We start from the raw sequence: 57,671 nt of genomic DNA on the forward strand, positions 1-57,671 counted from the left end.
GCCTTTGACGCTGACCTTGAAGGTGTCGCTGCCATCGGCCGTGACGCTCATCACGCCGGCCAGTTCGCCTTTACCCGGCAAGTGGCCGCTGAAGCTCCAGTCGCCCACCAGCGCATCGGCTTTCGGCGCGACTTTCAGCCAGGCTTTCCAGGCCGGGTTGTCCAGCGGATAACGCTTGGCCAACAGGGGCACCATGTCCTTACGGGCGATATCAAACCAGTCGCGATCCCGAGCCAGGGCCTGGTACTCCAGCGACGGCCATTGACCGAGGTGGAAGTTCACCAGACGCTCCCACTCCTGGGCCGGACGGCGTTGCAGCGCAACCCGCGCACCGGAGTGGCAGCGGCCGCACATCTGGCTGGTCTGGTCGTCGAAATGCTCGACGGTATTGAGCCGGCGCTCCAGCGCATAGCGCACGCCATCGGTCTCGCTCGGCGCCAGGCCCTGGGTGTCGGCCAGGTATTTGACCAGGGTGCGGCGGTCGTCATCGCTGATCTGCAAACCGTGCATGGTCTGCATCCGGGCGATGCTCATCAGCCAGCCTTCCGGGGTCTTGCGCTGGTGGCTGATGCGGCTCAGGGCGTTATCGGCTTCGGGGGTGTGACAGCCCTGACAGGTTTCCTTGAGGATGGTCTGGGCGTCGCGGGCTGCCAGGCTGTAAGGCGAATGCAGCGCCACACAAGCGGCCACGGCCAGCAGGCCGGCGCTCATGCCTGATCGGAGTCTTCTCTTCATCAACGTCGAACCTCGCACGGTGCTTTCTTATTGTTGTGGCTTATCGTTTTTATGGTTTCTGCCACCGGCGGCGAGCCGCTGGCGGAGGCAAGAGAAACGTCTGCGATGAGCAATACACGGAGCGTGCCAGCTTATTAATAGTCTTTTAAATCAATAAACTGTGATGAAAAATCAGTTTACAACCGGGCTTCGAAAGGCAAGCCGGCGTCTAATATCGCGACAGCTGTTGCAGTCTGAGACAAGGATAACCAACTCCCGAACCACTGCTACGCTTGCAGCGCGCACATCGTGTGCGTTACGCCTCAAACCACCGAAAACCTGAGGAACGCGTCATGGGATCAAACGGAAATGATCACAATTGCACCCATTGCGGCTGCGAAAACCCCATCTGGAATGCACTCAAACACACTTTCGACCCAACGGCCCTTGCGAGCCAGCTGCCCAAGCTCGGGCCAGAACCTGATAGCGAGTCGGTCATCTTTACCGGCGGGGTGATTTACCCGCTCAAGGACGGCAACATGGATGAGCGGGTCGAAGCGCTGGGCATCCATGGTGGCGACGTCGTCGCCTCCGGTAGCCTCGGCCACGTCCAGGCCCACATGAAAGCCAAAGGCATCGCCTGGACGACCCGGCAACTGGACGGCAAAACCCTGCTGCCCGGCCTGATCGAACCCCACGTGCACATCGTGCAGACGTGCGCGATTGAAGGCTGGCTGGACCTGGGCGCCATCCAGGATTCGTCGAATCCGGAGGACGTCAAAGGCCCGCACGACATTAAACAGGATCAGCGGCTACGCCCCCGCTATGACTGGAACTGGCTGAAGGAAGAAATCAACCAGCACATTCCCGAAGACACTTCGACCTGGATACTCGGCCGCATGGTCGACCCGGCTCTGATGCCATTCACGGAAGTGAAAAACGGCCTCAACCAACTCACAACCTTTTACTGCGATATCGATGAAACCGGGGATAACGTCGGCAACCTGGACAACATCGTGTCGCAAAACCCGTTGTTGATGGTCAGCGCTTCGATGCACACCTTTTACTTGAACACGGCCGCGTGCAAAGCCGTCTACAACAGCCACAACCCGAGCAGCAAAAAACTGCGCGAGCACTACGCAACCTGCCAGGATTTCATCGACGCCACGCGCGGCAATCTTCAGGAGGAGGCCGGCATGATGCCTGCCATTCTGTCGATTCCGCTCAAGCAGGCCCTCGACGTGTTGAACATCTTCAACCACCTCAAGGCCTATTTCGATAAAGCGTCCAGCCGGGGCGTCACCCTGCTCTACGACGCCATGATGGACACGTTCTCCAAAATCGTCCTCGGCATCTATGATCTCAAGCACCACAGCAACGTGCGGATCGGTTATGCCGCGCCCTACGATAGCATTGGGAAGAAATACCATCCCGTGACCAAAGAAGCCGCCAGGCGTTTTTATCAAGGTGGGCTCAAGTTGATTTCGGACGGCTCCAACCAGGGGCTGACGGGCTATCAGGCGCAGCCGTACTGCTGTGAGACGAAGCCCGAGTTGGGTAACTTCAACTTCTGTGATCCGGATGGAACTACAACCCCGACAGTCATTCCCGACGCCTATCAGACCACCATCAATACGGCCATGAAGGACGGCTGGCCGCTGATGATTCATGCCAACGGTGAACGGGCGATCAGTTTCACCCTCAGCGCTTATGAGGCCGCGCTGAAAAAAACCAGCGGGCTTGAAAAACGTCACCGTATCGAACACTGCTCGCTGTTAACCGAAGACCATCTCAAAGACATGAAAAGACTGGGCATCTCACCGAGCTTTCTGATCGGTCATGTCGGTTACTGGGGCTACGCATTCGAAAAGGCGATTTTCGAGGAGAAAGCCACGAAGATGCTCGACCTGTGCAAGTCGGCCCTGGACCATGGATTGAGAATCTCGCTGCACAGCGATTGTTCGGTCACCCCACTGGGGCCGCTGCGCTCCATGGAGCAAGCCGTGACCCGAAAAATGGAAGGCATGCGTGATGCGCAAGGCCATTTCATCAGTGACCCGCGTCAGCAACCGATCCTCAACGAGGCCGAGTGCCTGACACGCCAGCAAGCCTTGAAAGCCATCACCTATGACGCCGCTTGGCAGTGCCATGCCGACCAGTGGATGGGCTCGTTGCAGGATGGCCATTTTGCCGACCTAGTGATTCTCGAGCAGAACCCGCTCGACGAAAAAGTCCCAGCGACCAGCATCCGCGATATCAAGATCTGTGAAACCTGGAAAGGTGGCCGCAAGGTCTATGCCCACCCTGAAAAGTGATCGGTAGCACCGGGCGTCCGACGTGATAGGTCGGGCGCCCATCACCGCGAAACCGTCTCAAGCGCGTCTCAGATTGCGACACACGCGCCCCTTCCTCAGCCTCTTTTGAAAGCTGAAACCCCGTTAAACCGCCGCTGTTACTGCTCGCCAGCAAACTGGCACAACCGTTGCGAAAGCGCTGATCTCACGAATAAAAAGAGATCTCGCCATGTCGCTTCCTTATTTGCTTCCCGCCACTTCGGCCTTCATCCAGCGCGCGCCGCGCATGCTGATCGGCGGCGACTGGGTCGAGGCCGCCGACGGCCAGACCATGCCGCTGCACAACCCGGCCACTGGCGAAATGCTGTGCGTGGTGCCACGGGCGACGCCCGAGGATGTCGACCGTGCAGTACTCGCCGCCCGCCAGGCCTTCGATGATTCAGCCTGGACCCGCACCCGCCCGCGTGAGCGGCAAAACCTGTTGTGGAAACTCGCCGACCTGATGGAGCGCGACGCCGAGCTGCTGGCGCAACTGGAATGCCTGAACAACGGCAAAAGTGCGGCGGTGGCTCAGATGATGGACGTGCAATTGTCCATCGATTTCCTGCGCTACATGGCCGGTTGGGCGACCAAAATCGAAGGCTCCAGTGTTGAAGTCTCGTTACCGCTGATGCCCAACGATCAGTTCCACAGTTTCATCCGGCGCGAAGCAGTGGGCGTGGTCGGTGCCATCGTCGCCTGGAATTTTCCGTTGCTGCTCGCCTGCTGGAAACTCGGCCCGGCCCTGGCCACCGGCTGCACCATGGTGCTCAAACCCGCCGACGAAACCCCGCTGACCGCACTGAAACTCGCCGAACTGGTGCTGGAAGCCGGCTACCCCGAAGGCGTGTTCAACGTGGTCACCGGCACCGGCATCACGGCTGGCTCGGCCCTGACCCACAACCCGTTGGTGGACAAGCTGACCTTCACCGGCTCGACCGCTGTGGGTAAGCAGATCGGCAAGATTGCCATGGACTCCATGACCCGGGTGACCCTGGAACTGGGCGGCAAATCGCCAACCATCGTCATGGCCGACGCCGACCTGAAGACTGCCGCCGCCGGTGCTGCAAGTGCGATTTTCTTCAACCAGGGCCAGGTCTGCTGCGCCGGTTCCAGGCTGTATGTGCAGCGCAAGCATTTCGAGAATGTGGTGGCGGACATCGCCGACATCGCCAACGCCATGAAACTCGGCAATGGCATGGACCCGAGCGTCGAGATGGGGCCATTGATTTCGAAGCGTCAGCAGGAGCGGGTTTACGGATATATCGAAAAGGGTCGGGAAAGCGGCGCGACCATCGCGTGCGGCGGCGAGCAGTTCGGGCCGGGGTTCTTCGTCAAACCGACAGTGATTGTCGATGTCGATCAGAAGCACTCGCTGGTGCAGGAAGAAATCTTCGGCCCGGTGCTGGTGGCAATTCCGTTTGATGACGAAGCCGATGCGCTGCGCATGGCCAATGACAGTCCGTATGGATTGGGGGCGAGTATCTGGTCCAATGATCTGGCGGCGGTGCACCGGATGATTCCGCGGATCAAGTCAGGGTCAGTGTGGGTCAATTGCCATAGCGCGCTGGACCCGGCGCTTCCGTTTGGCGGGTACAAGATGTCCGGGGTTGGGCGGGAAATGGGGTATGCGGCGATTGAGCATTACACCGAGTTGAAGTCGGTGTTGATCAAGTTGTAATCGGCGGCGTTCTTTAGGGCGCTATCGCGAGCAAGCTCGCTCCCACATGGGTTTTGTGTCGATCACAAATCCACTGTGGGAGCGAGCTTGCTCGCGATGAGGCCAGCCAAGTCACCCAACATGTCAGGGCTTGAAACCCTGCTGCAACAACCAACCCCGAACCACCCGCCCCTGCTCCACCGTCAACCCGGCCAACGCCTGCTCCGCTGGCTCGCTGCGCAACCGCCGCACCAACGGCGCCAACTCAACCCCCTGAACATGCCAGATCCCCAGCGGCTGATCCGCTGTCACCACCACTTCAACCTCATCTACAAACCCATCCCGCAGCACCGGCGCCCGCTCAATCCGCAACGCCGCAAAATCCGCCTCGACATGCGCCACCTCGGCATCCGGCCACTGTCGCCGAGCCTGCCAGAACGGTTGATCCCGCCAGCGCTGCTCATCGGCATAAAAATCTCGTCCGATCCGGGCAAAGCGCAAAAACAACTGCTCCACCCGCCGCTGATGAAAGCGCTGGGCCAACGCCGTTCGCTGCGGCTTACGCAGCAAGGTGTTGATCACCGTGGGCGCCTGCAATGCCGAGGACAACGACTGAAAAATCCCGTTGCCCGATAACGGGTCTACCGCCATCGCCGCGTCACCCACCCGAATCCAGTTATCGCCGCAGACCTGTGGGCACAAAATCGCTGTGCTGCTGCGGGCGTGCAGTTGCAGATCGTATTCAGGTTGATGACCGAAAAACGCCCGAGCCACTTCCGAACCGTGGCGCCGCTGACGACAGTAATCAAGCAACTGAGCCTTACCCGGTAACGAAGCACTGGCCACGTCCACCGTCCATTGCCAATAACATTGACCGTCGGCCCGCCGCGCCATCCAGGCCCAGCCGTCCTCAAGACTTTCCACAGCGCTGGCGGTACTGCCCGGCGTGCCTTGCCAGCGATTGAGCAGGCTGACCGTCTCCGGCCCGCGCAAGCCTTTACCGAGCGCTGGAGCGGAACGTCCACGAGCCTCCACCAGAAAATCCGCGACCAACACGTCGTGTCCTTCAATTTCGACCCGATGCCCGGTAGCCGAGGACCGCACCGTCAGCACCCGCCCTTCGATCATCTCAACACCAGCCAGACGCAAATCCTCGCGCAATCCACGATCAAAACTCGGACGGTCCAACAAATATTCGATGTTCTGCGCATGCTGCTGACCATTCCACGACACCTGTCGCTGGGAAGGTAGCGCCGCGTCCGCCAATGCGTGATTCAGTCCCGCGCCGCGCAACGCCTCCAGCACTCGAATGGAAACCCCTTCGAGCGCGGCAAACCGTCGCCATTCGCTGACCAGCGTCACCGGGTAACCGAGTCGACGCAAACCCAAGGCAACCGCCGCTCCTGCGGGCCCTGCGCCAAGAATCAAAATCATGGCCCGCTGCGCCGTTCTGGACCACGATAACGAGCGTTCTCTCGCAGCCATTCAATGACCTGCTCATTGCTCACATCAGGATGAGCAACCAGGAAACCGGCAATGTGTCCGCTCAACGCCGCACACCCCAGACTGGCCCCGGACTGCCCCGGATACGTCCCATGCACACACGCCGCGAAATCCGCCTGGGCGCTGTAGAGCCACGACCATTCACTCTCGGCACAACGGGCATCACCAGTGACGCGCAACACCTGTGGATATTTCGCTGGATACACGCCCTCGCCCTGAGCCGGACTCGATGCACACAACAACACGCCGCTCGCCACGGCTGCCGCGCAGGCTTCGCGCAACAAGCTGCGGTCCTGCCGCAACCCCAGGCTCAAATTGATCAGCCGCACATCCTGCGCCACCAGCCAGTCAATCGCCGTGGCGATCTGCAAGGCACTGGTGACGCCACGCTGGTCAAACACCTGCGCCACACAAAACACCGCCGCCGGCGCGCGCCGCCCGATGGCCTCGATCACCGCGCTGCCGTGGCCAAGCGGATCGTCGCGTAAATCACTTTCCGCCAACCCATCCTCCAGCAACGAAAACCGGCGCCCCGCAACAACCTGCACTCGCTGCACCGCCGAATGACCGCTGTCCACCACGCCAATTCGCAGTTCAGGCTTCATGCATCACCGTTTTCGAGGTGAGCACACCGTCGAGCAATTCAAAGCGCAGATCGGCGTCCGCCAGAGTCGATGGACGATGGCTGATAAGGATGCGCGTACGCCCGGCAAACAGTCGGTCGATGGCTTCGATCACTTCACGCTCGGTGGCTTCATCCACCGCCGAAGTCGCTTCGTCGAGCACCAGAATCAATGGGTCCTGCAACAGCGCCCGGGCAATGGCGATCCGCTGTTTCTGCCCGCCGGAGAGCTGCTGACCGCGCTCACCCAACGGACTGTCGAGGCCTTCGGGCAAGGATGCGATCAGGCTGTCGAGTTGCGCCAACTGCGCAACACCGGCAATCGCCTCGCGACTGGCATCCGGCACCGCATACGCCAGGTTATCGGCGAGGCTGCCGCGAAACAGCACGATGTCCTGACTGACGATCGCAATCCGTCGACGCAGCTCGAACAGGTCCAGTTCCCGTAGATCGATTTCCCCCAACAACACCCGGCCAGATTGCGGATCGTGATGCCGTTGCAGCAGGTCGATCAGGGTCGATTTGCCGACACCCGAGCCGCCACTCAGGGCGACTTTCAAACCGTAGGGAATGCGTGCATCAATCCCGCGCAAGGTGCTCGGACGCCCCGGATGGCTGAAATGCACGTTGTCAAAACGCAGCTCGCCGCAGCGCGGTATCGGCTGCGGCGTGACCGGTGTGAGCACGGTCGGCTCTTCGCCGCGCAACTCCATGACGCGCCCGAGGCTGACGGTCATCCGCTGAATGGCGACATAGAGCCCGAGCAGACTTTGCACCGGCCCCACCGCCATCCCGAGATAAGTTGAAAACGCGATCAGCGCGCCGAGTTGCCACGTCCCCTGCACCACCCAATAACCGCCGATCAAAAACGCACAGGCCCGCGACAACGACGTCAGTGTGCCGGGCACAGCCTGGGTGAAAAACTCGGTGACTTGCAGGCGCAGCAACTGGCTCATATAACCCTGGCCCAAGCTCTCCAGCCGTCGCGCTTCGCGTTGTTGCTGGCCGGCGGACTGGATGAATTTCATCACCGGCAGGGTCTCGACCATGAATGACGACATGTCCGCCGAACGCTCGCGCAATTGCCGCACATCGCGCTCGACCTTGCGCCGCATCCAGCGCAGCCACAGCACGTCGAGGGGAATCAACACCAGCGCCAGCAGCGAGAGTTTCCAGGACAAGGTCAGCAGCATCGCCACGGAGAAGAACAGCCCGATCACGCTCGATACCGCCGAAAACAACGAGTCCACGGCAAAGCGCTGAATCTCTGCGACGTCGCCATCGAGGCGCGACATCAGGTCGCCGATCCGCCGCTGGCCATAGAAGCTCGGCGACAAGGTCTGCAAGTGTCGATAAAGGTCATCGCGCAGGGCGAACAGGATCCGTCCGGACAGCCGCGTGTGCAGGTAACGGTTGATCCCCGACAGCGCCGTACCGAGCAAACCGGCGACGATCATCAACCCCGCGATCAGCACCAACACCGGGAAATTGCGCCCCAGCAGGCCGTCGTCAATCAGCAGTTTGGTCAACCACGGTTGCACCAGCACCAACAACGAAGCGCAGACCGACAACCCGAGCAACCCGGCAATCGCCAGTCGATGCGGTCGCACGAAGCTGTAGAGCCAGCGCAACGAAGATTGCAGGGCTTGCGGATTCTGGCTGTCGATCAGCCGAACGATCAGGCGCTGCATCACGGGCGCAACTGCTTGAGTTTGCGATACAGGGTCGCGCGGCTGATGCCCAACGCGTCGGCGGCGGCCGAGACATTGCCCTGATGCGCGTCGAGGGATTGGCGAATCAGCTCCAGTTCGTTTTCGCGAATGCTCCCGGCCTGCGGGCGTTCGGTGGCGGTCAAGTCATCGAGCATGCTGTCGGGCAAGTGGTCGAGGGTGAGCACGGTGTCCCCCACCTCGCGCATCGCCAACGCCGTGCGCAAGACCATCTCCAATTGGCGGATGTGCCCGGCCAGTGATAGCCGCCGAGCAATTTGCTCAGGTCGTCGTGCAAGGTGACGGTCGGGGCGTCGAGTTTGGCCAGCAGTCGACCGACCAGGCCACTGAAATCTTCGCGTTCGCGCAGCGGCGGGAGCATCACGCTGATGCCGTTGACCCGGTAGAACAAGTCTTCGCGAAAGTGTTTGTCCTCGACCAGACGCTTGAGGTCGCGGTGGGTGGCGCAGATCAGTGCGACGTCGATGTCCTGCTCTTCGCCAGCGCCCAATGGCGCGACTTTGCGGTCCTGCAACACCCGCAGCAGTCGCGCTTGCAAGGCCAACGGCATGTCGCCGATTTCATCGAGGAACAAGGTGCCGCCGTGAGCCTGTTGCAGGCGCCCGACCATGCCGCCACGGCGTGAACCGGTGAAGGCGCCTTCGCGGTAACCGAACAATTCTGACTCGATCAGGCCTTCGGGGATCGCCGCACAGTTCACCGCGACGAAGGGTTTATCGCAGCGCGTGCCGGCCATGTGCAGGGCACGGGCGATGACCTCTTTACCGGTGCCGGTTTCGCCGAGCAGCAACACCGGCAGTTCATTCGCCAGGCCTTGTCGGGCCATGCGCAAGGCGCGGGCATAACGGACATTGCTGCCGGCCAGGGATTCGAGGTCCGGTTGTGGTTTGGCGGGTTTGGCAACCGGGCGCGGCGTGGTGCCGACGTTGATCGAACGCTGCGGTGCACGCAGGGTTTTGTAGAAGAATTCGCCCTTGGCGGTTTGCAGGCTGCCGATGCCGCCCTGTTGCAGCCGGGCCAGCAGTTGCAGGCCATCGACCCCGAGAAACTCCTCGCAGCGGTGCCCCACCAGTGCCGAACGCTCGGCGCGCAACAATTGGCAGGCCTGGGCGCTGACCGCGAGGATCTGCCCGCCGAGGCTCACCGCCAGCAGGCCTTGCCACGGCGATTCGAGGTACTGCCGACGGCTGTGGAACGCGAGGACGATCTGGTCCGGATAACTGGCGTTGAACACCCGGCTTTCAATCTGGCTGACGGCCATGGCCAACAACGCAGTGCTGTCGTGAACCCGGCCGAGTGGGCCTTCGCGAGTGAGGTCGAGGACGCCGAGGATGTCGCCTTGCGGGCAGTGGATCGGCACTGAGGTGCAGGAGAAATCGCTCAGCCGATCCAGGTAATGTTCGCCGCAATCGATCAGGGTCGGTCGGGCTTCGACCAATGCGGTGCCGAGGGCGTTGGTGCCGCGAGCGGCTTCACTCCAGCAGGCGCCGAGGGTGATGTCTTGCAGGCCAGAGCCCTTGAGGCGGTCGGCGCGGCCTTCGACGGCGAGGATGGTCGCGTCGGAGTTGGCGAGGATAATCAGCCCTTCCTTGCCCTGGCGCTCGGCCAGGTAATCGATGGCCGGCATCGCGGCGTCGATCAGCAGGCGATTGCTCGCCAGCAACACTTCAAGACTGGCGCTCGATTCGAGCGTCAGTTCGTGTTTGCCGTTGAAATGCACGCCGTGGCTGAGGCTGCGCCGCCACGAGGCATCGATTTCCGCACGCAATACGCCATCGGGGACTTCGCCTTCGAGGTGAAGCTTTTCCCGGGCCAGCCGTGCTTCCTGTTGCGGTTTGGGATGTGTTGTTTTTATGAGTGTCATCAAGCGCTCCGCAGCGGTCCGCTCGGCGCTTTTTGAAATCAGCGCCCTGATGCCAATCTTTACGTTAACGTCAGGGCGATGGCAAGAGTTAGGTAAAGGAAGGCTTGCCTGTGGCGAGGGGGCTTGCCCCCGTTCGGCTGCGAAGCAGTCGTAAAACCATCGCCTGCGGTTTACCTGACACCCCGCAGTCGCAGGTTTTGGGGCCGTTGCGCGACCCAACGGGGCAAGCCCCCTCGCCACAGGTCAAAGGTGCCAAACGTCGGAATTCACAAAAAACGCCCGGGCGTTGTCCTCAAGACTCTCCAGGTGATAACCGCCCTCCTGCACAATCAGGCACGGTAACCCAAGGCTGCGAATCCGCTCGCCCAACACTGCAAACCCTTCCCGCGTCACCGCCACTTTACTCTGCGGGTCCAATTCAAAAATATCGAACCCCAGGGACAGCACCAGCACCTCGGCACCAAAGTCTTTCACCGCCGCCAACGCCACCTCAAGTTGCCCGAGGAAATCCGCCTCGCTAGCGCCGTGAGCCATCGGCAGATTCAGGTTGAAACCCTCCCCCGCCCCGACGCCACGCTCATCGGCAAACCCGGCCACCCCCGGATAGAAGTTGGTCGGATCGCCATGCACCGAGACGTACAGCACGTCATCACGCTCGTAGAAAATCTCTTGAATGCCCTGGCCGTGATGCATGTCGGTGTCGAGCACCGCCACCCGTTCAAACCCGCCGAGCAACACTTGGGCCGCGACTGCGGCGTTGTTCACGTAGCAGAAACCGCCGGCCGCTTCGGCTCGGGCGTGGTGCCCCGGTGGACGGCACAAGGCATACGCGGCCGGTTCGCCGTCGAGTAACGCCTGGGCACCGGCAATCGCGCTTTGCGCCGACCAATAAGCCGAACGCCAGGTCTGCTCACCCACCGGGCAACTGCCATCGGCCAGATAACGGGCAGCCTGGGCGAGAATCCCGCGCAGGGCGTTGGGCTCGCGGACGAAGATGTTCGACATGACTTCGTCGCCCCAGTCCTCGGGGATTTCCTTCCAGCGTTGATGGGCTTCCTGCAGGAACGCCAGGTACGGCGCACCGTGTACCGCCAGCAAAGGAGCGAGTCCCGCGTCGGCGGGTTGCTCGACTTTGAAGCCCAAAGAATGAGAAGCCTGTACCAATCTTTGAGCGCGCTCCGGCACTTCCTGTGGCGTGCGCATTTGCCCGCGGGAGTAGTAGCTGCGTGGATGGTGGAGCAATTGTTCGGGGTGAAAAAACTGCGCATGGGATAAATTCCTGTCAGCTAAACGTAGATCTTGAAACCGGGTGCATCCTCCTGTGGGAGCGGGCTTGCTCGCGAATGCGGTGTGTCATTCAGCATCGATGTTGGCTGATACTCCGCCTTCGCGAGCAAGCCCGCTCCCACATTGGATCGGGTTTATTCAGCTCTTTGGGCGCGAGCCAGGACTGCGTGGAGCAACACGTCAGTGCCCTGTCGCACGTCCTCAGGCAACACGTCTTCCGCTTCGTTATGGCTCAACCCACCCACACATGGGATAAACACCATCGCTGTCGGGCAGAACCGCGCCAGGTGAATCGCGTCATGCCCGGCGCCACTGACAATCGATTGCTGAGCGTAGCCCAAGGCATCCACCGCGTGCTGCACCGCCGCCACGCACTCGGCGTCGAATGGCGTGGCCGGGCTGATCCAGTGTGGGGTGATGGTCAGATTCAGGCCACGACCGTCGGCAATCGCCTGAAGTCGTGCGCGGACTTGCTGCTCCATCGCCTCAATCGCTTCGTCACGGTGATGACGCAAGTCGACGGTGAAATTCACCAGACCCGGAATGGTGTTGCGCGAGGATTTATTGATACCCAACTCGCCAACGGTGGTCAGGCCTTCCGGGGCGAAATCAGTGGCTAGAACTTCGATGGCCTGAATCATCTGCGCCACGCCGTAGAGGGCGTCCTTGCGCAACGGCATCGGCGTGGTTCCGGCATGCGCAGCCATGCCTTCGACCCGCACGTCGAGCCAGCGAATCGCCTGGCCGCCAGTGACCACGCCGATGCTCTTGGCATTGTCTTCGAGGATCGGCCCTTGCTCGATGTGCGCTTCAAAGTACGCATCCACCGCGCCGCCCAACGGCCGCTCGCCGGCATAACCGGTGCGTTGCAGCGCTTCGGCGACGCTGATGCCATCGATGTCACGCACCATCAGCGCCGCGTCCAGTTGCATGATGCCGGTGAACACCGCCGAGCCAAACATCGCCGGGGTGAAACGCGCGCCTTCTTCGTTGGTCCACACCGCCACTTCCAGCGGCTTGCGGGTCTGGATGCCAAGGTCGTTGAGGCAACGAACCACTTCCAGACCGGCGAGCACGCCGTAAACGCCATCGAACCGGCCCCCTCAGGCTGGGTGTCGAGGTGACTGCCCATCATCACCGGTGCAGCGTCCGGATCGGCGCCGGCGCGGCGGGCGAACAGGTTGCCGATAGCATCGACGCTCAGGGTCATGCCGGCTTCGCGGCACCAATGGGAAAACAGTTCGCGACCGGCCTTGTCTTCATCGCTCAACGCCAATCGGCAACTGCCACCGCGGGCCGTGGCGCCGATTTCGGCCATGGCCATCAAACTCGCCCACAGGCGTTCACCATTAATTTTCAACATAAGTTACTCCTGCAAACGTTGGATTAAGCGTTGGCCAATTCAAGGCGTTCAGCGCTGGCATGGCGACGGGCAAGGGACAAGACACAGATCAAGGAAGTGGCAGCGATCAGGCTGTAGAACACCGCCAGCGGCCACCATTGGCCGGCGAACTTGTGCGCCAGCAAAGTGCCGATCAGCGGCGTCAGGCCACCAGCCACCGCACCGCAAATCTGGTAGGCCAGGGAGATCGCGGTGTAGCGCACGCGCGTCTCGAACATACCGCTGACGTACCCGGCAATCACCGCGTAGAACGACGCCATGCACACCACCGCCAAGGCGATGCCAAGGATGATCAGCGGCGCCTGGGCCGAGCTGACCAGCACGAACATCGGGTACGGCGAGGCCATCGCCAGCAGCGACATCAGGCACAGGAACCGCGTCGCGCCGATCTTCTCGGCGACCCACGCTGCCAGTGGTTGAATACAGAACTGAATGACCGCCACCACAAACAGGCACTCAAGGATCAGCGAGCGCGGCAGCGCGAGTTGCTGGGTGGTGTAGGCGATCATGAAAGTGTTGGTGAAATACACCCCGGCGATTCCGAGTGTGTTGGCGCCGATGCACAGCAACAGTGGCCGCCAAGCCGTGCGCAAGACTTCCATCACCGGTGCCTGCTCTTTACGCGTGCTTTTGCTCGCCAATTCTCGGCTGGCGAGAAACTCCGGGGATTCATTCACGCCCAGGCGAATCGCCAGGCCGACCAGCAACAACAGCGAACTGGCGAGGAACGGCAGACGCCAGCCCCAGCTCATCAAGTCTTCTTCGGACAAACGAGTGACCGCGCTGAAAGCGAGCAGCGACAGGATTAAACCGGCCGGGCTGCCCAGTTGCGCAAACGAAGCGAAGAAGTTGCGTCGCCCTTTCGGCGCATGTTCGCCTGCCATCAATACCGCGCCGCCCCACTCGCCACCAACGGCGATGCCCTGAACGATGCGCAGCAGGATCAACAGCGCCGGCGCAGCCACACCGATTTGCCCGTAAGTCGGCAGCAAACCGATGCACACCGTGACCACGCCCATCATCAGCAAGGTGATGATCAGCGACTTCTTGCGGCCAATACGGTCGCCAATATGGCCAAAGATAATCCCGCCCAACGGTCGAGCGAAAAAGCCCACGGCGAAGGTGCCGAACGCGGCCATGGTGCTGAACAGTTTGTCGTCGGAGGGAAAGAACAGCGCGCCGAACACCAGGGCGGCGGCGGTGGCGTAGATGTAAAAGTCGTACCACTCGATCATGGTGCCGATGAAGGCAGCCGCCGCGGCACGGCGCGGCTGAGACGAAGCAACAGGCTTCATGGGGTCAGGCTCCTTTGATTGTTTTTTTGGCAGGAGTGAAACAGCAAAACCGAGGCACTCTGGCGGTGCCTGTCTGGGGGTGATTTATCGTCCCGGGGCTATGATTAGTCAATTTTCTATTTATTATGCGAACTATTACGCCAGCTTATAATCGAGAACCACCATGGCCGAACGCGACGTGCAACGCCTGCTCAATGACCGTCTGGACTGGAACCTGCTGCGTACCTTTCGGGTGATCGGCCAGGAACTGAGCATCAGCCGCGCCGCCGCCCGCCTGCACCTGACGCAACCGGCGGTGAGCCAGGCGCTGAAGCGGCTGGAAGAACAACTGGGGCGCCAATTGATCGCCCGACGTGGACCACGGTTTGCCCTGACAGAAGTCGGTGAGCAGATCTTCGAACTGGCCGGGGAAATTTACGGGCAGATGTCGCAAGTCAGCAGCGTACTGGAGCAACCGGCCGACGAAGTGATCGGCAAGGTGCGGCTGTTGATCATCAGCCGAATCTTCTCCGAGCGCTTCGATGACTTCCTCGCCGACTTCCATCGCCACCATCCGCGGGTGGATCTGGAAGTGGATGTGATGCGCAGTTCCGACATCGTCAGCGCCCTCCAGGAAAAGACTGCGACCCTTGGCCTGAGCCTCAATCGTCGGCCGCAACCGCGCCTGGAACAGCGATTGTTCCTGCGCCAGCGCTATGCGTTTTTCTGCGGCAAGCACCATGCCTTGTTCGGGCAGCTGAACGTTGCCGAAGGGGATTTGCAGCGGGAGAATTTCGTCAGTTTCACCAGCGACCAGATTGGCGGCATGCTTTCGCCGCTGACGATTTTCCGTGATCAGCAAGGTTTCAGCGGACGGATTGTTGCGTCTTCACCGAGCCTGGAAGAAGTCCGAAGACTGGTGATCGCCGGCTTCGGCATTGGCTGCTTGCCCGAGCACGTGGTGGCGGCCGACGTCGACGCCGGATTGCTCTGGCGCCTGCCACCCCACGAAGGGATTGCCGATGTGGACATTCATTTGCTGTGGAACCGCGAGCAGCGCATGAGCCGGGCCGAGACGATCTTCATCGAGAGCTTGCAACGCTGCCTGACGGCCTAGACGCGCAACACCTGCGCCACCGGCTCACCGGCCCGCAAACGCTCAAGCAAACGCGGTTCGGCAAGATCGGACGCCAACGCCTGATCGATGACCCCGGCTGCCGTTGGCCAGTCGAGAAACAGCACGCCGTTGTCGTCCGCCAGCACCAGATCCCCTGGATTGACCGTCACGCCGGCACACTGGATCGGTTGATTGATCTGGCTGTCCCCACGGCCATGCAACTTGGTGGTCAGCAGGCTGGTGCCACGGGCGAAGACCGGCAGCCCGGCCTCGCGCAGTTCCAGTAAATCGGTGACTGCGCCATCCACCACAATGCCCACGGCCCCCGCGCAACTCGCGGCGCAACTGGTGACGGCGCCGACCGGAGCGTGCTGCCAGTCGCCATCGGTGTCGATCACCAGCACATCGCCGGGTTTGATCAGCGCCAGGGCCTGGTTGACTGCGATGGCATCGGCGCCGACCAGTTTCAGGGTCAGCGCCCGGCCGACCAGTTTCACATTGGGGACCATGGCCCTCAGTTGCGAATCGGCAAAGCCCTTCTCCAGGAAGTGCCCGAGGGTCGGAAAACTCACGGTTTTGAACTGCTCGATCAGCCGGGACTCATCCATGTTGCGACTCCCTGACAATTAGCTCGGCAACGCAATCGATCTCCAGCGACACGCCCCACAACGCCACGCACACCGTGGTCCGTGCCGGCGGTGCATGGCCGAGAAACTCGCGATACACCGCATTGAACGGCTCCAGTTGCGCCGGATCGGTGAGGTAGGCGTTGACCTTGATCACGTGGCTGAAATCAGACCCGGCTTCAATCAGGATCGCCTCCAGGTTGCGCAAGGTTTGCCGAACTTGTTCGGTGAAATCGGCGGGTTGGTCATCAAGAGTGTTCTGGGCCGGAATCTGCCCGGCGGTGAATACCAGATGGCCGCTGATCACTGCCTGGGAGTAAGGGCCGACCGGGCCGATAAAGCCTGGGGCGGATTGAATTCTGCGCATGGTGTTGAGCTCCTTGGGTCAGGCCGCAGCTGATTTGAAGGGTTTGTTGTGAGTGTCGGCAGGCGCCCCAACCGGGACTTCACTGATGTCTCGCTTGAAGGTCTCGGTTAGCAGTAACAGCGCCAGCAACGAAATCAACGCCGCGCCGATCATGTACCAGGCCACCGAAGAACCTTTGCCGGTCGCCGCCAGTAGCGCGGTGGTGACGATCGGCGTCGCCGCACTGCCGAGCAGGCCGGACAACATGTAGCTGATCGACAGCCCGGAATAACGCACCCGCGTGCCAAACAACTCGGCGAGAAAAGTTGCGATCGGCCCGTAGTTGGCGGCGAACGCGGTCATCAACAACAAGTAGCCGAAGATCACCAGCGGCAGTTCTTTGGTGTCCATCAACCAGAACATCGGGAACGCCACCAATGCTTCGGCGACGATGCCGGCAACGATGATCGGTTTACGTCCGTAGCGGTCCGACAGCGCACCGAACACCGGCAACATAACGATGCACCAGACGCAGGACAGCAACACCACGCCGAGCATCGTGCTGCGGCTGAAGCCCAGATTTTGCGTGCCGTAAGTCAGGCCAAACGCGACGATGATGTTGAACGAAGCACCGGTCGACATCGTCGCGATCCCCCGAGCACCACTTGCTTCCAGTACTTGCGAAAGACCTCCGCCAGCGGCATTTTCACCTGCACCTCAGCTTCCTTGACCTTGTTGAAGGCCGGGGTTTCAGCGATGTTCAAGCGGATATACAAACCCACGGCAATCAGCAGCACGCTGGCCAGGAACGGGATACGCCAGCCCCAGGCCAACAGGTCTTCGGGAGACAGGAAAGCGGCGATCAACAGGAAGGCCAGGTTGGCGATCATGGTCCCGGCCGGAACGCCGATCTGCACCCATGATCCGTACAAGCCGCGCTTGTTGGCCGGCGCATGTTCCACCGCCATCAACACTGCCCCGCCCCACTCGCCGCCCAACGCCAGGCCTTGAACCACCCGCAGCAATAACAACAGGATTGGCGCCCAGATTCCGATGGCCGCGTAGTTGGGCAACAAGCCAATGGCAAACGTGGCCGCGCCCATGGTCAGCAACGAAATCAGCAACATCGACTTGCGACCCAAGCGGTCACCGAAGTGCCCGAACAATGCCGCGCCGACGATTCGCGCCAGATACGCCGAGGCGAAGGTGCCGAAGGCCAGTAACGTGCCGATCAAGGGCACGAAGTCCGGGAAGAACACTTTGTTGAACACCAGCGCGGAAGCGGTGGCGAAGACAAACAAGTCGTACCACTCCACCGTGGTGCCGATGACACTGGCCACCGCGACTTTTTTCATGCTGATGGCAACTTCCGGCGGTGCGCCGGACTTTTCTGCGGACGATAGATCGCTCATCACTGACTCCAGGCATTTATTTAATTGTTTTTACTGGCAGTAAAACGTTTCGAGGCGAAGGATTTTTGTTATTGCTCGCCCAACTTAATGGGCGAGTTTGTTATTAGTAACCCAGTGTTCTGTCCGCACAATTGAGCAGCGGTTCGTCGGCGTTTAAACGGCGGAAGTTCTCTGCCACTTGTTCGGCAATACAATCGTGGGAGGCGGCCGAGGCCATGTGTGGGGTGATCGTGACGCCGGGCAGGGTCCAGAGGCGATGATCGGCCGGTAGCGGCTCCTGTTCGAAAACATCCAGCAAGGCGCCGCGCAGTTTTCCGGTTTTTAAAGCCTGTTCGAGATCATCGATATTGAGATGCCCGCCGCGACCACAATTGACCAGCGCGGCGCCATCGGCCAATCGTTCGAAAGTTGCACGGCCGAGGATGCCGCGGGTTTCACCGGTCAGTGGCAGCAGGTTGATCAGCAACTCCACGCTATCGAGAAACGGGTTCAGTTGTTCAACTCCGGCGAAGGTCCGGACACCGTTCAAATCCTTGCCACGGCGAGCCCAGCCTCGAACGTCATAACCGGCGGCGGCCAGATCCTCGGCAATGGCACTGCCCAACGAGCCCAGGCCCATCACCCCGACCTTGAACTGCCCCGCCGCTCGTTGCAACGGTCGCTCCCAGTGCTGTTGCCGTTGTTGCGCCAGCACCTGATCGAAGCCACGGTGATAGTGAATTACCGCCCAGCGCACGTACTCGGTCATGCCTTGGCGATGGCCTGGGTCGACCACCCGACACACCGGCAAGTCCGGGCACGACGGGTCGTGTTCCAGGTGATCGATACCGGCGGCCACTGAATGAATGACTTGCAGGTTCAGCAACGCGCCGAGGCTGCCCGGCAAAGGGAACCAGCATGCGGCGATCTGTGCATTGGCCGCCAGAGGATCGTCGGCCAGCACCACGGTGAGTTGCGGTGCGCTGCGGGCAAATGCGGCTTGCAGTTGCTTGAGCAACAAGTTGTCGCGGGATAGCAGAACCACGGTGTTGATGACAGTTTTCACGATAAGTACGACTCGCGCTGGGATTCGATCAGGGTCAGAGCGGCCTCCCAGGCCAGGTCGATGATGTTGTCCTGTTCATCGCGGTCAAATTGCTCGGCGGTGTGCGCGCACACTTGCGGGGACGGGTAATTGAGCGCCGAACCACCGGCCAGAGCCGCCACCTGCGCCTGACAGGCACGCTCCAGAAAGTGAATCTCCTGAAATGCCTGGGCCACGCCGGAACCGCCGACCAACAAGCCGTGATTGCGCAGGATCATTGCCCGGTGCGGCCCCAGGTCAGCGATCAAACGCTCGCGCTCATCCAGCGACAGCGCGATGCCTTCATAGGTGTGATAGGCCAACTTGCCGTAGAACTTCAGCGCGTGCTGACTGATCGGCAGCAAGCCTTGCTTCTGCGCGGCGACTGCCATGCCGGCGGCGGTGTGCGTGTGGATCACGCAGTTCAGGTCAGGGCGGGCCATGTGGATCGCCGAGTGAATGACGAAGCCGGCAGCATTGACCCGATGACCTTCGTAGGCCGGATCGACGATGCGCCCTTCCTGGTCGATACGCACCAGGTCCGAGGCGCGCATGCGGTCGAAAATCACCCCGTAGCGGTTGATCAAAAAATGGTGCTCAGGCCCCGGAATCCGCAGGGTGATGTGGGTGTCGATCAGGTCGGTCATGCGAAAGTGCGCGACCAGCCGATACAGCGCCGCCAGCTCGCAACGGGCTTGCCATTCAACCGAGTCGATGTGTGCAGGTTTACTCACGAATACACCTCTTTAGCCGCGTGGGTGGCGGTCGGGTTGGCGCGCAGGCGGGCCAGGCCGCAAACACCGATCAAGGACAGGGCCGAGAGCAAGGTGAAATACACCGCCAACGGCAACCATTGCCCGGAAAATTTGCTCGCCAGCAGCGTGCCGATCAGCGGCGTGGTGCCGCCGGCCAGGGCGCAGCTCAACTGGTAAGCGATGGAAATGCCCGAGTAGCGCAGGTGCACCGGGAACGCCTGGGTCATGTAACCGGCAATCACCGCGTACAGCGCCGAGAGGATCACCACCGCCAGCGCGATGCCGACGGTCATCAACACAATGTTCTGCGTGCCTACCAGCAGGAACATCGGGTACGGCGTGACCATGCACAACATCGCGACGAGTTTAAGGAAACGGCCTTCGCCAATACGCTCGGCGAGCAGTGCGGAGAGTGGCTGCGAGAGCAACTGAATGACGGTCACCAGAAACAGGCAATCGAGAATCGTCGAACGCGCGATGCCCTGATACTGGGTGACGTAAGTAATCATGAAGGTGTTGGTGAAAAAGAACCCGGCCGAACCGATGGTCACGGCGGCGGCAGCGAACAGGATCTGCCGCCAGCAGGTGCGGATCACATCCTTCACCGGGTATCTGGACGTCTCGTTGTTGTCCCGGGCCTTGGCGAATTCCGGCGATTCGTGGACGCCGGAACGGATCATCAGGCCGACCATCATCAACACACCACTGGCGAGGAACGGCAGACGCCAGCCCCAGGCGAGGAAGTCCGCCGGCTCAAGCGAGGTCACCAAGCGAAAAGCGATCAAGGCCAGCAGCAAACCCGCGGGGCTGCCGAGCTGGGCGAACGAGGCGTAGAAGGTTTTACGCTTGGCCGGTGCGTGCTCGCTGGCCATCAGCACCGCCCCGCCCCACTCACCACCAACGGAAATACCCTGGATCAGCCGCAGCACAATCAGGCCGACCGGCGCCCAGATACCGACACTCGCGTAGCTGGGCAACAAACCGATACCGGCGGTGGCCAGGCCCATCAAAGCCATGGTCACCAGCAGCATTTTCTTGCGTCCCAGGCGATCGCCCAGGTGGCCAAAGACCATGCCGGCCATCGGTCGGGCGATGAAGCCAACGGCGAAACTGCCGAACGCTGCCAGGGTGCTCATGACCGGGTCACTGCTGGGAAAGAACACTTGCCCGAGCACCAACGCCGCGGCGGTGGCGTAGATGTAGAAGTCGTAGAACTCGATGGTCGTGCCAATGAAGGCAGCGGCCGCGGCTCGTCGCGGTTGAGCGGTGGTGTGCATGCAAGGACCCTGTGTATTTATAGTTTTGGGCAGGTACTGAAGGCTGAATACGGTTGCACTCTATGGCGCTTGTGGGCTTTATCGCTTCCGTGCCAGGATTAGTCAATTTTCAAATTCTTATCTTTACTATTAGCGCTGCTACTACATGAGATTGTCATGACCTCAACAAACCCTTGGGTCGGTCGCCGCTTTTTGAATGACCGCCTCGACTGGAACCTGCTGCGTACTTACCTGGTGATCGGCCAGGAAGGCAGCATGAGCCGGGCCGCTGCGCGGCTGCACATCACCCAGTCGGCGGTCAGCCAGGCGTTGAAACGGCTGGAGGAACAACTCGAATGTGTGCTGATTGCCCGCAGCGGGCGACGGTTTGATCTGACCGAAACTGGCGAAGAAGTCCTGCGTATTGCGGCGGATATCTACGGGGATATTTCGCGCTTGGGCACCGTGGTCGACAGTCGGCATGACGATGTGGTGGGCAAGATCCGCATTCTCACCGTCAGTGGAGTGCAGGCGCGACACTACGATGAGTTCCTCGCCGACTTCCATGAAACCCACCCGAAAATCGAGCTGGAAGTCGAGGTGATGGGCAGCTCGAATATCATCAGTTCATTGCTGCAAAAGACCGCGACCATTGGCGTCGGCCTGTGCCGTTTGCCGCAGCCCCGGCTGGAACAGCGGGTGCTGTTTCGCGAGCGTTACGCGTACTTTTGCGGCCAGCGTCATCGGCTGTTCGGGCAGCAGAATCTGACCCTGGAACAGCTCGCCGCGGAGAATTTCGTGAGTTTTACCAGTGACCAGCTGGGGGGCAATCTTTCGCCGTTGACACTGTTTCGCGACGAACAAGGTTTTACCGGGAAGATCGTGGCGTCATCCACCAGTTTCGAAGAGATTTACCGACTGATCTGCGCAGGGTTTGGGATTGGTTGTTTGCCGGTGCACTTGGTGCGCCGGGATGTGGAGCAAGGACTACTCTGGCGCTTACCGCCGGATGAGGGAGTGGTGGATTTCGATATCCAGTTGCTGTGGAATCGTGAGCAGAAGATGACTCAGGCCGAAACGGTGTTCCTGGAAAGCTTCCAGCACATGCTCAGCATTCGTGAGCCTGTGCTGTGAAGCCCTGACAGCTTAAACGTGCGGATCGCCCGGGGGTTTGGTGGGCGTGGCGTACTGCGGCTTGAGATGGCCGTCCTGATCGAGCAGCCAGGCGTCCATGATCTGCCGCACCACAGGACCGGCAACACGACCACCGGCCTCGCCGTTTTCGATCATCACCGAGATCACAATCTTCGGGTGTTCGGCCGGCGCGAAGCCGACGAACAAGGCGTTATCGCGGTTACGTTCCAGGGTTTTCGCCCGGTTGTAACGCTCACCTTGCTTGATCGCCACCACTTGCGCAGTACCACTCTTGCCGGCGATGCGGTATTGAGCCCCCACCGCTGCCGCCCGTGCAATGCCGCGCGCATCGTGCATGACCATCTGCATGCCGTGGTTGACCTGCTCCCAGTCACGCGGGTCCTTGAGCAGAATGTTCGGCATCGGGTTCGTATCCACCGGAGCTACGCCGTCGACGGTCTTGGCCAGGTGCGGTCGGTTCCATACGCCCTTGTTGGCAATCAACGCCGTGGCCTGGGCCAGTTGCAGCGGTGTGACCTGCATGTAGCCCTGGCCGATGCCGAGGATCACGGTTTCGCCTGGGAACCATGGCTGACGGCGTGTGGCGCGCTTCCAGGCTTGAGACGGCATCAGACCGGCAGACTCTTCGAACATGTCCAGGGAGACCTTCTCACCGAGCCCGAACATGGCCATATAGTCGTGCAGTCGATCAATGCCCAGCTTGTGCGCCAGATCGTAGAAGTAGGTGTCGTTGGAACGCATGATCGCCGCGTCCATGTCGACCCAGCCGTCGCCGCTGTGGTTCCAGTTGCGGTACTTGTGATCGAAGTCCGGCAGTTGGTAGTAACCAGGGTCGAAGACGCGGGTTTGCGGGGTGACCACACCCGCGTCGAGGCCGGCAATTGCCACTTCCGGCTTGATGGTCGAGCCAGGCGCATAGAGACCGCGCAGCACGCGGTTAAACAGCGGCCGGTCGATGGAGTCGTGCAGCGCCGCGTACTCCTTGAAGCTGATGCCGGTCACGAACATGTTCGGGTCGAAGCTAGGCTTGCTGACCATGGCCAGCACTTCGCCAGTCGACGGATCGAGGGCGACCACTGAGCCACGACGGTCACCCAGGGCATCCTCGGCGGCCTCTTGAAGCTTGACGTCCAGACTCAGAACAATATTTTTACCCGGCGTCGGGTCGGTGTGCTTGAGCACTCGCAGCACGCGGCCCTGAGCGTTGGTTTCGACTTCTTCATAACCAACGTGGCCGTGCAGCTCGGACTCGTAGAATTTTTCGATACCGGTCTTGCCGATGGATTGGGTGCCACGGTATTCCACCCCGTCCAGAGCCTTTGACTCTTTCTCGTTGATGCGACCGACGTACCCGATCGAGTGGGCGAAGTGCACGCCCAACGGGTAATGACGGACGAACTGTGGCTCGACATCAAGCCCCGGTAGACGGAACTCGTTAACCGCGAGTACGGCGATCTGCTCTTCGGTGAGCTCATAGAACAAGGTTACCGGCACAAACGGATGCCGTGCCTGCTTCATCGCCTTGTCGAACAACGTGCGGTCTTCGGCGGGCAAATGCAGGAGGTTGACCACCTCATCCAACTCGCCTTTGACGTCGGAGGCGCGTTCGCGGGTGATGGTCAGGTTGAAGCTGGGCCGATTGTCGGCCAGGACCACGCCGTTGCGGTCGTAGATCAACCCTCTCGTCGGGGTGATCGGCAATACGTGGACGCGGTTGTTTTCGGAGATGGTCGAGTGGTAGTCGAACTCGACCACTTGCAGAACGTACATGCGCACCACCAGTGCGCAGGTGATGGCGACCACAAACAAGGCGCAGGCCATCAGTCTTTTATTGACCAGGCGCGTCTCTTTTTCGTGATCCTTGATGGGTATCGGTTCAGGCATTTCTGCAGCAGCTCTTTGACGATGAAGGGGGTGCCGATCCTCAGCGTTGTAATCAGTCCATTAAAAAACGAGCTGCACCATACCAAAAATGACGCCGGCACTTTAGCGCGATTTCCTCGAACGGTTGTCCTTGAAGGCCAAAACGACGGTCGGACGTGTTGGGGGGTTAAGGTGAACTCGTGCGTTTTACTCAAGATTGATATTCCCATTCCTGCATTTTTCTTGCAGATGGGCCTGTAGATACTGGGTGCATATCATTCACTTTGGAGTTTTTCATGCACCCGCGTTTTCAACGATTACTCGGCTCGAATGGTTTTTCCATAGGTCTTGAATTGCCGCTGGATAACGACTGGTCCAGTGATGGCCAGCGGTTGAGACTGGTCGAGGACAGGCCTTTTGGTGTTCCGGACCTGAAGCAGCATGCGTCTTTGGCGCGCTTGGCCGACACGGCAGGTTTTCGGGCACTGTGGGTTCGCGATGTGCCGGTTTACGACCCGAACTTCGGCGACGCGGCACAGGTGTTCGAAGTCTTTTCCTACCTTGGCTACCTGGCGGGGATTACCGACAACATCATGTTGGGTACGGCTGCGGTCGTGCTGCCGTTGCGTCAACCATGGCTGACACTCAAGGCTGCCAACAGTGTTGATGAGCTTAGTGATGGACGCCTCTTGCTTGGCGTAGCCAGTGGTGATCGCCCGATGGAATATCCATTGTTTGGCGTGGATTACGATCAACGAGGAGAAATCTATCGCAATACGGTTGAGTTGTTGCGGAGTCAGGGTGAAGGTCTTTTGCCAGAAGGTGCTCGTCTGCTGCCGGAGCGCGATCAGCCGGTGCCTTTGCTGGTGGCGGGGCTGGGTCAACAATCGCCAGCGTGGATTGGCCAACACATGGATGGTTGGCTCGCTTATCCCGGCACTCCGGAGGAGCATCGGCGTCGAGTGGGATTATGGCGAGAGGTGGGTGGCGATAAACCTTACATCAGCTTTGTTCATCTGGATCTGGCTGCCAATCCTCATGCGCCGATGCACCGCGTTCGCTTCGGCGGCAGTTGCGGGAGGCTGGCATTGATCGATGAGCTTCAGGCCTTGCGTGATACAGGTGTGCAGCATGTTGGCCTGCATATGCGTCGCAGCGAACGACCGGTGGCGGAGGTTATTGAGGAGATCGCGGAACACGTTCTGCCGATGTTTCACTGACGATGCGGCGGGAGCCAGGGATAGCCATTGAGCTATCCCTTTTTCGTTTGGCCACTTTCCTGCAGGCAAAAACAAAACCCCTACCTGCATACGCAGATAGGGGTTTCGGAATTTAATCTTGACGATGACCTACTCTCACATGGGGAAACCCCACACTACCATCGGCGATGCATCGTTTCACTGCTGAGTTCGGGATGGGATCAGGTGGTTCCAATGCTCTATGGTCGTCAAGAAATTCGGTAGCCAGGTCGTTCTCCTTACGGAGTACGCTCCAGCGAATGGGTATGTGATAGATCTCGGTGTTTTGTGAGTCTCTCGAACTTTCGGTTCGTTTCGTCTTCACACACCGCAATCTGATGCTCTTTCGAGTAGTCAAATTGCTTGGGTGTTATATGGTCAAGCCTCACGGGCAATTAGTATTGGTTAGCTCAACGCCTCACAGCGCTTACACACCCAACCTATCAACGTCGTAGTCTTCGACGGCCCTTCAGGGGACTCAAGGTCCCAGTGAGATCCTCATCTTGAGGCTAGTTTCCCGCTTAGATGCTTTCAGCGGTTATCTATTCCGAACATAGCTACCCGGCAATGCCACTGGCGTGACAACCGGAACACCAGAGGTTCGTCCACTCCGGTCCTCTCGTACTAGGAGCAGCCCCTCTCAAATCTCAAACGTCCACGGCAGATAGGGACCGAACTGTCTCACGACGTTCTAAACCCAGCTCGCGTACCACTTTAAATGGCGAACAGCCATACCCTTGGGACCGGCTTCAGCCCCAGGATGTGATGAGCCGACATCGAGGTGCCAAACACCGCCGTCGATATGAACTCTTGGGCGGTATCAGCCTGTTATCCCCGGAGTACCTTTTATCCGTTGAGCGATGGCCCTTCCATACAGAACCACCGGATCACTAAGACCTACTTTCGTACCTGCTCGACGTGTCTGTCTCGCAGTCAAGCGCGCTTTTGCCTTTATACTCTACGACCGATTTCCGACCGGTCTGAGCGCACCTTCGTACTCCTCCGTTACTCTTTAGGAGGAGACCGCCCCAGTCAAACTACCCACCATACACTGTCCTCGATCCGGATAACGGACCTGAGTTAGAACCTCAAAGTTGCCAGGGTGGTATTTCAAGGTTGGCTCCACGCGAACTGGCGTCCACGCTTCAAAGCCTCCCACCTATCCTACACAAGCAAATTCAAAGTCCAGTGCAAAGCTATAGTAAAGGTTCACGGGGTCTTTCCGTCTAGCCGCGGATACACTGCATCTTCACAGCGATTTCAATTTCACTGAGTCTCGGGTGGAGACAGCGCCGCCATCGTTACGCCATTCGTGCAGGTCGGAACTTACCCGACAAGGAATTTCGCTACCTTAGGACCGTTATAGTTACGGCCGCCGTTTACCGGGGCTTCGATCAAGAGCTTCGCGTTAGCTAACCCCATCAATTAACCTTCCGGCACCGGGCAGGCGTCACACCCTATACGTCCACTTTCGTGTTTGCAGAGTGCTGTGTTTTTAATAAACAGTCGCAGCGGCCTGGTATCTTCGACCGGCATGGGCTTACGCAGTAAATGCTTCACCCTCACCGGCGCACCTTCTCCCGAAGTTACGGTGCCATTTTGCCTAGTTCCTTCACCCGAGTTCTCTCAAGCGCCTTGGTATTCTCTACCCAACCACCTGTGTCGGTTTGGGGTACGGTTCCTGGTTACCTGAAGCTTAGAAGCTTTTCTTGGAAGCATGGCATCAACCACTTCGTGTTCTAAAAGAACACTCGTCATCAGCTCTCGGCCTTAGAATCCCGGATTTACCTAAGATTCCAGCCTACCACCTTAAACTTGGACAACCAACGCCAAGCTGGCCTAGCCTTCTCCGTCCCTCCATCGCAATAACCAGAAGTACAGGAATATTAACCTGTTTTCCATCGACTACGCTTTTCAGCCTCGCCTTAGGGACCGACTAACCCTGCGTCGATTAACGTTGCGCAGGAAACCTTGGTCTTTCGGCGTGGGTGTTTTTCACACCCATTGTCGTTACTCATGTCAGCATTCGCACTTCTGATACCTCCAGCAAGCTTCTCAACTCACCTTCACAGGCTTACAGAACGCTCCTCTACCGCATCACCTAAGTGATACCCGTAGCTTCGGTGTATGGTTTGAGCCCCGTTACATCTTCCGCGCAGGCCGACTCGACTAGTGAGCTATTACGCTTTCTTTAAAGGGTGGCTGCTTCTAAGCCAACCTCCTAGCTGTCTAAGCCTTCCCACATCGTTTCCCACTTAACCATAACTTTGGGACCTTAGCTGACGGTCTGGGTTGTTTCCCTTTTCACGACGGACGTTAGCACCCGCCGTGTGTCTCCCATGCTCGGCACTTGTAGGTATTCGGAGTTTGCATCGGTTTGGTAAGTCGGGATGACCCCCTAGCCGAAACAGTGCTCTACCCCCTACAGTGATACATGAGGCGCTACCTAAATAGCTTTCGAGGAGAACCAGCTATCTCCGAGCTTGATTAGCCTTTCACTCCGATCCACAGGTCATCCGCTAACTTTTCAACGGTAGTCGGTTCGGTCCTCCAGTTAGTGTTACCCAACCTTCAACCTGCCCATGGATAGATCGCCCGGTTTCGGGTCTATTCCCAGCGACTAGACGCCCTATTAAGACTCGCTTTCGCTACGCCTCCCCTATTCGGTTAAGCTCGCCACTGAAAATAAGTCGCTGACCCATTATACAAAAGGTACGCAGTCACCCAACAAAGTGGGCTCCCACTGCTTGTACGCATACGGTTTCAGGATCTATTTCACTCCCCTCTCCGGGGTTCTTTTCGCCTTTCCCTCACGGTACTAGTTCACTATCGGTCAGTCAGTAGTATTTAGCCTTGGAGGATGGTCCCCCCATATTCAGACAAAGTTTCTCGTGCTCCGTCCTACTCGATTTCATGACTAAGAGATTTTCGCGTACAGGGCTATCACCCACTATGGCCGCACTTTCCAGAGCGTTCCGCTAATCTCAAAGCCACTTAAGGGCTAGTCCCCGTTCGCTCGCCACTACTAAGGGAATCTCGGTTGATTTCTTTTCCTCAGGGTACTTAGATGTTTCAGTTCCCCTGGTTCGCTTCTTAAGCCTATGTATTCAGCTTAAGATACCTAACTTATGTTAGGTGGGTTCCCCCATTCAGACATCTCCGGATCAAAGTCTGTTTGCCGACTCCCCGAAGCTTTTCGCAGGCTACCACGTCTTTCATCGCCTCTGACTGCCAAGGCATCCACCGTATGCGCTTCTTCACTTGACCATATAACCCCAAGCAATCTGGTTATACTGTGAAGACGACATTCGCCGAAAATTCGCAATTACTCACAAATTTTACCTTAGCCTGATCCGTTACCAGTGAAAGTAACGTTCAGTCTATCTTTCTATCACATACCCAAATTTTTAAAGAACGATCTAATCAAAGACTAGAAATCAACATTCACCATCACCAGGATGGAATGCTCATTTCTAAGCTTTCAACAAACAGAAGCAGTAGTGGTGGAGCCAAACGGGATCGAACCGTTGACCTCCTGCGTGCAAGGCAGGCGCTCTCCCAGCTGAGCTATGGCCCCATATTTCTACAGGTGTCCCACACAAGCAAAATTGGTGGGTCTGGGCAGATTCGAACTGCCGACCTCACCCTTATCAGGGGTGCGCTCTAACCAACTGAGCTACAGACCCAATTTCGAGCTATTCAGGCCGACCTCACCCTGCTCTTTACCTCAAAGCATGGGGTGCGTTCTAACCAACCAAGCTACAACCTGATACAGGCTGCTTCTTTATCGTCTTCTTCAATGAATCAAGCAATTCGTGTGGGAACTTATGGAGCAGCTGATGTCGTCGATTAAGGAGGTGATCCAGCCGCAGGTTCCCCTACGGCTACCTTGTTACGACTTCACCCCAGTCATGAATCACACCGTGGTAACCGTCCTCCCGAAGGTTAGACTAGCTACTTCTGGTGCAACCCACTCCCATGGTGTGACGGGCGGTGTGTACAAGGCCCGGGAACGTATTCACCGCGACATTCTGATTCGCGATTACTAGCGATTCCGACTTCACGCAGTCGAGTTGCAGACTGCGATCCGGACTACGATCGGTTTTCTGGGATTAGCTCCACCTCGCGGCTTGGCAACCCTCTGTACCGACCATTGTAGCACGTGTGTAGCCCAGGCCGTAAGGGCCATGATGACTTGACGTCATCCCCACCTTCCTCCGGTTTGTCACCGGCAGTCTCCTTAGAGTGCCCACCATAACGTGCTGGTAACTAAGGACAAGGGTTGCGCTCGTTACGGGACTTAACCCAACATCTCACGACACGAGCTGACGACAGCCATGCAGCACCTGTCTCAATGTTCCCGAAGGCACCAATCTATCTCTAGAAAGTTCATTGGATGTCAAGGCCTGGTAAGGTTCTTCGCGTTGCTTCGAATTAAACCACATGCTCCACCGCTTGTGCGGGCCCCCGTCAATTCATTTGAGTTTTAACCTTGCGGCCGTACTCCCCAGGCGGTCAACTTAATGCGTTAGCTGCGCCACTAAGAGCTCAAGGCTCCCAACGGCTAGTTGACATCGTTTACGGCGTGGACTACCAGGGTATCTAATCCTGTTTGCTCCCCACGCTTTCGCACCTCAGTGTCAGTATCAGTCCAGGTGGTCGCCTTCGCCACTGGTGTTCCTTCCTATATCTACGCATTTCACCGCTACACAGGAAATTCCACCACCCTCTACCATACTCTAGCTCGACAGTTTTGAATGCAGTTCCCAGGTTGAGCCCGGGGATTTCACATCCAACTTAACGAACCACCTACGCGCGCTTTACGCCCAGTAATTCCGATTAACGCTTGCACCCTCTGTATTACCGCGGCTGCTGGCACAGAGTTAGCCGGTGCTTATTCTGTCGGTAACGTCAAAACACTTACGTATTAGGTAAATGCCCTTCCTCCCAACTTAAAGTGCTTTACAATCCGAAGACCTTCTTCACACACGCGGCATGGCTGGATCAGGCTTTCGCCCATTGTCCAATATTCCCCACTGCTGCCTCCCGTAGGAGTCTGGACCGTGTCTCAGTTCCAGTGTGACTGATCATCCTCTCAGACCAGTTACGGATCGTCGCCTTGGTGAGCCATTACCTCACCAACTAGCTAATCCGACCTAGGCTCATCTGATAGCGCAAGGCCCGAAGGTCCCCTGCTTTCTCCCGTAGGACGTATGCGGTATTAGCGTCCGTTTCCGAGCGTTATCCCCCACTACCAGGCAGATTCCTAGGCATTACTCACCCGTCCGCCGCTCGCCACCAGGTACAAGTACCCGTGCTGCCGCTCGACTTGCATGTGTTAGGCCTGCCGCCAGCGTTCAATCTGAGCCATGATCAAACTCTTCAGTTCAAACATCTTTGGGTTTTTAAGAAACCCTAAACTTGGCTCAGCAATCGTTGGTTACATCTTTGATTTCTCGCGGAGTAACTTGTGATGCTGATAATCTTGTTGACTATCAGTCTGACTCCACAAGCACCCACACGAATTGCTTGATTCAGTTGTTAAAGAGCGGTTGGTTAAGATCTTTCGTCTCAACCGAGGCGCGCATTCTACAGCAGCCTCTGTCACTGTCAAGCGGTTATTTTCAGAAGTTTTCAAAGTTTCCTTTGCAACTTCAACCACTTGCGCTTCCGATCTCTCGTTAGCGGGAGGCGAATTCTACAGCGTTACTCGCTGCTGTCAACACCTCTTTTCCGCTACTTTCGACCGAGAAGATCGAACCGTTGATAGAGCCAAACAACACCGCTCTAGCAACTCCTTCTGGGCTTCGATGACCTGAAGCAACTCGCTGTCGAAAACTGCATAACTCTTTGTTTACCAAGGAGTTTTCCGTTTCGACTGCGCCGGAAGTGGGGCGAATTATAGACTTCCAGAATCTGCCGTCAAGCCCTGATTTAGCTTTTCTATCAGGATGCTGAAAATCCCTGCTTATATATAGACGCGACCACAACGAATGCGCAGTATATTGCCCAAACCATAGAACAATACTCTCGCCACCCACTTCGGACGAAGCCTTGCAATGAATGACCAACCCCGCAGCCTTGCCTCGACCCTCTTTTCGGTTGGCCTGCTATTAATAGCCATGGCATCGATCCAGTCCGGCGCTTCCCTGGCCAAAAGCATGTTCCCGGTAGTCGGCGCTCAAGGGACCACCACCCTGCGACTGGTATTTGCCAGCGTTATCATGCTGCTGCTACTGCGCCCGTGGCGAGCGAAGCTCACCGCAAAATCCTTGCGCACCGTCATCATCTACGGGATGGCGCTGGGCGGCATGAACTTCCTCTTCTATATGTCCTTGCGTACTGTCCCGCTCGGCATTGCCGTAGCCCTGGAGTTCACCGGGCCGCTGGCCGTCGCGATCTATGCCTCACGTCGCGCTATCGACTTTCTGTGGATCGCACTTGCCGCCGTGGGTTTACTGCTATTGATACCGACGGGCGCCACAACGGCTGGAATTGATCTGGTGGGAGCTGGCTATGCACTGGGAGCCGGCGCCTGCTGGGCGCTGTACATTCTGTTTGGCCAAAAGGCAGGGGCTGACAATGGCGTAACCACCGCCGCACTGGGCGTCATGATTGCTGCACTGTTCGTCGCGCCTATCGGGATTGTTCACGCAGGCGCCGCCTTGCTGACGCCGTCACTGATCCCCGTAGCCATCGGCGTTGCCATTCTTTCCACCGCCCTGCCCTACACGCTAGAGATGGTTGCACTGACCAGAATGCCAGCACGCACCTTCGGCACACTGATGAGCATCGAGCCCGCATTCGGCGCGCTGTCGGGCCTGCTGTTCCTCCACGAATACCTTTCGTTGTCCCAGTGGATGGCCATCATGTGCATCATTCTTGCCTCAGTCGGTGCGACCATGACCATGGGCAGTGCCGCCAAGCCAGCGGTCGCTGCAGATTGATAGCGGATTTGACGAAGCTCTGGCATTTGCCGCTCAATTAGGCCATGTTTAGGCCCGTAACCCAGTGCCACACATGGACTTTTTTCAGATAGGGACATTAAAACGCTTCAAGCGAAAGCGAATGCAGCCAGACTCGGGCGAAAGATCCGGGCCGCTATAAGGACAGTAATGAAACGAATTTTGATACTGATCGCCGTACTTGCAGTTGCGGGCTGCGCGGCGACCTCGAAAACCCAGGTCAAACACGGCAAAAAAGGGCTGCATATCAACTGTTCGGGGCTCTCGTCGTCCTGGGACAAGTGCTACACCAGCGCCGCCGACTCGTGTGCGCCCAAGGGCTACAAGGTTATCGCCAAGTCGGGGGACGCGGTGGAAGAGCCTGGCGACTATCCATTCGGCCTTAATCCCGCCGGCTACACCAGTCGCAGCATGATCGTCATTTGCAAATAACCTGAGGCCGCCCGGCGATCTGGCGGCCAATCTCATCGTGACTGGACTGCAGTACGGTGCGCTGGATATCCGCAGTGGCCAACATTCGCGCCACGACCAATGCACCGATGCATTGCGACAGAATCGCCCACGCCAGGCTATCGCTATCCAGAATCCGCGCCCAACTCTCCTGAAGCCGACAAATCCAGATCTCTGCCTGCTGGCGTACCACAATGTCAGAGCGGGCAATCTCCGCACCTAACGCAGGCAATGCACACCCCGACTCGGGTTGCTCGACATGAGCCATGCTCAGGTAGTGCTTGAGGCAACGCTCAAGTCTCGCGCGATCCTGCTCACCATGACCGCCTAACCGAGCCAGGCTTTGGCACAACTCTCGCTCGACGATCGCCGCAAACAGTTCATCCTTCGACGAAAAGTGACTGTAGAACGCCCCGCCACTCAAGCCGATCGCCTTCATCAAACCGTCGACACCAACCGTTGCAAAACCAGACTTCTTGGCCGACACCGCACTGCTTTCCAGCAATTTCTCTTTGGTTTCCAGCTTGTGATTGGGCGAGTAACGCATTGCCTTGTCCTCAGGATTGATCACCTTGACGTTAGTCGGATCGTAGCATAACGTTCGTTCAGTTAACGATCGTTTACCAAAGGGATCTACCCATGAATAATAAGAAGGTCGTACTGGTTGTCGGCGCTGGGGATGCTACCGGCGGCGCTATTGCCAAACGCTTTGCGCAAGAAGGTTTTATCGCCTGCGTCACCCGACGCAGCGCCGACAAACTCCAGCCGTTGGTGGATGCCATCAAGGCCAGTGGTGGTGAAGCTCACGGTTTCGCCTGTGACGCGCGCAAGGAGGAGGACGTGATTGCGCTGGTCGAGCAAATCGAAACCCAGATCGGCCCCATCGAAGCGTTCGTGTTCAATATTGGCGCCAATGTGCCGTGCAGTATTCTCGAAGAAACCGCCCGCAAGTATTTCAAGATCTGGGAAATGGCCTGCTTCTCAGGGTTCCTCAACGCTCGCGAAGTGGCCAAGCGCATGGCCACACGCCAACGGGGCACCATCCTGTTTACCGGCGCCACCGCCGGCATCCGTGGTGCGGCAGGCTTTGCGGCATTCGCCGGCGCCAAACACGGCATTCGCGCCCTGGCCCAAAGCATGGCCCGAGAATTGGGACCGATGAACATCCACGTCGCCCACATCGTGGTCGACGGCGCCATAGACACCGACTTTATCCGCGACAACTTCCCGGAAAAGTACGCGACCAAGGATCAGGACGGCATTCTCAACCCCGAGCACATTGCCGAAAACTACTGGTACCTGCACAGCCAGCCACGGGACGCCTGGACCTTCGAACTTGACCTGCGGCCCTGGAGCGAACGCTGGTAAACCTTCCCCCCAACAACAAATAAGCAGAGCGCATCGACCATGAGCAAAACAGTGGAGTTTTACTTCGACCTGGGCAGCCCCGCCACCTATCTGGCGTACACCCAACTGCCGAAGATCTGCACGCAGACCGGCGGCCAACTGATCTACATTCCCATGCTGCTGGGCGGCGTCTTCAAAGCCACCGGCAACGCTTCACCGGCGACCGTTCCAGCCAAGGGCCGCTACATGTTTCAGGACCTCGACCGCTACGCCAAACGCTATGGCGTACCGCTGAAGATCAATCCGCACTTCCCGATCAATACACTGATGCTCATGCGTGCCGTCACCGGCATGCAATTGCGTCACCCCGAACGTTTCCCGGCGCTCATCGATTGCCTGTTCAATGCGCTCTGGGTCGACGGCCGTAGCCTCGATGATCCGGCCACCGTCGCGGCCGTGCTGACCGAGCACGGTTTTGATCCGCACGAGGTACTGGCCCTGACCGCCGACGAGGAAGTCAAAGCCGCCCTCAAGGACAACACCGAGAAAGCCGTGCAACGCGGCGTATTCGGCGCACCGAGCATGTTTATCGACAATCAGCTGTTCTTCGGCCAGGACCGCTTGGACTTCGTCCTTGAAGCCTTGCGTTAAATCTCGATAACCAATCGCCCTTTGGCCGCTCCGGTAGCGAGCACGTCATAGGCCGCCTCGGCAGTTTCCAGCGTGAACTGCCGAGGATCGAGTAACGGCGTCAGTTGACCCGCCTCGATCAATTTCGCGGCCTCCCGAAGTACCTGCCCGTGATGCTCAGCGCCCTTGCCAGTCAGCAACGGCAGCAAGGTAAACACCCCGGAATAGGTCGCCCCACGAAATGAAAGCGGCGCCAGGCTGTGTTGTCCCCACCCGAGGCAGCTCACCACATGGCCGTGATAAACCCGAGCAGCCTTGAATGACGCATCCAGGGTCGCACCGCCTACCGTGTCATAAACAATGTCAAAGCCTTCCCCGGCGGTGTGTTCAGCCACGTACTCTTCAACCGTAGACTTGCGGTAATCAATGAAGGTCGCACCGAAGCCCTCGATGATGGTCTGTTGTCCCGCCGATCCGGTGGCAAACACTTCAGCGCCGAACGCCCGAGCCAGTTGCACAGCCACATGCCCGACCCCGCCCGCGCCACCATGAATCAATACTTTCTGGCCGGCCCGCACCCGCGCGCGATCCACCAACCCTTCCCACGCTGTAATCAATACCAGCGGCAAACCCGCCGCCTCACGCCGACTCAAATTCGCCGGTTTGCGCGCCAACAACCGCGAATCAACTACGGCGAATTCAGCCAGGGAACCCTGGACCCCGCCGATACCGGTGGCCATGGCGTAGACCTCATCACCCGGCAGCCATCCACTGACACCCGCCCCTACCGCTTCAACGATTCCCGCCAGGTCCATGCCCAACACTGCCGGTAACGGTTGGCGAGCATGAGCAGCCTGACCCGCACGAATTTTGCCATCCAACGGATTCACGCCGCTGGCCTTGATTCTGACCAACACCTGCCCCGCTTCTGGCACAGGCTGCTGAATCGAGGCCAAGCGTAACGGCCCGTTGGCCGAGTCAACAATCAGAGCGCGCATTCCCAGTGAGCCAGTCATTTCGCAAGTTCCTGCAAGAAGTGAGTAACCCCATCCTCCTGCAATGCACTCATGCCGATAAGACGCTATATAGCTATAGTGATCATGCCCATTTGGCATCAATGAGAACCCCCGTGGACAAACTCAACGCAATGGCGATCTTCGTCCGGGTAGTCGAGCGCGGTAGCTTTTCCGCGGTTGCCCGGGAATTACAAACCAGTCAGCCGACCATCAGCAAAGTCCTGCGGGCGTTGGAAATCGAACTGGGCGCAAAGCTGATTTCCCGCAGCACCCGGCAACTGTCCATGACGGACGAAGGTCAGCGGTACTACAGTGAATGCCGACAAATCCTCGCCGCCGTCGACGCTGCGGAACACAGCTTTCAATCGGGACGCGAAACCGTCGCCGGCAATCTAAGGATCGGCTCATCGGTGAGTTTTGGACGCATGCAGATTGCGACGCGACTGCCAGGCTTCCTCAAAAAATACCCGCAAGTGCACATCGACCTGCAATTGAGCGATCAAAACCAGGACTTGGTCAGCGAAGGGCTGGACGTCAGTTTCCGAATCGGCGAGTTGAATGACAGCAACATGATTGCTCGCCATATCGGTACCACGCACCGGGTGACCGTCGCAGCGCCCGATTACTTCAAGCAACACAAAACACCACAAACGCCACAGGACTTAAGCGAGCACAACTGCCTGCAGTTCAACCTGCTGAACAGCCAAAACCTGTGGGTTTACGAGAAAGACGCCCAACGCCACGAAGTGCGGATCAAGGGCAATGCACAGAGCAACAACTCCGAGGCGATCCGCGAAATGGTCTTGGGGGGATTGGGGATTGCGCTGTCGCCGGCGTGGCTGTTCAGCGAGGATCTGAAGGCCGGGCGTGTCACCGCGATTCTTAAAGACTACAGCGCACAATCACTGCCGATTCATGCCGTGTCCCCGGCCAATCGTCGCCAATCCGCCAGGGTCAAAGCCTTTGTCGATTACATGAGTCAGGCGCTGGAGACAGCGCCTGAACTCAAACCGGTCAGATAGCCGCCGTCCGGGTGTTCAACCATTCAAGGGCAGCACCGTCGAGCAACGGACTCAAGCGCTCGCGCACTTCGGCGTGATAGGCGTTGAACCACTGTTTCTCGTCCAGTGTCAGCAACGACGGCTCCAGACAACGAGTGTCGATCGGGCACAGGGTCAGGGTTTCGAATTTCAGGAACTCACCGAACTCACTTTTGCCGGCTTCACGGTTCAACACCAGGTTTTCGATCCGCACGCCCCAACGACCCGGACGATAAGTCCCCGGCTCAATGGAAGTAATCATCCCCGGCTGCATCGCAGTGTGCGGTGCGGCTGCGGCTTGATAGGCAATCACTTGCGGGCCCTCATGAACGTTCAGGAAGTAACCGACGCCATGACCGGTGCCGTGACCGTAATCCACGCTCTCCGCCCAGATCGGCGCGCGAGCGATGGAGTCCAGCAGCGGCGACAGAATGCCCCGAGGGAATTGCGCTCGGGACAACGCGATCACGCCCTTGAGCACCCGCGTGCAATCGCGTTTCTGCTCATCGGTCGGCGTACCGACCGGAACCATCCGCGTAATGTCGGTGGTGCCGCCCAGGTACTGGCCGCCGGAGTCGATCAACAACAGGCCGTCACCCTCGATAACTGCGTGTTCTTCTTCAGTGGCGTGGTAGTGCGGCATCGCGCCATTGGCGTTGAATGCGGCAATGGTGTTGAAACTCAGCGACACATAATCCGGACGCCGTGTACGAGCCGCGGTCAGGTGTTCGTCGATGGTCAGTTCGGTGATGCGCTCGCGGCCCCACGCCGACTCCAGCCAGGCGAAAAATTCGCACAGCGCCGCGCCGTCCTGCTCCATGGCCTGACGAATGTGTTCAGCGTCGGCCAGGCTTTTCTGTGATTTGGCCAAAGTAGTCGGGTTCAGGCCTTCCAGCAGTTTCACGCCACTGTTCAGGTTATACAGTAGACCGGCAGTAACACGGGCCGGATCGACCTGCAGGCTCGCCCCGCTCGGCACGGCGCGCAGGGCATCGGCCACTTCGCTGTAATCGCGCAGGGTTACGCCGTCCTGTTCGAGGATGGCACGCAGTTCGGCGCTGACTTTGCTCAGGGCCACAAACAGGGTGGCCTGTTGCTGGCTGACCAAGGCGAAGGACACGAACACCGGGTTAAACGACACATCGCCGCCACGCAGGTTAAACAGCCAGGCGATGTCATCGAGGGTGGCGATGAAATGCCAGTCGGCACCGCGCGCCTCAAGCGTTTCGCGCAGCTTGGCGAGTTTCTCGCCACGGCTGACCGTCGCTTGTGGCGGCAAATGTTGATAGATCGCCTCGTTCGGCAGCGTCGGACGGTCGCTCCAGACTTCGCTCAACAAATCGATGTCAGTGCGCAGTCGGGCACCGCGTTCTTCGAGTTTACCGCCCAGCGTCCGCGCCGACGCCACAGCCATCACTGCACCATCGACGGCAACGACGCCACCCTCAGGGGTTTGTTCGGCCAGCCAGTCCAGCGGACCGGGCTGACCCGGTTGCAGCTTGACCAGTTCGATGCCGCTGCCCTTGAGCTCCTTGCTCGCTTGCTCCCAGTAACGACTGTCGGCCCAGACACCGGCAAAATCCGGCGTGACAATCAGGGTGCCGACCGAGCCGTGGAAGCCCGACAGCCATTGCCGACCTTGCCAGTAACCCGGCAGGTATTCCGACAAATGCGGGTCGGCCGACGGCACCAACAGGGCATGAATACCCTCCCGGCTCATCAGCTCGCGGGTTTGCGCCAGGCGCTGGGGTACCAATCCATTGATCAAAGGCTGCGTACTCATCATGTCTCCTGCTAACCACTTCATCATTATTGTTGAGTGCCGATCTGAGTCGGCGCTTTCATAGCCTTATTGCCAGAATGCCGGCGCACTGGCGCAAGCCGCTTTAATCAGTTCGACCGCTTGATCGATGTCTTGCTCGGTGGTGAAACGCCCCAGGCTCAGGCGGATGGTGCGACCGGCCGAGCGAGCGTCGTGCCCCAGCGCCAACAGCACATGGGACGGAGCATTGCTGGCGGAGTTACAGGCCGAGGTCGCGGAAAATGCGATCGAGTGGCCCAGCGCCGCCGCATTGAACTCACCTTCACCGAAGGTCAGGCTCAGGGTGTGAGGAATGCGTTGGGTCGCGCTGCCGTTGAGGCGTACGCCGGGGATATTCAATAGTTGTTCGAGCAGACGCTCACGCAGATGAACGATGGTCGCTTTCTCGTCATCGAACAAGGTCGCCGCCAACGCGAATGCCTCGCCCATGGCGACGATCTGGTGAGTGGCCAGGGTTCCGGAACGCAACCCGCCCTCGTGACCGCCGCCATGGATCTGCGCCTGCAAACGCTGGTGCGCACGCGGACCGACATAGAGCGCGCCGATGCCTTTGGGGCCGTAGATTTTGTGGGCGGAAAACGACATCAGATCCACCGGCCATTCGGCCAGGTCGATCGCGACTTTACCTGCGCCCTGGGCGGCGTCGACGTGAAACAACGCGTCACGATTTCGCACCACCTGGCCGATGGCCGGGATGTCGTTGACGGTGCCCAGTTCGTTATTGACCAGCATCAGCGACACCAGAAAAGTGTCGTCACGCATCGCTTCACTGACCGCTTGCGGGGTTATCAGGCCATCGGCATCCGGCACCAGATAGGTCACCGCCACACCGGCGTCCTGCAATTGTTTCGCGGTATCGAGAATGGCCTTGTGTTCAATCTGACTGGTGATGATGTGGCCGCCGGTCACGCCACGGGCCTGAGCGACACCCTTGAGCGCCAGGTTGTTGGATTCGGTGGCGCCGGAGGTCCAGACGATCTGGTCCGCCTGGCCCCCACCAGTTCGGCCACTTGCTGACGGGCCTGCTCGACCGATTGCCGGGCCTGTTGGCCGAACGCATGGGAGCTGGAGGCCGGGTTGCCGAAATTACCGCTGAAACCCAGACACTCGACCATGACCTTGATGACCCGCTCATCCACCGGCGTGGTGGCGGCGTAGTCGAAATACAACGGACGTTTATTCATAAAAGACTCGCAGAGCATGTTCCGGGATCAGGAAGCTCGTGACTGGACAGGTCAAAGCGTGGCCTTGTGAGCGACACCGAATAATCCGCACGTCAGCAATACCTGATCGGAGGCCGTTAAAGAAGAACAACTTCATTTAAAAGTGCGTAGGAACGCTCCTGAAGTCGAGCTTAACAGGCATCGGCCAACCGGTTGAAGCAATGCGTCAGCGAAAGCTTTCGATCAACAACGGATACAACGAAGCCACCAGCAGCAGGGCCATGCCCCAGTTGAAGATCCGCAACCAGCGGCGATCCTTCAACACATTGCGCAACAAAGTACCGCAACCCGCCCAGACGCCAACGCTCGGCAGGTTGATCAAGGCGAACACTGCAGCAATCACGATCACATTGGTGAAGTAGCCCTGCATTGGCGTGTAAGTACTGATGGCGCCGATGGCCATGATCCAGGCCTTGGGATTGACCCACTGAAACGCCGCTGCGCTGAGGTAGCTGATCGGTTTGCTCTCACCCTTTTCGCTTTCGGAAACAGGCCCGGAATGAGCGATTTTCCAGGCCAGGTAGAGCAAGTACGCCGCGCCGACGTAACGCAACACGGTGTAGAGCAACGGATAGGTTTGGAACACAGCGCCCAGGCCGAAACCCACCGCGACCACCAGGACAAAGAAGCCGCAGGTTATGCCGAGCATATGGGGGATGGTGCGGTTAAAGCCGAAGTTCACGCCCGATGCCAGCAACATGGTGTTGTTCGGGCCGGGGGTGATTGAGGTGACGAGGGCAAACAGGGCGAAGCCCAACAGCAGATCGAGCGAAAGCGTCATCGGTGGCAGTCCGTCAGGGTCAGTCAGGTATTGACCCTATCGCACGCCGTGCACAAAACCCACGGACAGTTGCGTAAAAGTTCGAGCAGTACAGTCGCAGGCTAGCTTGGGCGGCCGTGAAGGTGTACGGCACGACCGGCGTTCATTTCGCCTTGGTTGTCAAAACCGTAGGACTTCTGTGGCTGGCCGAGCAATGCGGCTTTTTTCATTTGGTATTCATCGAAGGACAAACCCTGACGGTTCAAGGCTTCCAGCGCCAGTTCCCTGGTTTCTTCGGCGGTGTAGGGACGTAATTCCGGGGAAACATGGCTGGCACATCCCGCGAGTACCGAGACGGCGAGCAGCAAGGAAACAGCAAGTAACCGATTCATGGGGAGCGTCCTGGCATTCTTTTGTTTGGCGATGGGTGAAGGCTACGCCCGGCCTGGGTTTGGTAGAAATCAACGCGCTCGATAGTGGGTATCAGGGTTGGCGGCAATGAGGCTTAAAAATCAAAAAATCACAGCCTCCGGCAGCTCCTACAGGGGCAAGTACATATTCATTTAAGATCTATAAATATCTTTTAATGATCTTTTACGGAATATAAACAAGCCTTTATAACAACTCCATCGCTCCAGCCACTGTTGCACACGCAACTGTTTGTCAGGCAACAGTCATTCAACAAACAGCCCTGCCAATCGCACAGTTTGCGCCGCCCACGGCGCTGAAAGACCCGGAAACAGGGGCCTCTAAGGATTGGTACAGGTCTTGCTCAGGCCCAGTGACTATTCACTGCTCCCTGAGCAACTGTTTAAAAGGAACTGATCATGTCGCGTCCACTGAAAGTTGTTGCCCTCTCCGGCGGTACTTGGCGCCCGTCGCGCACGTTGGTGCTGACCCAAGCCCTGTTGGCGGAACTGGCCGAACAGTTGCCGATCGAGAGCAAGCTGATCGAACTGGGCGACATTGCCCGACCGCTGGGCGCAGCACTGGCCCGCCTGGAACTGAGTGCCGAGATAGAAGCCGAGCTGCAAGCCATCGAAAGCGCCGACCTGCTGATCGTCGCCGCACCGGTTTATCGCGGTTCGTACCCCGGCCTGCTCAAGCACCTGTTCGACCTGATCGACCTCAATGCACTGATCGACACACCCGTGCTGTTGGCCGCTACCGGTGGCAGCGAGCGGCATGCACTGATGCTCGATCATCAACTGCGGCCACTGTTCAGCTTCTTCCAGGCCCTGACCCTGCCGATTGGCGTCTACGCCACCGAAGCCGATTTCTCGAATTATCAAATAACCAGTGAGCCCTTGAAGGCCCGCATTCGTCTTGCTGCAGAACGCGCCGCGCCGTTGTTTGGCGTGCCCCCCAAAAATCTGCTGAAAATCGCTTAAGGATTTCTTCATGGATGTTTTCTGGTTCCTGCCGACCCACGGCGACGGCCATTACCTGGGCACCACCCAGGGCGCCCGTCCGGTGACGCTCAACTATCTGAAACAAGTGGCGCAAGCCGCTGACAGCCTTGGTTACCACGGTGTACTGATTCCCACCGGGCGCTCCTGCGAAGACTCGTGGGTGATCGCCTCGGCGCTGGTGCCGTTGACCGAACGACTGAAGTACCTGGTGGCGATTCGTCCGGGGATTATTTCGCCGACGGTCTCGGCGCGCATGGCCGCCACACTGGATCGTCTGTCCAACGGCCGGTTGCTGATCAACGTGGTGACTGGCGGCGACCCGGATGAAAACCGTGGCGACGGGATCTTCCTCGACCACAGCGAGCGCTACGAAGTCACCGATGAATTCCTGCAGATCTGGCGCCGGGTGCTGCAAGGCGAATCCGTCGACTTCGAAGGCAAACACCTGCAGGTACAGAACGCCAAGGCGTTGTATCCGCCGGTGCAGAAACCCTATCCGCCGCTGTACTTCGGCGGTTCTTCCGAAGCGGCCCATGAACTCGCTGCCGAACAGGTCGATGTGTACCTGACCTGGGGCGAGCCACCGGCCGCCGTGGCGGAAAAACTCGCCGATGTGCGTCAACGTGCTGCACGCAACGGACGCACGGTGAAGTTTGGGATTCGCTTGCACGTGATCGTTCGCGAGACCGCCGAAGAGGCCTGGAAAGCTGCCGACAAACTGATTGAACACATCAGCGACGAGACCATCGCCGCCGCACAGAAGTCGTTCTCGCGTTTTGATTCCGAAGGTCAGCGACGCATGGCCGCTTTGCATGACGGGCGTCGTGACAACCTGGAAATCTCGCCCAACCTGTGGGCCGGTGTCGGCCTGGTGCGCGGCGGTGCCGGGACTGCACTGGTGGGTGATCCGCAGCAAGTGGCGGCGCGGATCAAGGAGTACGCGGACCTGGGGATCGAGAGCTTTATTTTCTCCGGTTATCCGCATCTTGAAGAGGCATATCGCTTCGCCGAACTGGTGTTCCCGCTGCTACCGGAACCGTATGCGAGCCTCGCTGGCCGGGGCGTCACCAACCTCACCGGACCGTTTGGCGAAATGATTGCCAATGATGTGCTGCCCACTAAAGCCACGGCCTGACCCCAGGAGCCGGATCTGATTCCGCCCCTGTAGGAGCTGCCGAGTGAAACGAGGCTGCGATCTTTTGATTTTCACAATCAAGATCAAAAGATCGCAGCCTCGTTTCACTCGGCAGCTCCTACAAGGGATCCGATTGACATAAAGGACCCCCGCGTGACGGCCAAACCACAAAGTGCCCTGCTATCCCCTTTGCACACCGCTCGCCAGTTGGCGGCCGAGTTTGCCCTGACCGCCGTCGAGCGCGACGAACGCGGCGGTACGCCCAAGGCTGAACGTGACGCCTTGCGCCACAGCGGTCTGCTCGCCTTAAGCATTCCCACCCAGTACGGCGGCCTCGGCGCGAGCTGGAGTGACACCCTGACCATCGTGCGCGAGTTCGCCAAGGTCGACAGTTCAATTGCCCATGTCTTCGGTTTCCATCACCTGATGCTCGCCACCGTGCGCCTGTTCGCCAAACCCGAGCAGTGGCAGCCATGGTTCGAGCAGACTGCACGCAAGAACTGGTTCTGGGGCAACGCCCTCAACCCGTTGGACACTCGTACCGTGGTGAAGAACCTCGGCGGCTGGCGCGAATTCTCCGGCAAGAAAAGTTTCTGCTCCGGCGCCAGCGATTCACAAATGCTGATCGCCTCGGCGGTCGATGAAAGCGCTGGCGGCAAGCTGTTGATCGCCGCAATTCCCAGCGGTCGCAGCGGCATCACCTTGCACAACGACTGGAACAACATGGGCCAGCGCCAGACCGACAGCGGCAGCGCGACGTTCGAACGGGTGCGGGTCGAGGAATCGGAACTGCTGCTCGATCCCGGTCCGTTGAGCACACCGTTCGCCTGCCTGCGGCCATTGATTGCCCAGCTGACGTTCACCCACATGTTCCTCGGCATTGCCGAAGGCGCCTTCGAAGAAGCGCGGCAATACACCCTCACCGAAACCCGGCCCTGGCATAAGTCCAGCGCCCAGGACGTGCGTGAAGATCCCTACGTGCTCAGCCATTACGGCGAATTCTGGGTCGCTCTCGAAGGCGTTCGATTGCTGGTGGAACGCGCCGCCGAACTGCTCGACAAGGCCTGGGCCAAAGGCCCGAATCTCAGCGCCGAAGAGCGTGGCCATCTGGCGACAGCGATTGCCACGGCCAAGGTCGCCGCCACCCGTAATGGCCTGGAACTCTGTAGCCGCTTGTTTGAAGTGACCGGTGCGCGTTCGACCCACGCCTCGCTGCGACTGGACCGTCACTGGCGCAACCTGCGCACGCAAACCCTGCACGACCCGGTGGATTACAAACTCCATGAACTGGGTGATTGGGCGTTGAACCAGTCCCTGCCGATTCCAACTTTCTATTCATAGCCTTCTCTTCATGGAGCCTGCTGCCATGCAACTGCTGACCCTACCGCCCTCGCCCGCCCTCGCCACGTCGATCCGCGCCACCGCGCAGGTCTTCGAGGACCCGAAATCCCAGGCCTTGCTCGCGCATTTGCAACAGGTCGCACCGAGTGAAGCCAGCGTGCTGATCATCGGTGAAACCGGCACCGGCAAGGAGTTGGTGGCGCGGCACATCCACAACCTCAGCGCCCGGCGTAATCGGCCGTTCGTGGCGGTGAACTGCGGCGCGTTTTCCGAGTCTCTGGTGGAAGCCGAGCTGTTCGGCCATGAAAAAGGCGCCTTCACCGGCGCCCTGAGTGCCAAGGCCGGGTGGTTTGAAGAGGCGGATGGCGGCACCTTGTTCCTTGATGAAATCGGTGATTTGCCGATGGCGATTCAGGTCAAGTTACTGCGGGTGTTGCAGGAGCGTGAAGTGGTGCGCCTCGGCTCGCGCAAAAGCATTCCTATTGACGTGCGGGTGCTGGCGGCGACCAATGTGCAACTGGAGAAAGCCATCAACGCCGGGCATTTTCGCGAGGATTTGTATTACCGCCTCGACGTGGTCAGCCTCGAACTAAGCCCATTGCGCGACCGCCCCGGCGACATCTTGCCGCTGACCCGACACTTCGTCGAAGCCTACAGCCAGCGCCTGGGCTATGGCACGATCACCATCAGCAAAGAAGCCGAACTGAAACTGCGCAGCTACAGTTGGCCGGGCAACATCCGCGAACTGGAAAACGTCATTCACCACACCCTGCTGATCTGCCGTAACGGCGTGATCGAACGCGATGACTTGCGCCTGTCGAACATGCGCATCGAGCGACAGGACGACTACCACGGCAACGTCGACGATTCGCCGGAAGCCTTGCTCGATCGGGCCTTTCAAAAGCTCTTCGAGGAACAGGCCGGGGCGCTGCACGAAAAAGTCGAAGACGCGTTGTTGCGCGCGGCTTACCGCTTCAGCCATTACAACCAGGTGCACACCGCCGCGTTGCTGGGGTTGAGCCGCAACGTGACCCGCACGCGGTTGATCAAGATCGGCGAACTGGCAGTGAACAAACGCCGCCCGACGGAAAACGTGCAAGGCGAGCGCTTGATGCAGTTGTCGATCTAGGCGCTTACCTTGAATGCACCAGATTGCAGTGCAACGCGTTGCCGTGACTGCGCTCCAGGCTGTGCAGCACCTGGAAGGAGCCGAACGTTACGGCTTTCGCCTTGTGGGCGCGGATCAGTTGCCAGAAATCCTGTTCGCCGCTTTCAAAGTGCTGGAACGCGGCTTCCCCGGCCTCGCGGGATTGCCATTGCAGGTAATTGAGCACCCGCCGGCCGTCATCGCTGGCCTGGATGCTCGCACTCAGAAACCCGCTGGAACCCTGGGCCAGGCGCTCGGTCTGGGCAGACAGCGCCGACACCAGTGCCGGTTGCTGATGCGGTTCGATCTCGAATTCGATCAATTGGGTGAAACTGCGGTTTTTCTCTGACGTCGGCATAAAGACTCCCCACTCACCGGTTAACCGGACCTTGCGATCCGAAGGCTTGCAGGGTAAAACCTCAAGTTAACTAGAGGTCAAGGGCTTTTTCCAATGATCACCGCGCAGAACCTGCACAAAGAACTCACCGTCGGCGAGGTGGCCGCCCGCAGCGGCGTGGCCGTGACCGCCCTGCACTTCTATGAAACCAAGGGCTTGATCAAGAGCCATCGCAATCAGGGCAACCAGCGCCGTTATCCGCGGGAAGTGTTGCGTCGGGTGGCATTGATCAAGATCGCGCAGCGGCTGGGGATTGCGCTGGCGGAGATTGGCGAAGCGCTGAAGGCCTTGCCGGACAACCGCGCACCGACGGCGGCGGACTGGAAAGTGATGTCGGCGCAGTGGAGCCAGGACCTGGATCAGCGGATCAAGCAGTTGACCCTGATGCGGGACCGGTTGAATGGCTGCATCGGGTGTGGGTGTTTGTCGATGCAAGCGTGCCCGTTGCGCAATTTTGGCGATGTGCTCGGGGAGCGAGGGACGGGGGCGCAGCTCCTCGAATCGGGGCCAGATCCAGAATAGTGGTGCGGCCTTCGCGGGCAAGCCTTGCTCCTACAGGTCTGGTGGAGTTCGCACTGTCACGAACGACAAAATCCGTAGGAGCAAGGCTTGCCCGCGATGGCGTCCTTAAGGCCAAGCAGTTATTAGAACCCCGGCGCAATCTGCCCTTTGTAGCGGGTCAAAATGAACTGCCGGACCTCTTCGGAGTTCAGCGCCTTGGCCAGTTTCTGGATACGCGGATCGTTGATATTGTCCGGCCGGGCGACCAGGAACTCGATGTACAGGCTCTTGCCCTTCTCGACGATCAACGCGCTGTTGGTGTCGATCCCCGCTTCCAGGGCGTAGTTGGCAAAAACAAACGCCAGGTCCACCTGGCTCACCGAACGGGCCAGCAATGCGCCTTCCAGTTCACGAATCTTCAGGTGCCTGGGGTTGTCGATAATGTCGCGCTGAGTGGCCAGGGTGTTGCTCGGGTCCTTGAGTTTGATCAGCCCGGCTTCGTGCAGCAGCACCAGTGCGCGCCCCGTGTTCACCGGGTCATTGGGGATCGACACCGTGGCGCCATCCTTCAACTCGGCGATATTTTTGATCTTGGTCGAGTAAGCACCGAACGGTTCGATGTGCACGCCGACCACCGGCACCAGGTCGGTGTGGCGGGTTTTGTTGTAATCATCGAGGAACGGCCGGTATTGGTAATAGTTGGCGTCGAGGTTTTTCAGCGCCAGTTGCTGGTTGGGCTGGATAAAGTCAGTAAAGACCTTGATCTCCAGGTCCACGCCTTCCTTGGCCAGGGTCGGCTTGACGAATTCGAGGATTTCCGCGTGCGGCACCGGGGTGGCGCCGACAATGAGTTTTTCGTTGGCGTGAACGCTGAACGACAGGACAGTAGCCAGAATGGCCAGGGTCTTTTTCATGGTGTGCTCCAAGGCAGATTGAATGGCCGTCGTGGGGCGGACGTGGGGCCTGATTGTTTTTGAATAAAATGGAATCGAATGTTTAGCGTCGGCTGTAGCGCGCCACCAACCGGTCACCGGTCATTTGCAGGGCCTGCACCAGAATCAGCAGCAACACCACAGTGACCACCATCACATCCGTCTGAAACCGCTGATAGCCGTAGCGGATCGCCAGGTCACCCAGCCCTCCGCCACCGATCACCCCGGCCATCGCCGTGTAATCCACCAGCACAATCGCGGTCACCGTGACCGCCGCCAGCAACCCGCCCGGGCTTCGGGCAACAAGGTGTGGCGGATGATTTGCCAGGTGGTTCCGCCCATCGCCTGAGTCGCTTCCACCACCCCGCGATCAACCTCGCGCAACGCGGTTTCCACCAGGCGTGCGAAGAACGGCGTGCAACCGACCACCAGCGGCGGAATGGTCCCCGGCACCCCGAGCGAGGTACCGACCAGCAGCGTGGTCAGGGGAATCAGCACGATCAGCAAAATGATGAATGGCAGCGAACGCAGCATGTTCACGATCACCGACAACACCCGGTAAACCCCGACGGCTTCATGCAACTGGCGCTTGCCGGTGAGGAACAGCACCACCCCCAGCGGCAGCCCCAGCAACACGGTAAAACCGAGGGCAGCACCGAGCATGCTCAGGGTGTCGAGGCAGGCCTGGGCGATGTCCGCCCAATAGATATGTTTCAGTAACTCGGCCATGGTCAGGACCAATCGTGGCGCGGCGGCTTCACACCGTTGAGCAGCCAGTTGCCGACCACGTGGTACTTCCAGCGCACCGGGTCGTGCAGGGTGTGGACCCGAGCGTTGCGCCAGTGACGGTCGAAGTTGTGCTTCTTCAGGGTCGAACGGGTGCCGCCGAGCTCGAAGAGTTTGTTGCTGGCCTCAATCGCAATTTCGGTGGTCAGCACTTTGGCCTTGGCGACGGCCAACGAGGCGCGGACGACGTTGTCTTCATCGGGTGCCGGACGTGCCGCGTCCAGCGCCCAACCGGCCCGTTCGAGCAAGGCTTCGGCGGCGTCCAGGCGAATCTCCAGGCCACCGACCTGAATAATGGTCAGCGGGTCTTCGCTGGCCTTTTCCACTCCCGCATCGATCCATGGCCGGGCGAATTGCTGGACGAAAGCGATGGTGTCACGCAGCGCCGCGCGGGCGATGCCGGCGTCGATGGCGGCAGTGGTCAGTTGCGCAAAGGGGCCGGCCAAGGTCGGACTTTCGTAGGAGCGATACGTCGGGAACACATTGAACGCCGAGACGTGCAGATCCTCGGCCAGCACCGTGCCGCTGGACGTGGTGCGCTGGCCGATGCTGTCCCAATCGTCGACGATCACCAGCCCGGTTGTGCCGCGCTCGACGAACGACAACTGGCCCTTCTGCTCTTCATCCAGCGCCAGCACCGCCAGCCAATGGGCGTAGAGCGAACCGGTGCAGTACCCCTTGCGCCCGTTGATTACGTGCCCATCGCCGAACGGGCGAATGGTTGCCTGGATGTCCTGTACGTTCTTGCCGCCGGTTTCCGACAGTGCATTGGCGAACCGATGACCTTGCAGCGCCAGGTCGAAGAAATGCGCTTGCTGCTCGGGCGTACCTTGCAGGCGAATGTCTTCGAGCAGGCAATAGTGGTTCTGCGGGATCTGCCCGAGAGAGGGATCGGCCGCCGAGATGATCGCGATCACCTGCGCCAGCACCGCGTAGGACACCTGCGCGCCGCCGAACTCCCGAGGCACGCTGATGCCCCACAGACCACTGTTGGAATACAGGTCGACGATCTCGGACGGCACCTGGCGACTGCGGTCGCGCTCGGCGTCTTGTTCCAACAAAACGGCGGCCACGCGTTCGGCGACGCGCAGGGCTTCGGTTTCGTCGGCGATCCGATGGGCGGACGGTGGATTGATCGGATAAACGGCAGATTCAGGCATGCAAGACTCTCGACAACAGTGTTTTGAAGAGGTCATTGCAGCTTCTGTGCCGACTGTATCAGCCAATGTTTCCTGGGGTTTACCGGGTTTTCTGGTGGCAAACCCGAGCAAACTGCTGCTTCACTGTTGATGGCTGAACAGTGGCGTTTTTGCGCCCAATACCTGTAGGCGCTGCCGAAGGCTGCGATCTTTTGATCTTGATCTTCGGCGGCTTCGTCATTGGAAAGATCAAGGGCAAGATCAAAAGATCGCAGCCTTCGGCAGCTCCTACTATATTTGTTCGCTCGGAATACCTTTGTCCTATAACAAAAAACAGGGAGAACCGTCATGAGCGTCAAACCCATTCCAGAGGGTTATCACAGCATCACCCCGTACTTGGGCATTCAGAAAGCAGCTGAAGCCATCGAGTTCTATAAAAAAGCCTTTGGCGCCATTGAAGTCATGCGCCTGTCCATGCCCGACGGCGGTATCGGCCACGCCGAACTGCGCATCGGCGACTGCCCGATCATGCTCGGCACGCCATGTGATCAGGGGCCGTTGAGCAACCCGGACAAATCACCGTCCGTGGGGTTGCACCTGTATGTGACCGATGTCGACAAGTCCTATGCCAAGGCAATTGCTGCCGGTGGCACGGTGGTGTCCGAGGTCAAGGATCAGTTTTATGGCGACCGCTCGGGGACCTTGAAGGATCCCTATGGGCATTTGTGGTTCCTGGCAACGCGCAAGGAAGACCTGACTCAGGAGCAGATTGAGCAGCGGGCGAAGGAGATGTTTAGTCAGGGTTGAGTCTTCAGTGCCTGACCGGGCCTCTTCGCGAGCAAGCCCGCTCCCACAGGGGATCGGTGTGGATCACATATTTTGTGTACACAGCCGATCTACTGTGGGAGCGGGCTTGCTCGCGAAGGCGGCATTCCAGACAGCGCATATTCCTCAAACACACTTCATGAACAAACGCCCCACGCTTTGCGCCTTGCCCTAACGCACCAACAATTTCAGGATGCAGGCAACTACAACAAGGAGTCACTCCCCATGTTCGCCGGATTCCTGAAAGACCAGCGCCACGTCAACGGCGTGAACATCGCCTACCGCATCGGCGGCACCGGGCCGGGCCTGCTGCTGTTGCACGGTCACCCGCAGACTCACGTCATCTGGCACAAAATCGCCGAACAACTGGCCGCACATTTCACCGTGGTTGCCGCCGACTTGCGCGGTTACGGCGACAGTGCGAAACCGCCGGCCAGCGATCAGCACACCCACTACTCCAAACGCGAAATGGCCAGGGACGGTGTGGCGCTGATGCAGTCCCTGGGTTTCGACCGGTTCTCGGTGCTGGCCCACGACCGTGGCGCCCGGGTCGCCCATCGCCTGGCGCTGGATCATCCGGATGCCGTGCAACGCATGGTGTTGCTGGACATCGCCCCGACCTTGTCGATGTACGCGCAAACCAACGAAGCTTTTGCCCGCGCCTACTGGCACTGGTTCTTCCTGATCCGCCCGACACCGTTGCCGGAAACCCTGATCGAGGCCGATCCCGAAGCCTACCTGCGCAGCGTGATGGGCAGCCGCAGCGCCGGGCTCAAGCCGTTCACCGCCGAGGCGTTCGGCGAATACCTGCGTTGCCTGAAACTGCCCGGCACCGCGCGGGGGATCTGCGAGGACTACCGCGCCAGCGCCAGCATCGACCTGGACCACGACCGCGCCGACATCGACGCCGGCCATCAGCTGAATCTTCCCCTGCTGGTGTTGTGGGGTGCCGAAGGCACGGTCGGCCGCTGCTTCGAGCCGCTCAAGGAGTGGCAACTCGTGGCCACGGACGTGCGTGGCAAAGCGCTGCCCGCCGGCCATTACATCGCCGAAGAAGCCCCCGAGCTGCTGCTCGCCGAAGTCCTGGGTTTCCTGCGCTGAGAGGCGCGCCTTACTGACCTGAATCCACCGCTCGCCGCGGGCCGTCACCGGCCCGCGCGGGATCGTCATGCCCCGGTCGCTGCCAAACTTTGCGCTGAATAGAAAGCCCTCCCTCCGATGCTATGCTGGCGGCTCATGCCGCCAGTGCTCGTTCTGTCATGACCATCAAGAAAGACACCGGGCCCCTACCCGAAGACTTGCGAGTTTTACTCACCGTCATCCGCAAAAGCGGTTTCGCCGCGGCTGCCGATGAGCTGGGCCTCTCCCCCGCCTATGTCAGCAAGCGCATCCAGATTCTCGAGACCACCCTCGGCACTCGCCTGTTGCATCGCACCAGTCGGCGCATTGCGCTGACCGAGGATGGCGAGCGCGTGCAGCGCTGGGCCTTGCGCATCCTGGATGACTTCCAGCAACTGCACGACGAACTCTGCGACGCCCATGACAGCCCTCGCGGGCGTCTGCATTTATGCAGCAGTTTCGGATTTGGCCGTAACCATGTGGCGCCGGCCGTATCGCTGCTGGCCGAGCGCTACCCGGAGCTGGAGATTCGCCTGGACCTGTTTGATCGGGTGGTGGACATCGTCAGCGAAGGCTTTGATCTGGAGATCCGCGTCGGCGATGACATTCCCGGCCAGCACATCGGTCGACGGCTGGTGAGTAATCGGCGGGTGCTGTGCGCGGCGCCCGATTACTTGCAACGCCACGGTATGCCGCAGACGCTGACGGATCTGGAACAACATCATTGCCTGGTGATCAAGGAGCGCGACAACGCGTTCGGCATCTGGAACCTGGAACGCGACGGGGTTCAGGAAAGCGTGCGGGTCAGCGGGCCGTTGTCATCCAATAACGGCGAGATTGTCTTGCAGTGGGCACTGGATGGGCGCGGGGTGTTGCTGCGTTCATTGTGGGATGTGAAACCGTTGCTGGAGCAAGGGCGGTTGGCGCAGGTGCTGGCGGAATACACCCAGAGTGCGAATGTCTGGGCGGTGTATCCGACGCGGTTGGCGTATTCCGGGAAGTTAAGGGCGTGTGTGGAGTTTTTGCAGGAGCATTTCAAGGGGTTGTCGGTTTAGACGATCAAGATCAAAAGATCGCAGGCTTCGCCAGCTCCTACAGGGTTTTGTGTACACCTGTAGGCGCTGCCGAAGGCTGCGATCTTTTCCTCAGGACAACCAGGGATTGGCAGCTAGATGCTCGCGTTCGAAGGCTTTGATCTGTTCGCGGCGCTGAAGGGTGCTGCCGATGGCATCCAACCCGAGCAGCAAGGCGGTTTTGCGTAACGTGTCGATCTCGAACGGGATGACTTGACCATCGTTCAGACGAATTTGCTGCGCTTGCAGATCAACGCTGACCTGAGCACTTTCGGGTTGGCTGACAACTTGCCCAAGCAGCTGCAACACCGCCTCTTCCAGCGTGATCAACAACACCCCGTTGCGTTGGCAATTGTCATAAAAGATCCCGGCGAAACTGCTCCCGATCAACGCCCGAACGCCCATTTGTTTCAAACCCCACACCGCATGTTCCCGGCTCGACCCGCAGCCAAAATTCGGCCCGACCACCATGAAGCTCGCGCCTTGCCACGCCGGTTGGTTCAGCACGAACTCGGGATTGAGCGAGCCGTCCGGCATAAACCGCAAATCGAAAAATAACCCGCGATCCAGCCCGGCACGGTCGATGCCCTTGAGGAATTGCTTGGGCATGATCACGTCGGTGTCGATGTTGGCCGCCAGCATCGGCGCGGCCTTGCCGCTGACTTGGGTGAAGGGTTGCAGGCTCATGCGCGGTCTCCAAAGTGGCGAATGTCGGTCAGGCGCCCGGTGATGGCAGCCGCAGCGACCATCGCCGGGCTCATCAGGTGGGTGCGGGCACCGGCGCCCTGGCGGCCTTCGAAATTGCGGTTGGTGCTGGAAGCGCAGCGATCACCTGGGGCCAGCACATCGTCGTTCATCGCCAGGCACATCGAGCAGCCGGACTGGCGCCATTCAAATCCGGCCTCGATAAAGATCGCCGCCAGGCCTTCGGCTTCCGCTTGATCGCGCACCTGCGTTGAGCCTGGCACGATCATCGCCCGCACATGGCTGGCGACGTGTTTGCCGCGCACCACGCTGGCGGCATCGCGCAGGTCTTCGATGCGGGCGTTGGTGCAGGAACCGATAAAAGCATGGCTAATGACGATCTCGCTCAGCGGCATGCCGGCCTCCAGGCCCATGTAGTTCAGGGCGCGGCGCATGTCCTGGCGCAGGATCAGGTCGCTGACGGTTTGCGGGTCCGGGACCCGCGCGCCGATGGGCGAGGCCTGGTCCGGGCTGGTGCCCCAGGTGACCATCGGTTCCAGGGCGCTGACATCCAGCGTAACTTCCCGGTCGAATTGTGCGCCCACATCCGTGTGCAAGGTGCGCCACTTCTCTACCGCGCGATCCCACACTTCACCTTTGGGCGCCCGGGTTTGTCCTTGAGGTAGGCGAAGACTTTTTCGTCCGGCGCCATGAAGGCTCCGCGGGCACCGGCCTCTACCGCCATGTTGCAGATGGTCATGCGCGCTTCGACGCTTAAGGCATCGATGGTCGAACCGCGAAATTCGATGGCGTACCCGGTGGCGCCCGATGCGCCGATCTGGCCGATCAGCGCCATGATCACGTCCTTGGAGGTCAGCCCGCTTGCCAGCTCCCCGTTCACGGTCACGCGCATGCTTTTCAGGCGTTTGTAGACCAGGGTTTGCGACGCCAGCAGGTGTTCGATCTCAGACGTGCCGATGCCGAAACCGAAGGCCCCAAGAGCCCCGTACGTGGTGGTGTGACTGTCGCCCGCGGCGATCACCATGCCCGGCAGGATGAAGCCCTGTTCCGGGGCGATCACGTGTTCGATGCCCTGGCGCTTGTCGAGGATGTCGAGCAGCTCGATGCCGAAGTCCCGGCAGTTTTCCGCCAGGTACGATACCTGCCGTGCACCGCCGGCATCCGGCATCGCGGCGATGCGCACCGGGGCGGTGGGGTTGACGTGATCGACCACGGCCAACGCGGTTTCAGGGCGCCAGACCTCGCGTTTGGCCTCGCGCAGACCGCTGAAGGCTTGAGGGCTGGTGTATTCGTTGATGACCTGGCGATCGATATACAACAGGACATGGCCCTGGTCATCGAGACGGCACACCGTGTGGGCATCGATGTGTTTGTCGTAGAGGGTTCTGGATCGGGTCATGGAAGTGCTCGCTCGGGGGACGGTACGCCGCAGGCGTCTGGGTTCCATCTTAAGGAGCGGGGTGTGGGCATCAATGGGCTGGGAGTGATGGCTTGGAACATGGATCGTGTTGGATCAGGAGCTGGATCAAAAGATCGCAGCCTTCGGCAGGATCGATGTCCATCCGCAATATTGCGACGAACACGGTCCATGTAGGAGCTGCCGAAGGCTGCGATCTTTTCAATGGTCATCCAGACTCCCGACGGGAACGCGAAACATTTTCTTTCATCTGCGCCTTCGGGATTTTCCCTGCTCATCCGTCCTATATAGATGCAGTCAGGTCGCGTAGGCAAAAGCCACGGCCGGGCTTTCACGGGTCACCACGCTACGAAGCCCGCAGCACGGCCCTCTCATCGATACAAGACCTTCAATCATGTCGAAGAAATCCCGTTCCAAACTCTGGTTTCTGGTCCACAGCTGGCTGGCGTTGCCAATCTGGTTTTTCGTCTTGATCGTCTGCGTGACCGGCACCCTGGCCGTCGTCAGCCAGGAGATTGTCTGGCTCGCCAACCCACAAATGCGCGCCAGCCCGCCTTCTGACGATGCCCGGCGACTCAGCTACGACCAGATCCTCACGGCCATGAAAAAGCCGAACCCCAGACCCTCGTCTCAGCCATCAACCGCCCCGACGAGTCGCATTTCGCCCTCGACGTGGACGTCAACTACCCCGACGGACGCTCGGTGACGGTCTACGTCAACCCTTACACCGGGGTGATCCAGGGTGTCGCGCCAACGTTCAACTTCAAGGCGTTCACTCGCGCCTTGCATGGCTGGTGGCTGGTGCCATTTACCAACGGTTTCAGTTGGGGCTGGTACCTGGTGTCGTTCCTTGGCTTGCCGCTGCTGGTTTCACTGATTACCGGGCTGGTGGTCTACAAAAATTCTGGAAAGGCTTCTTCAAGCCGACCCTGCGTTTTCGTCACGGTGCGCGGATTTTCTGGGGCGACTTTCACCGACTCAGCGGCATCTGGTCGATCTGGTTCATCGCGGTCATTTCCGTCACCGGCACCTGGTTTCTGATTGAAGCCCTGCTGTTCGACAACCAGATTTCCATCTCCAGCGAACCGATCATTCCGGCCATGGCCCGTGAAGCCGTGCCGTTGTCGCCGGATGGTTCGCCGGCACCGCAGATCCCGCTGGATCGGGCGATAGAAATCGCCATGCAGAAAATCCCGGGCTGGAAGCCAGTTTTATCAGCCTGCCGGGCAACGCCTACAGCCACCTGGATATCGGTGGCCGTGGCTGGTATCCGCTGATGTACCAGACCGCGACCATCAACCCGTACAACGGCGAAATCGCTGCGTCGCGACTGCTCTCGAACCGGACCGCGCTGGAGTTCGTCACCGAATCCATGCGGCCGCTGCACACCGGGGATTTCGGCGGCTTGTGGATCAAGCTGATCTGGTTCTTCTTCGGCCTGGTGCTGAGCATGATGGTCCTCAGCGGCTTGCTGATCTGGACCAAGCGCACCGCCCTGGCCACCGCCAATGCGCTCAAGCGCAGCAGCAAGAAACAGCGCACTGCCACGGCGCAACCGAGTATGAGCCGCGAGACGTCGGAGGCTAACCTGTGAGCAAAACCACTGCCGCCCCCCAGCCCTCACGCCTGAACGTGTTTTGGCACAAATGGCGTTTCCACCTGAACCTTCTGTTGCTGCTGATCCCGTTGGGGTTCATGCCCAAATACTTCACCAACGCTGCATTGATCCGCGGTGACACGGGGCTGGGCGAACACGAAATCGGCGAGATCCAGGTCGGTCCCTGGAGCCTGCGCCTGGCCGAGTTGCGCGATGAAGCGCCGCGTCGGGATGGCGCGACCGGCCACGTGAAAAGCTTCAACGCCGCCCTGTGTGACGCCTGTATCGAACAGGTCAAGGCGACTTACCTGCGCATCGGCAAACCCCGCAGCCTGCGCGCCGCCGGGGTGATTTTCTTCGGCACACCGTACCGCATGGGTGTTTCGTTGCCGGTGCCGGAAAAACCCAGGCCGACGCCGAGCTGTGGATCACCATGGAAGGCTGGGACGGCGCCATGCACCAGGCCGCTATCCCGCTCAGCCAGGCATCCCCGGCCACCATCGCTTGGCTGAACAAACAAGGAGGCAAACCATGAGCAACGCTTTTCGCCCTCTGCGCGCCGCGTTACTGGTGCTCTGCGCCGGTTTCAGCGCCAGCGCCCTGGCCCACAATCCAATGTGCGAATGCAAAGCCATCGACGCCGAGCAGATCAAATGCACCGGCGGCTTTTCCGACGGCAGCAGCGCGCCGGGGGTGACGCTGGATGTGATCGGCTACGACGAGACCATTTTGTTGCCGGGCAAGCTCGGGGCCGACTCGACCCTGACCTTCAAGAAACCCGCCGCTGAATTTTATGTGCTGTTCGACGCAGGTCCCGGCCATGTGGTCGAGATCGACCAAGCCGACATCGAGGCGCCCTGAACATGAGTACGCCCACCACCCACATCGTCCGCCCGGCCGGTGCCGGTCATGAAACCCTTTATGTGCTGCTGTTGTGCCTGGTGATCCTCGCGGTTGCGGGCTCGATGGTCGCCTGGCGCCACGAGTCCCACGTAGCGAGCAATGTCGGCAGCCATCAACTGGATGCCCGCCGCGACTTGAGTGCTTCCGAACAAGGCATCTACGCCGATCTGCGGGTGACCCTGGACGAGATTCAGTTGCTGCGACAGGAACAACAGGTACTGCCTGGCCCTGAAGCCCTGGCCGATGAAGGCTTTGCACCGTTTGCGCAAGACGCCAGTTCGGTCAGCCGCGGCGGCCATGTCTGGCAGTTGCTTGAGGCCAAGTCCTACTTCGGCCAGAGCCAGACGCCGAGCGTGGCCGGTTCGTTTTTGATGCGCTTGATCGCGGCTGATGACGCGGCGCCAGACATCTGGCTCAACCGCGCCAACGGCATCAAAGCCCCGGCCGACCTCACCGACGCCGCGCTCGAAAGCGCCGGCTGGCAGCAGATCGTCGCGCAATTCGATGCCGGCGTGACCCGCCAGCACCGGGACTAACCCTCGACTTCAGCCGAAAGAAGACCGCTTCCTCATGCCTAGTTCATCTCAACGTTCTTTACTGCGCGGGCTGCTTGTCGGGCTGCTTGTCGGGCTGTTTGCCCTGCTGCTGACACCACTGACCTGCGCCGATCAGGCCAAGCGCCTGCGCATCGGCATCACCCTGCACCCCTATTACAGCTACGTGGCCAATATCGTCGGTGACAAGGCCGACGTGGTGCCGCTGATCCCGG

At 59.4% G+C, this 57,671-nt stretch carries 41 protein-coding genes, 2 tRNA genes, 3 rRNA genes and 9 pseudogenes (2 of these 55 running past the window's edge); 23 read left to right on the forward strand and 32 right to left on the reverse strand.

Translation table 11 applies throughout. The features are described from left to right. A protein-coding gene (gene peaA, locus JFV26_RS07435; protein ID WP_201191100.1) for a quinohemoprotein amine dehydrogenase subunit alpha crosses the window boundary here: on the reverse strand, positions 1–735 show its start. 846 nt of this gene lie to the left of the window's left edge; only the first 735 of its 1,581 coding nucleotides appear in the window; its start codon is at positions 733–735; its stop codon lies off the left edge, out of view. 332 nt (positions 736–1,067) lie between these two features. Between peaA and JFV26_RS07440 the strand changes: the two genes are divergently transcribed. Together JFV26_RS07440 and JFV26_RS07445 are read left to right on the forward strand one after the other, a co-directional pair. Continuing rightward, entirely contained in the window at positions 1,068–3,029 is a 1,962-nt protein-coding gene (locus JFV26_RS07440; protein ID WP_201191102.1) for an amidohydrolase, read from the forward strand. Positions 3,030–3,237: 208 nt separating this feature from the next. Further along, positions 3,238–4,728 carry an aldehyde dehydrogenase family protein gene (locus JFV26_RS07445; RefSeq protein ID WP_201191104.1) on the forward strand — a complete coding sequence of 497 codons (1,491 nt, stop codon included), beginning with the start codon at positions 3,238–3,240 and terminating at the stop codon, positions 4,726–4,728. A 123-nt stretch (positions 4,729–4,851) separates the two neighbouring features. Here JFV26_RS07445 and qhpG read toward each other — a convergent pair whose 3' ends face one another. From qhpG to JFV26_RS07480, 7 genes and pseudogenes are all read right to left on the reverse strand, one after another. Continuing rightward, positions 4,852–6,141 (reverse strand): flavin-dependent monooxygenase QhpG, encoded by a 1,290-nt coding sequence (gene qhpG, locus JFV26_RS07450; protein WP_201191106.1) that lies wholly within the window; start codon positions 6,139–6,141, stop codon positions 4,852–4,854. Continuing rightward, positions 6,138–6,815, reverse strand: coding sequence for a subtilisin-like serine protease QhpE (qhpE, locus tag JFV26_RS07455; protein WP_201191108.1), 678 nt, complete (start codon positions 6,813–6,815; stop codon positions 6,138–6,140). The genes qhpG and qhpE overlap by 4 nt, the downstream gene beginning before the upstream one ends. Further along, positions 6,805–8,523, reverse strand: a complete 1,719-nt coding sequence (locus JFV26_RS07460) for an ABC transporter ATP-binding protein (protein ID WP_201191679.1) — start codon at positions 8,521–8,523, stop codon at positions 6,805–6,807. Before JFV26_RS07460 ends, qhpE begins: the two co-directional genes overlap by 11 nt. Next, positions 8,523–10,426: pseudogene (locus tag JFV26_RS07465) on the reverse strand (sigma-54-dependent Fis family transcriptional regulator). Before JFV26_RS07465 ends, JFV26_RS07460 begins: the two are co-directional and overlap by 1 nt. Before the next feature lie 243 nt (positions 10,427–10,669). Beyond that, positions 10,670–11,668: a histone deacetylase family protein gene (locus JFV26_RS07470; protein ID WP_201191109.1), complete on the reverse strand. Its 999-nt coding sequence runs from the start codon at positions 11,666–11,668 to the stop codon at positions 10,670–10,672. Positions 11,669–11,847: 179 nt separating this feature from the next. Next, positions 11,848–13,076 (reverse strand): annotated as a pseudogene (locus JFV26_RS07475) (Zn-dependent hydrolase). Between the two features lie 23 nt (positions 13,077–13,099). Further along, positions 13,100–14,410 carry an MFS transporter gene (locus tag JFV26_RS07480; RefSeq protein ID WP_201191111.1) on the reverse strand — a complete coding sequence of 437 codons (1,311 nt, stop codon included), beginning with the start codon at positions 14,408–14,410 and terminating at the stop codon, positions 13,100–13,102. 163 nt (positions 14,411–14,573) lie between these two features. Here JFV26_RS07480 and JFV26_RS07485 point away from each other — a divergent pair, with 163 nt between their 5' ends. After that, positions 14,574–15,506, forward strand: coding sequence for a LysR family transcriptional regulator (locus JFV26_RS07485; protein WP_201191113.1), 933 nt, complete (start codon positions 14,574–14,576; stop codon positions 15,504–15,506). On the opposite strand, the gene JFV26_RS07490 is transcribed toward JFV26_RS07485, so the two are convergent. The 6 genes and pseudogenes from JFV26_RS07490 to JFV26_RS07515 form a co-directional block, all read right to left on the reverse strand. Continuing rightward, positions 15,503–16,114 carry an RraA family protein gene (locus JFV26_RS07490; RefSeq protein ID WP_201191115.1) on the reverse strand — a complete coding sequence of 204 codons (612 nt, stop codon included), beginning with the start codon at positions 16,112–16,114 and terminating at the stop codon, positions 15,503–15,505. The genes JFV26_RS07485 and JFV26_RS07490 overlap by 4 nt on opposite strands. Beyond that, entirely contained in the window at positions 16,107–16,499 is a 393-nt protein-coding gene (locus JFV26_RS07495) for a RidA family protein (protein ID WP_201191117.1), read from the reverse strand. Before JFV26_RS07495 ends, JFV26_RS07490 begins: the two co-directional genes overlap by 8 nt. Positions 16,500–16,517: 18 nt before the next feature. Continuing rightward, positions 16,518–17,890 (reverse strand): annotated as a pseudogene (locus JFV26_RS07500) (MFS transporter). Positions 17,891–17,993: 103 nt separating this feature from the next. Further along, the gene (locus JFV26_RS07505) at positions 17,994–18,935 is read right to left on the reverse strand and encodes an NAD(P)-dependent oxidoreductase (protein ID WP_201191119.1); all 942 of its coding nucleotides are present in this window, start codon (positions 18,933–18,935) and stop codon (positions 17,994–17,996) included. Further along, complete coding sequence (locus JFV26_RS07510) at positions 18,932–19,687, reverse strand: class II aldolase/adducin family protein (RefSeq protein ID WP_201191121.1); 756 nt, start codon at positions 19,685–19,687, stop codon at positions 18,932–18,934. Before JFV26_RS07510 ends, JFV26_RS07505 begins: the two co-directional genes overlap by 4 nt. Next, positions 19,684–20,985, reverse strand: coding sequence for an MFS transporter (locus JFV26_RS07515; RefSeq protein WP_201191123.1), 1,302 nt, complete (start codon positions 20,983–20,985; stop codon positions 19,684–19,686). Before JFV26_RS07515 ends, JFV26_RS07510 begins: the two co-directional genes overlap by 4 nt. A gap of 156 nt (positions 20,986–21,141) precedes the next feature. On the opposite strand from JFV26_RS07515, the gene JFV26_RS07520 reads away from it, so the two are divergent. Further along, positions 21,142–22,098, forward strand: a complete 957-nt coding sequence (locus tag JFV26_RS07520) for a LysR family transcriptional regulator (protein ID WP_201191125.1) — start codon at positions 21,142–21,144, stop codon at positions 22,096–22,098. A 12-nt stretch (positions 22,099–22,110) separates the two neighbouring features. Here the strand turns inward: JFV26_RS07520 and mrdA are convergent, their stop codons facing one another. After that, complete coding sequence (mrdA, locus tag JFV26_RS07525; protein ID WP_201191127.1) at positions 22,111–24,003, reverse strand: penicillin-binding protein 2; 1,893 nt, start codon at positions 24,001–24,003, stop codon at positions 22,111–22,113. A gap of 275 nt (positions 24,004–24,278) precedes the next feature. Between mrdA and JFV26_RS07530 the strand changes: the two genes are divergently transcribed. Then, the gene (locus tag JFV26_RS07530; protein ID WP_201191681.1) at positions 24,279–25,202 is read left to right on the forward strand and encodes a TIGR03571 family LLM class oxidoreductase; all 924 of its coding nucleotides are present in this window, start codon (positions 24,279–24,281) and stop codon (positions 25,200–25,202) included. Between the two features lie 116 nt (positions 25,203–25,318). Here JFV26_RS07530 and rrf read toward each other — a convergent pair. The 5 genes from rrf to JFV26_RS07555 form a co-directional block, all read right to left on the reverse strand. Further along, a 5S ribosomal RNA gene (gene rrf, locus JFV26_RS07535) occupies positions 25,319–25,434 on the reverse strand. Between the two features lie 160 nt (positions 25,435–25,594). After that, positions 25,595–28,487: ribosomal RNA gene (locus JFV26_RS07540) — 23S ribosomal RNA — on the reverse strand. Between the two features lie 234 nt (positions 28,488–28,721). After that, positions 28,722–28,797, reverse strand: a tRNA-Ala gene (locus JFV26_RS07545). 32 nt (positions 28,798–28,829) lie between these two features. Further along, a tRNA-Ile gene (locus tag JFV26_RS07550) sits at positions 28,830–28,906 on the reverse strand. 164 nt (positions 28,907–29,070) lie between these two features. Then, a 16S ribosomal RNA gene (locus tag JFV26_RS07555) occupies positions 29,071–30,609 on the reverse strand. Together the 16S, 23S and 5S rRNA genes with 2 tRNA genes alongside form the textbook arrangement of a ribosomal RNA operon. 670 nt (positions 30,610–31,279) lie before the next feature. Here JFV26_RS07555 and rhtA point away from each other — a divergent pair. Both rhtA and JFV26_RS07565 read left to right on the forward strand, forming a co-directional pair. Then, positions 31,280–32,167, forward strand: coding sequence for a threonine/homoserine exporter RhtA (gene rhtA / locus JFV26_RS07560; protein WP_201191129.1), 888 nt, complete (start codon positions 31,280–31,282; stop codon positions 32,165–32,167). A 168-nt stretch (positions 32,168–32,335) separates the two neighbouring features. After that, positions 32,336–32,617 carry a hypothetical protein gene (locus tag JFV26_RS07565; RefSeq protein WP_201191130.1) on the forward strand — a complete coding sequence of 94 codons (282 nt, stop codon included), beginning with the start codon at positions 32,336–32,338 and terminating at the stop codon, positions 32,615–32,617. On the opposite strand, the gene JFV26_RS07570 is transcribed toward JFV26_RS07565, so the two are convergent. Further along, positions 32,604–33,182, reverse strand: coding sequence for a TetR/AcrR family transcriptional regulator (locus tag JFV26_RS07570; RefSeq protein ID WP_201191132.1), 579 nt, complete (start codon positions 33,180–33,182; stop codon positions 32,604–32,606). The two genes, JFV26_RS07565 and JFV26_RS07570, sit on opposite strands and share 14 nt — an antisense overlap. Before the next feature lie 92 nt (positions 33,183–33,274). Here JFV26_RS07570 and JFV26_RS07575 point away from each other — a divergent pair, with 92 nt between their 5' ends. Both JFV26_RS07575 and JFV26_RS07580 read left to right on the forward strand, forming a co-directional pair. After that, entirely contained in the window at positions 33,275–34,003 is a 729-nt protein-coding gene (locus tag JFV26_RS07575) for an SDR family oxidoreductase (RefSeq protein ID WP_201191134.1), read from the forward strand. Between the two features lie 39 nt (positions 34,004–34,042). Then, entirely contained in the window at positions 34,043–34,633 is a 591-nt protein-coding gene (locus JFV26_RS07580; RefSeq protein ID WP_201191135.1) for a 2-hydroxychromene-2-carboxylate isomerase, read from the forward strand. On the opposite strand, the gene JFV26_RS07585 is transcribed toward JFV26_RS07580, so the two are convergent. Then, a complete protein-coding gene (locus tag JFV26_RS07585; RefSeq protein ID WP_201191137.1) occupies positions 34,630–35,628 on the reverse strand; it encodes a zinc-dependent alcohol dehydrogenase family protein in 999 nt (332 codons plus the stop codon). The two genes, JFV26_RS07580 and JFV26_RS07585, sit on opposite strands and share 4 nt — an antisense overlap. Positions 35,629–35,729: 101 nt before the next feature. Between JFV26_RS07585 and JFV26_RS07590 the strand changes: the two genes are divergently transcribed. After that, entirely contained in the window at positions 35,730–36,650 is a 921-nt protein-coding gene (locus JFV26_RS07590) for a LysR family transcriptional regulator (RefSeq protein WP_201191139.1), read from the forward strand. Here the strand turns inward: JFV26_RS07590 and JFV26_RS07595 are convergent. The 4 genes and pseudogenes from JFV26_RS07595 to JFV26_RS07610 form a co-directional block, all read right to left on the reverse strand. Next, positions 36,643–38,451, reverse strand: a complete 1,809-nt coding sequence (locus JFV26_RS07595) for an aminopeptidase P family protein (RefSeq protein ID WP_201191141.1) — start codon at positions 38,449–38,451, stop codon at positions 36,643–36,645. The two genes, JFV26_RS07590 and JFV26_RS07595, sit on opposite strands and share 8 nt — an antisense overlap. A gap of 66 nt (positions 38,452–38,517) precedes the next feature. Then, a pseudogene (locus JFV26_RS07600) lies at positions 38,518–39,674 on the reverse strand (aminotransferase class V-fold PLP-dependent enzyme). A gap of 205 nt (positions 39,675–39,879) precedes the next feature. Beyond that, a complete protein-coding gene (locus JFV26_RS07605; RefSeq protein WP_201191143.1) occupies positions 39,880–40,494 on the reverse strand; it encodes a LysE family translocator in 615 nt (204 codons plus the stop codon). A 101-nt stretch (positions 40,495–40,595) separates the two neighbouring features. Beyond that, positions 40,596–40,865 (reverse strand): hypothetical protein, encoded by a 270-nt coding sequence (locus tag JFV26_RS07610; protein ID WP_201191144.1) that lies wholly within the window; start codon positions 40,863–40,865, stop codon positions 40,596–40,598. A gap of 435 nt (positions 40,866–41,300) precedes the next feature. On the opposite strand from JFV26_RS07610, the gene msuE reads away from it, so the two are divergent. The 4 genes from msuE to JFV26_RS07630 all read left to right on the forward strand — a co-directional run bounded on the left by msuE (position 41,301) and on the right by JFV26_RS07630 (position 45,490). Further along, on the forward strand, positions 41,301–41,864 hold the full coding sequence (gene msuE, locus JFV26_RS07615) for an FMN reductase (RefSeq protein WP_201191145.1): 564 nt from the start codon (positions 41,301–41,303) through the stop codon (positions 41,862–41,864). Positions 41,865–41,874: 10 nt separating this feature from the next. Next, on the forward strand, positions 41,875–43,020 hold the full coding sequence (gene ssuD, locus JFV26_RS07620; RefSeq protein ID WP_201191146.1) for an FMNH2-dependent alkanesulfonate monooxygenase: 1,146 nt from the start codon (positions 41,875–41,877) through the stop codon (positions 43,018–43,020). Positions 43,021–43,173: 153 nt separating this feature from the next. Then, the gene (locus JFV26_RS07625) at positions 43,174–44,361 is read left to right on the forward strand and encodes an acyl-CoA dehydrogenase family protein (RefSeq protein WP_201191148.1); all 1,188 of its coding nucleotides are present in this window, start codon (positions 43,174–43,176) and stop codon (positions 44,359–44,361) included. A 25-nt stretch (positions 44,362–44,386) separates the two neighbouring features. Continuing rightward, entirely contained in the window at positions 44,387–45,490 is a 1,104-nt protein-coding gene (locus JFV26_RS07630) for a sigma-54 interaction domain-containing protein (protein ID WP_201191150.1), read from the forward strand. Positions 45,491–45,494: 4 nt separating this feature from the next. Here the strand turns inward: JFV26_RS07630 and JFV26_RS07635 are convergent, their stop codons facing one another. Then, positions 45,495–45,866, reverse strand: coding sequence for an antibiotic biosynthesis monooxygenase (locus JFV26_RS07635; RefSeq protein ID WP_201191151.1), 372 nt, complete (start codon positions 45,864–45,866; stop codon positions 45,495–45,497). Between the two features lie 93 nt (positions 45,867–45,959). Between JFV26_RS07635 and soxR the strand changes: the two genes are divergently transcribed. Continuing rightward, positions 45,960–46,427, forward strand: a complete 468-nt coding sequence (gene soxR, locus JFV26_RS07640) for a redox-sensitive transcriptional activator SoxR (RefSeq protein ID WP_201191153.1) — start codon at positions 45,960–45,962, stop codon at positions 46,425–46,427. A 122-nt stretch (positions 46,428–46,549) separates the two neighbouring features. Here the strand turns inward: soxR and JFV26_RS07645 are convergent, their stop codons facing one another. From JFV26_RS07645 to JFV26_RS07655, 3 genes and pseudogenes are all read right to left on the reverse strand, one after another. Then, entirely contained in the window at positions 46,550–47,320 is a 771-nt protein-coding gene (locus JFV26_RS07645) for a MetQ/NlpA family ABC transporter substrate-binding protein (RefSeq protein WP_201191155.1), read from the reverse strand. A gap of 82 nt (positions 47,321–47,402) precedes the next feature. After that, positions 47,403–48,067 (reverse strand): annotated as a pseudogene (locus JFV26_RS07650) (methionine ABC transporter permease). Positions 48,068–48,069: 2 nt separating this feature from the next. Then, positions 48,070–49,284, reverse strand: coding sequence for an SfnB family sulfur acquisition oxidoreductase (locus JFV26_RS07655; RefSeq protein ID WP_201191156.1), 1,215 nt, complete (start codon positions 49,282–49,284; stop codon positions 48,070–48,072). A 327-nt stretch (positions 49,285–49,611) separates the two neighbouring features. On the opposite strand from JFV26_RS07655, the gene JFV26_RS07660 reads away from it, so the two are divergent. From JFV26_RS07660 to JFV26_RS07670, 3 genes are all read left to right on the forward strand, one after another. After that, positions 49,612–50,070, forward strand: a complete 459-nt coding sequence (locus tag JFV26_RS07660; protein WP_201191158.1) for a VOC family protein — start codon at positions 49,612–49,614, stop codon at positions 50,068–50,070. Between the two features lie 243 nt (positions 50,071–50,313). Next, the gene (locus JFV26_RS07665) at positions 50,314–51,189 is read left to right on the forward strand and encodes an alpha/beta fold hydrolase (RefSeq protein WP_201191160.1); all 876 of its coding nucleotides are present in this window, start codon (positions 50,314–50,316) and stop codon (positions 51,187–51,189) included. 122 nt (positions 51,190–51,311) lie between these two features. Further along, positions 51,312–52,262: a LysR substrate-binding domain-containing protein gene (locus JFV26_RS07670; protein WP_201191161.1), complete on the forward strand. Its 951-nt coding sequence runs from the start codon at positions 51,312–51,314 to the stop codon at positions 52,260–52,262. A gap of 90 nt (positions 52,263–52,352) precedes the next feature. Here JFV26_RS07670 and leuD read toward each other — a convergent pair whose 3' ends face one another. Together leuD and leuC are read right to left on the reverse strand one after the other, a co-directional pair. Then, entirely contained in the window at positions 52,353–52,967 is a 615-nt protein-coding gene (gene leuD, locus JFV26_RS07675) for a 3-isopropylmalate dehydratase small subunit (protein ID WP_201191163.1), read from the reverse strand. Further along, positions 52,964–54,384, reverse strand: a pseudogene (gene leuC / locus JFV26_RS07680) (3-isopropylmalate dehydratase large subunit). The gene leuD and the pseudogene leuC overlap by 4 nt, the downstream one beginning before the upstream one ends. A gap of 412 nt (positions 54,385–54,796) precedes the next feature. Here leuC and JFV26_RS34420 point away from each other — a divergent pair. The 5 genes and pseudogenes from JFV26_RS34420 to JFV26_RS07705 form a co-directional block, all read left to right on the forward strand. Beyond that, positions 54,797–55,996 (forward strand): annotated as a pseudogene (locus JFV26_RS34420) (PepSY-associated TM helix domain-containing protein). Continuing rightward, positions 55,993–56,534, forward strand: a pseudogene (locus JFV26_RS07690) (thiamine pyrophosphate-binding protein). Before JFV26_RS34420 ends, JFV26_RS07690 begins: the two co-directional pseudogenes overlap by 4 nt. Then, positions 56,531–56,860: a hypothetical protein gene (locus JFV26_RS07695; protein WP_201191165.1), complete on the forward strand. Its 330-nt coding sequence runs from the start codon at positions 56,531–56,533 to the stop codon at positions 56,858–56,860. Before JFV26_RS07690 ends, JFV26_RS07695 begins: the two are co-directional and overlap by 4 nt. 2 nt (positions 56,861–56,862) lie before the next feature. Further along, positions 56,863–57,438: a DUF6162 family protein gene (locus tag JFV26_RS07700; protein ID WP_201191167.1), complete on the forward strand. Its 576-nt coding sequence runs from the start codon at positions 56,863–56,865 to the stop codon at positions 57,436–57,438. Positions 57,439–57,472: 34 nt separating this feature from the next. Next, positions 57,473–57,671, forward strand: a pseudogene (locus JFV26_RS07705) (metal ABC transporter solute-binding protein, Zn/Mn family); it runs 739 nt beyond the window's last position.

The sequence above is a fragment of the Pseudomonas sp. TH31 genome (genome assembly GCF_016650815.1).
Taxonomy (GTDB): domain Bacteria; phylum Pseudomonadota; class Gammaproteobacteria; order Pseudomonadales; family Pseudomonadaceae; genus Aquipseudomonas.

Excerpts from the sequence above, each read along its gene's own strand:
- JFV26_RS07515 (WP_201191123.1), bottom strand. The coding sequence starts at position 20,985 with ATGCACACCACCGCTCAACCGCGACGAGCCGCGGCCGCTGCCTTCATT.
- JFV26_RS07645 (WP_201191155.1), bottom strand. The coding sequence starts at position 47,320 with ATGAAAAAGACCCTGGCCATTCTGGCTACTGTCCTGTCGTTCAGCGTT.
- JFV26_RS07695 (WP_201191165.1), top strand. The coding sequence starts at position 56,531 with ATGAGCAACGCTTTTCGCCCTCTGCGCGCCGCGTTACTGGTGCTCTGC.
- JFV26_RS07610 (WP_201191144.1), bottom strand. The coding sequence starts at position 40,865 with ATGAATCGGTTACTTGCTGTTTCCTTGCTGCTCGCCGTCTCGGTACTC.
- mrdA (WP_201191127.1), bottom strand. The coding sequence starts at position 24,003 with ATGCCTGAACCGATACCCATCAAGGATCACGAAAAAGAGACGCGCCTG.
- JFV26_RS07635 (WP_201191151.1), bottom strand. The coding sequence starts at position 45,866 with ATGCCGACGTCAGAGAAAAACCGCAGTTTCACCCAATTGATCGAATTC.
- JFV26_RS07630 (WP_201191150.1), top strand. The coding sequence starts at position 44,387 with ATGCAACTGCTGACCCTACCGCCCTCGCCCGCCCTCGCCACGTCGATC.
- JFV26_RS07570 (WP_201191132.1), bottom strand. The coding sequence starts at position 33,182 with ATGCGTTACTCGCCCAATCACAAGCTGGAAACCAAAGAGAAATTGCTG.
- JFV26_RS07440 (WP_201191102.1), top strand. The coding sequence starts at position 1,068 with ATGGGATCAAACGGAAATGATCACAATTGCACCCATTGCGGCTGCGAA.
- JFV26_RS07660 (WP_201191158.1), top strand. The coding sequence starts at position 49,612 with ATGAGCGTCAAACCCATTCCAGAGGGTTATCACAGCATCACCCCGTAC.
- JFV26_RS07585 (WP_201191137.1), bottom strand. The coding sequence starts at position 35,628 with ATGACTGGCTCACTGGGAATGCGCGCTCTGATTGTTGACTCGGCCAAC.
- JFV26_RS07485 (WP_201191113.1), top strand. The coding sequence starts at position 14,574 with ATGGCCGAACGCGACGTGCAACGCCTGCTCAATGACCGTCTGGACTGG.
- rhtA (WP_201191129.1), top strand. The coding sequence starts at position 31,280 with ATGAATGACCAACCCCGCAGCCTTGCCTCGACCCTCTTTTCGGTTGGC.
- JFV26_RS07665 (WP_201191160.1), top strand. The coding sequence starts at position 50,314 with ATGTTCGCCGGATTCCTGAAAGACCAGCGCCACGTCAACGGCGTGAAC.
- soxR (WP_201191153.1), top strand. The coding sequence starts at position 45,960 with ATGATCACCGCGCAGAACCTGCACAAAGAACTCACCGTCGGCGAGGTG.
- JFV26_RS07700 (WP_201191167.1), top strand. The coding sequence starts at position 56,863 with ATGAGTACGCCCACCACCCACATCGTCCGCCCGGCCGGTGCCGGTCAT.
- JFV26_RS07460 (WP_201191679.1), bottom strand. The coding sequence starts at position 8,523 with ATGCAGCGCCTGATCGTTCGGCTGATCGACAGCCAGAATCCGCAAGCC.
- JFV26_RS07445 (WP_201191104.1), top strand. The coding sequence starts at position 3,238 with ATGTCGCTTCCTTATTTGCTTCCCGCCACTTCGGCCTTCATCCAGCGC.
- JFV26_RS07565 (WP_201191130.1), top strand. The coding sequence starts at position 32,336 with ATGAAACGAATTTTGATACTGATCGCCGTACTTGCAGTTGCGGGCTGC.
- JFV26_RS07595 (WP_201191141.1), bottom strand. The coding sequence starts at position 38,451 with ATGAGTACGCAGCCTTTGATCAATGGATTGGTACCCCAGCGCCTGGCG.
- JFV26_RS07655 (WP_201191156.1), bottom strand. The coding sequence starts at position 49,284 with ATGCCTGAATCTGCCGTTTATCCGATCAATCCACCGTCCGCCCATCGG.
- qhpG (WP_201191106.1), bottom strand. The coding sequence starts at position 6,141 with ATGATTTTGATTCTTGGCGCAGGGCCCGCAGGAGCGGCGGTTGCCTTG.
- JFV26_RS07480 (WP_201191111.1), bottom strand. The coding sequence starts at position 14,410 with ATGAAGCCTGTTGCTTCGTCTCAGCCGCGCCGTGCCGCGGCGGCTGCC.
- ssuD (WP_201191146.1), top strand. The coding sequence starts at position 41,875 with ATGGATGTTTTCTGGTTCCTGCCGACCCACGGCGACGGCCATTACCTG.
- JFV26_RS07590 (WP_201191139.1), top strand. The coding sequence starts at position 35,730 with ATGAGAACCCCCGTGGACAAACTCAACGCAATGGCGATCTTCGTCCGG.
- JFV26_RS07605 (WP_201191143.1), bottom strand. The coding sequence starts at position 40,494 with ATGACGCTTTCGCTCGATCTGCTGTTGGGCTTCGCCCTGTTTGCCCTC.
- qhpE (WP_201191108.1), bottom strand. The coding sequence starts at position 6,815 with ATGAAGCCTGAACTGCGAATTGGCGTGGTGGACAGCGGTCATTCGGCG.
- JFV26_RS07490 (WP_201191115.1), bottom strand. The coding sequence starts at position 16,114 with ATGGATGAGTCCCGGCTGATCGAGCAGTTCAAAACCGTGAGTTTTCCG.
- JFV26_RS07580 (WP_201191135.1), top strand. The coding sequence starts at position 34,043 with ATGAGCAAAACAGTGGAGTTTTACTTCGACCTGGGCAGCCCCGCCACC.
- JFV26_RS07670 (WP_201191161.1), top strand. The coding sequence starts at position 51,312 with ATGCTGGCGGCTCATGCCGCCAGTGCTCGTTCTGTCATGACCATCAAG.
- JFV26_RS07575 (WP_201191134.1), top strand. The coding sequence starts at position 33,275 with ATGAATAATAAGAAGGTCGTACTGGTTGTCGGCGCTGGGGATGCTACC.
- msuE (WP_201191145.1), top strand. The coding sequence starts at position 41,301 with ATGTCGCGTCCACTGAAAGTTGTTGCCCTCTCCGGCGGTACTTGGCGC.
- JFV26_RS07530 (WP_201191681.1), top strand. The coding sequence starts at position 24,279 with ATGCACCCGCGTTTTCAACGATTACTCGGCTCGAATGGTTTTTCCATA.
- leuD (WP_201191163.1), bottom strand. The coding sequence starts at position 52,967 with ATGAGCCTGCAACCCTTCACCCAAGTCAGCGGCAAGGCCGCGCCGATG.
- JFV26_RS07495 (WP_201191117.1), bottom strand. The coding sequence starts at position 16,499 with ATGCGCAGAATTCAATCCGCCCCAGGCTTTATCGGCCCGGTCGGCCCT.
- JFV26_RS07520 (WP_201191125.1), top strand. The coding sequence starts at position 21,142 with ATGACCTCAACAAACCCTTGGGTCGGTCGCCGCTTTTTGAATGACCGC.